The 55,507-nt window shown below is 72.3% G+C and carries 51 protein-coding genes (1 of these 51 only partly in view); 24 read left to right on the top strand and 27 right to left on the bottom strand.

Going from position 1 to position 55,507, the window contains the following annotated elements; all coding sequences use genetic code 11:
- Positions 1–1,786: the 3' portion of an Ig-like domain repeat protein gene (locus ABZT17_RS16805; protein WP_356349257.1), read on the top strand. The gene continues 194 nt to the left of window position 1, outside the view; 1,786 of the gene's 1,980 nt are visible here — the last part of the coding sequence; its start codon lies off the left edge, out of view; the stop codon is at positions 1,784–1,786.
- A 27-nt stretch (positions 1,787–1,813) separates the two neighbouring features.
- Here the strand turns inward: ABZT17_RS16805 and ABZT17_RS16800 are convergent, their stop codons facing one another.
- Positions 1,814–2,203 carry a hypothetical protein gene (locus ABZT17_RS16800; RefSeq protein WP_356349255.1) on the bottom strand — a complete coding sequence of 130 codons (390 nt, stop codon included), beginning with the start codon at positions 2,201–2,203 and terminating at the stop codon, positions 1,814–1,816.
- 111 nt (positions 2,204–2,314) lie between these two features.
- Here ABZT17_RS16800 and ABZT17_RS16795 point away from each other — a divergent pair, with 111 nt between their 5' ends.
- Positions 2,315–2,770 carry a PH domain-containing protein gene (locus ABZT17_RS16795; RefSeq protein WP_356349253.1) on the top strand — a complete coding sequence of 152 codons (456 nt, stop codon included), beginning with the start codon at positions 2,315–2,317 and terminating at the stop codon, positions 2,768–2,770.
- Positions 2,771–2,988: 218 nt separating this feature from the next.
- Entirely contained in the window at positions 2,989–3,522 is a 534-nt protein-coding gene (locus ABZT17_RS16790; protein WP_356349250.1) for a DUF4328 domain-containing protein, read from the top strand.
- 4 nt (positions 3,523–3,526) lie between these two features.
- Here the strand turns inward: ABZT17_RS16790 and ABZT17_RS16785 are convergent, their stop codons facing one another.
- Positions 3,527–4,375 (bottom strand): hypothetical protein, encoded by an 849-nt coding sequence (locus ABZT17_RS16785; RefSeq protein WP_356349247.1) that lies wholly within the window; start codon positions 4,373–4,375, stop codon positions 3,527–3,529.
- A 261-nt stretch (positions 4,376–4,636) separates the two neighbouring features.
- Complete coding sequence (locus tag ABZT17_RS16780) at positions 4,637–5,698, bottom strand: chitinase (protein WP_356349243.1); 1,062 nt, start codon at positions 5,696–5,698, stop codon at positions 4,637–4,639.
- A 348-nt stretch (positions 5,699–6,046) separates the two neighbouring features.
- Here ABZT17_RS16780 and ABZT17_RS16775 point away from each other — a divergent pair, with 348 nt between their 5' ends.
- Positions 6,047–7,144: a substrate-binding domain-containing protein gene (locus ABZT17_RS16775; RefSeq protein WP_356349241.1), complete on the top strand. Its 1,098-nt coding sequence runs from the start codon at positions 6,047–6,049 to the stop codon at positions 7,142–7,144.
- A gap of 121 nt (positions 7,145–7,265) precedes the next feature.
- Positions 7,266–8,054, top strand: a complete 789-nt coding sequence (locus ABZT17_RS16770; protein WP_356349239.1) for a hypothetical protein — start codon at positions 7,266–7,268, stop codon at positions 8,052–8,054.
- 10 nt (positions 8,055–8,064) lie between these two features.
- Here ABZT17_RS16770 and ABZT17_RS16765 read toward each other — a convergent pair whose 3' ends face one another.
- From ABZT17_RS16765 to ABZT17_RS16755, 3 genes are all read right to left on the bottom strand, one after another.
- Positions 8,065–8,889 (bottom strand): SAM-dependent methyltransferase, encoded by an 825-nt coding sequence (locus tag ABZT17_RS16765; protein WP_356349237.1) that lies wholly within the window; start codon positions 8,887–8,889, stop codon positions 8,065–8,067.
- 88 nt (positions 8,890–8,977) lie between these two features.
- Positions 8,978–9,658 (bottom strand): hypothetical protein, encoded by a 681-nt coding sequence (locus ABZT17_RS16760; protein WP_356349235.1) that lies wholly within the window; start codon positions 9,656–9,658, stop codon positions 8,978–8,980.
- Between the two features lie 221 nt (positions 9,659–9,879).
- Positions 9,880–10,641: a class II aldolase/adducin family protein gene (locus ABZT17_RS16755; RefSeq protein WP_356349233.1), complete on the bottom strand. Its 762-nt coding sequence runs from the start codon at positions 10,639–10,641 to the stop codon at positions 9,880–9,882.
- 210 nt (positions 10,642–10,851) lie between these two features.
- Between ABZT17_RS16755 and ABZT17_RS16750 the strand changes: the two genes are divergently transcribed.
- On the top strand, positions 10,852–11,661 hold the full coding sequence (locus ABZT17_RS16750; protein ID WP_356349231.1) for an SGNH/GDSL hydrolase family protein: 810 nt from the start codon (positions 10,852–10,854) through the stop codon (positions 11,659–11,661).
- Positions 11,662–11,697: 36 nt separating this feature from the next.
- Here ABZT17_RS16750 and ABZT17_RS16745 read toward each other — a convergent pair whose 3' ends face one another.
- Both ABZT17_RS16745 and ABZT17_RS16740 read right to left on the bottom strand, forming a co-directional pair.
- Positions 11,698–11,988, bottom strand: coding sequence for a zinc-ribbon domain-containing protein (locus ABZT17_RS16745; RefSeq protein ID WP_356349287.1), 291 nt, complete (start codon positions 11,986–11,988; stop codon positions 11,698–11,700).
- Between the two features lie 172 nt (positions 11,989–12,160).
- Positions 12,161–13,531 carry a S53 family peptidase gene (locus ABZT17_RS16740; protein WP_356349229.1) on the bottom strand — a complete coding sequence of 457 codons (1,371 nt, stop codon included), beginning with the start codon at positions 13,529–13,531 and terminating at the stop codon, positions 12,161–12,163.
- 310 nt (positions 13,532–13,841) lie between these two features.
- Between ABZT17_RS16740 and ABZT17_RS16735 the strand changes: the two genes are divergently transcribed.
- From ABZT17_RS16735 to ABZT17_RS16720, 4 genes are all read left to right on the top strand, one after another.
- Positions 13,842–15,182 carry a jacalin-like lectin gene (locus tag ABZT17_RS16735; RefSeq protein ID WP_356349227.1) on the top strand — a complete coding sequence of 447 codons (1,341 nt, stop codon included), beginning with the start codon at positions 13,842–13,844 and terminating at the stop codon, positions 15,180–15,182.
- A gap of 152 nt (positions 15,183–15,334) precedes the next feature.
- Positions 15,335–17,026 (top strand): hypothetical protein, encoded by a 1,692-nt coding sequence (locus ABZT17_RS16730; protein WP_356349225.1) that lies wholly within the window; start codon positions 15,335–15,337, stop codon positions 17,024–17,026.
- Between the two features lie 120 nt (positions 17,027–17,146).
- A complete protein-coding gene (locus tag ABZT17_RS16725) occupies positions 17,147–17,665 on the top strand; it encodes a SigE family RNA polymerase sigma factor (protein WP_356349223.1) in 519 nt (172 codons plus the stop codon).
- Positions 17,655–18,350: a hypothetical protein gene (locus ABZT17_RS16720; protein WP_356349221.1), complete on the top strand. Its 696-nt coding sequence runs from the start codon at positions 17,655–17,657 to the stop codon at positions 18,348–18,350. The genes ABZT17_RS16725 and ABZT17_RS16720 overlap by 11 nt, the downstream gene beginning before the upstream one ends.
- Positions 18,351–18,386: 36 nt before the next feature.
- Here the strand turns inward: ABZT17_RS16720 and ABZT17_RS16715 are convergent, their stop codons facing one another.
- Entirely contained in the window at positions 18,387–19,742 is a 1,356-nt protein-coding gene (locus ABZT17_RS16715) for a helix-turn-helix domain-containing protein (RefSeq protein WP_356349219.1), read from the bottom strand.
- Positions 19,743–19,928: 186 nt separating this feature from the next.
- Between ABZT17_RS16715 and ABZT17_RS16710 the strand changes: the two genes are divergently transcribed.
- Positions 19,929–20,669: a DUF4232 domain-containing protein gene (locus ABZT17_RS16710; protein ID WP_356349217.1), complete on the top strand. Its 741-nt coding sequence runs from the start codon at positions 19,929–19,931 to the stop codon at positions 20,667–20,669.
- Between the two features lie 17 nt (positions 20,670–20,686).
- On the opposite strand, the gene ABZT17_RS16705 is transcribed toward ABZT17_RS16710, so the two are convergent.
- From ABZT17_RS16705 to ABZT17_RS16695, 3 genes are all read right to left on the bottom strand, one after another.
- Positions 20,687–23,692 (bottom strand): BTAD domain-containing putative transcriptional regulator, encoded by a 3,006-nt coding sequence (locus ABZT17_RS16705; protein ID WP_356349215.1) that lies wholly within the window; start codon positions 23,690–23,692, stop codon positions 20,687–20,689.
- Positions 23,693–23,747: 55 nt separating this feature from the next.
- Positions 23,748–24,584 carry an alpha/beta hydrolase gene (locus ABZT17_RS16700; RefSeq protein ID WP_356349213.1) on the bottom strand — a complete coding sequence of 279 codons (837 nt, stop codon included), beginning with the start codon at positions 24,582–24,584 and terminating at the stop codon, positions 23,748–23,750.
- A 274-nt stretch (positions 24,585–24,858) separates the two neighbouring features.
- Positions 24,859–26,202: a nucleotide disphospho-sugar-binding domain-containing protein gene (locus ABZT17_RS16695; RefSeq protein ID WP_356349211.1), complete on the bottom strand. Its 1,344-nt coding sequence runs from the start codon at positions 26,200–26,202 to the stop codon at positions 24,859–24,861.
- 224 nt (positions 26,203–26,426) lie between these two features.
- Here ABZT17_RS16695 and ABZT17_RS16690 point away from each other — a divergent pair, with 224 nt between their 5' ends.
- The 3 genes from ABZT17_RS16690 (at position 26,427) to ABZT17_RS16680 (ending at position 28,042) form a co-directional block, all read left to right on the top strand.
- A complete protein-coding gene (locus tag ABZT17_RS16690) occupies positions 26,427–26,747 on the top strand; it encodes a MerR family transcriptional regulator (protein WP_356349209.1) in 321 nt (106 codons plus the stop codon).
- Positions 26,748–26,986: 239 nt separating this feature from the next.
- Positions 26,987–27,190, top strand: coding sequence for a cold-shock protein (locus ABZT17_RS16685; protein ID WP_356349206.1), 204 nt, complete (start codon positions 26,987–26,989; stop codon positions 27,188–27,190).
- Between the two features lie 189 nt (positions 27,191–27,379).
- Complete coding sequence (locus ABZT17_RS16680; protein WP_356349285.1) at positions 27,380–28,042, top strand: GAF and ANTAR domain-containing protein; 663 nt, start codon at positions 27,380–27,382, stop codon at positions 28,040–28,042.
- 164 nt (positions 28,043–28,206) lie between these two features.
- Here ABZT17_RS16680 and ABZT17_RS16675 read toward each other — a convergent pair whose 3' ends face one another.
- A complete protein-coding gene (locus ABZT17_RS16675; protein WP_356349204.1) occupies positions 28,207–29,088 on the bottom strand; it encodes a LysR family transcriptional regulator in 882 nt (293 codons plus the stop codon).
- Between the two features lie 93 nt (positions 29,089–29,181).
- Here ABZT17_RS16675 and ABZT17_RS16670 point away from each other — a divergent pair, with 93 nt between their 5' ends.
- Together ABZT17_RS16670 and ABZT17_RS16665 are read left to right on the top strand one after the other, a co-directional pair.
- A complete protein-coding gene (locus ABZT17_RS16670) occupies positions 29,182–29,919 on the top strand; it encodes an SDR family oxidoreductase (protein ID WP_356349202.1) in 738 nt (245 codons plus the stop codon).
- A gap of 107 nt (positions 29,920–30,026) precedes the next feature.
- Positions 30,027–33,428: a BTAD domain-containing putative transcriptional regulator gene (locus ABZT17_RS16665; protein ID WP_356349200.1), complete on the top strand. Its 3,402-nt coding sequence runs from the start codon at positions 30,027–30,029 to the stop codon at positions 33,426–33,428.
- On the opposite strand, the gene ABZT17_RS16660 is transcribed toward ABZT17_RS16665, so the two are convergent.
- The 3 genes from ABZT17_RS16660 to ABZT17_RS16650 all read right to left on the bottom strand — a co-directional run bounded on the left by ABZT17_RS16660 (position 33,413) and on the right by ABZT17_RS16650 (position 39,467).
- Complete coding sequence (locus ABZT17_RS16660; RefSeq protein ID WP_356349198.1) at positions 33,413–34,084, bottom strand: hypothetical protein; 672 nt, start codon at positions 34,082–34,084, stop codon at positions 33,413–33,415. The genes ABZT17_RS16665 and ABZT17_RS16660 overlap by 16 nt on opposite strands.
- Positions 34,081–35,889 carry a serine/threonine-protein kinase gene (locus ABZT17_RS16655; RefSeq protein WP_356349196.1) on the bottom strand — a complete coding sequence of 603 codons (1,809 nt, stop codon included), beginning with the start codon at positions 35,887–35,889 and terminating at the stop codon, positions 34,081–34,083. Before ABZT17_RS16655 ends, ABZT17_RS16660 begins: the two co-directional genes overlap by 4 nt.
- Before the next feature lie 197 nt (positions 35,890–36,086).
- A complete protein-coding gene (locus tag ABZT17_RS16650; protein ID WP_356349194.1) occupies positions 36,087–39,467 on the bottom strand; it encodes a BTAD domain-containing putative transcriptional regulator in 3,381 nt (1,126 codons plus the stop codon).
- 134 nt (positions 39,468–39,601) lie between these two features.
- Between ABZT17_RS16650 and ABZT17_RS16645 the strand changes: the two genes are divergently transcribed.
- Together ABZT17_RS16645 and ABZT17_RS16640 are read left to right on the top strand one after the other, a co-directional pair.
- Positions 39,602–40,504, top strand: coding sequence for a DUF1963 domain-containing protein (locus tag ABZT17_RS16645; protein WP_356349192.1), 903 nt, complete (start codon positions 39,602–39,604; stop codon positions 40,502–40,504).
- A gap of 178 nt (positions 40,505–40,682) precedes the next feature.
- Positions 40,683–41,426 (top strand): DUF4232 domain-containing protein, encoded by a 744-nt coding sequence (locus ABZT17_RS16640; RefSeq protein ID WP_356349188.1) that lies wholly within the window; start codon positions 40,683–40,685, stop codon positions 41,424–41,426.
- 52 nt (positions 41,427–41,478) lie between these two features.
- Here the strand turns inward: ABZT17_RS16640 and ABZT17_RS16635 are convergent, their stop codons facing one another.
- The 4 genes from ABZT17_RS16635 to ABZT17_RS16620 all read right to left on the bottom strand — a co-directional run bounded on the left by ABZT17_RS16635 (position 41,479) and on the right by ABZT17_RS16620 (position 43,803).
- On the bottom strand, positions 41,479–42,216 hold the full coding sequence (locus ABZT17_RS16635) for a GAF and ANTAR domain-containing protein (protein ID WP_356349185.1): 738 nt from the start codon (positions 42,214–42,216) through the stop codon (positions 41,479–41,481).
- Positions 42,217–42,255: 39 nt separating this feature from the next.
- Complete coding sequence (locus ABZT17_RS16630; RefSeq protein ID WP_356349183.1) at positions 42,256–43,020, bottom strand: GAF and ANTAR domain-containing protein; 765 nt, start codon at positions 43,018–43,020, stop codon at positions 42,256–42,258.
- Between the two features lie 101 nt (positions 43,021–43,121).
- The gene (locus ABZT17_RS16625; RefSeq protein ID WP_356349181.1) at positions 43,122–43,469 is read right to left on the bottom strand and encodes a hypothetical protein; all 348 of its coding nucleotides are present in this window, start codon (positions 43,467–43,469) and stop codon (positions 43,122–43,124) included.
- 106 nt (positions 43,470–43,575) lie between these two features.
- Positions 43,576–43,803, bottom strand: coding sequence for a DUF6480 family protein (locus ABZT17_RS16620; RefSeq protein ID WP_356349179.1), 228 nt, complete (start codon positions 43,801–43,803; stop codon positions 43,576–43,578).
- Between the two features lie 112 nt (positions 43,804–43,915).
- Here ABZT17_RS16620 and ABZT17_RS16615 point away from each other — a divergent pair, with 112 nt between their 5' ends.
- The gene (locus ABZT17_RS16615) at positions 43,916–44,368 is read left to right on the top strand and encodes a DUF6098 family protein (protein ID WP_356349177.1); all 453 of its coding nucleotides are present in this window, start codon (positions 43,916–43,918) and stop codon (positions 44,366–44,368) included.
- Between the two features lie 104 nt (positions 44,369–44,472).
- On the opposite strand, the gene ABZT17_RS16610 is transcribed toward ABZT17_RS16615, so the two are convergent.
- The gene (locus ABZT17_RS16610; RefSeq protein ID WP_356349175.1) at positions 44,473–44,763 is read right to left on the bottom strand and encodes an HPr family phosphocarrier protein; all 291 of its coding nucleotides are present in this window, start codon (positions 44,761–44,763) and stop codon (positions 44,473–44,475) included.
- Positions 44,747–45,139 carry a dihydroxyacetone kinase phosphoryl donor subunit DhaM gene (dhaM, locus tag ABZT17_RS16605; protein ID WP_356349171.1) on the bottom strand — a complete coding sequence of 131 codons (393 nt, stop codon included), beginning with the start codon at positions 45,137–45,139 and terminating at the stop codon, positions 44,747–44,749. Before dhaM ends, ABZT17_RS16610 begins: the two co-directional genes overlap by 17 nt.
- A 258-nt stretch (positions 45,140–45,397) precedes the next feature.
- Between dhaM and ABZT17_RS16600 the strand changes: the two genes are divergently transcribed.
- From ABZT17_RS16600 to ABZT17_RS16585, 4 genes are all read left to right on the top strand, one after another.
- Positions 45,398–46,174 (top strand): aquaporin, encoded by a 777-nt coding sequence (locus tag ABZT17_RS16600; protein ID WP_356349169.1) that lies wholly within the window; start codon positions 45,398–45,400, stop codon positions 46,172–46,174.
- On the top strand, positions 46,171–47,169 hold the full coding sequence (gene dhaK / locus ABZT17_RS16595; RefSeq protein WP_356349167.1) for a dihydroxyacetone kinase subunit DhaK: 999 nt from the start codon (positions 46,171–46,173) through the stop codon (positions 47,167–47,169). The genes ABZT17_RS16600 and dhaK overlap by 4 nt, the downstream gene beginning before the upstream one ends.
- Positions 47,170–47,308: 139 nt before the next feature.
- Positions 47,309–47,929, top strand: a complete 621-nt coding sequence (dhaL, locus tag ABZT17_RS16590; RefSeq protein WP_356349282.1) for a dihydroxyacetone kinase subunit DhaL — start codon at positions 47,309–47,311, stop codon at positions 47,927–47,929.
- Between the two features lie 178 nt (positions 47,930–48,107).
- Positions 48,108–49,796: a putative PEP-binding protein gene (locus ABZT17_RS16585; protein ID WP_356349165.1), complete on the top strand. Its 1,689-nt coding sequence runs from the start codon at positions 48,108–48,110 to the stop codon at positions 49,794–49,796.
- Positions 49,797–49,815: 19 nt separating this feature from the next.
- On the opposite strand, the gene dhaL (ABZT17_RS16580) is transcribed toward ABZT17_RS16585, so the two are convergent.
- Complete coding sequence (dhaL, locus tag ABZT17_RS16580; protein WP_356349163.1) at positions 49,816–50,442, bottom strand: dihydroxyacetone kinase subunit DhaL; 627 nt, start codon at positions 50,440–50,442, stop codon at positions 49,816–49,818.
- A gap of 150 nt (positions 50,443–50,592) precedes the next feature.
- A complete protein-coding gene (locus ABZT17_RS16575) occupies positions 50,593–51,357 on the bottom strand; it encodes an IclR family transcriptional regulator (protein ID WP_356349161.1) in 765 nt (254 codons plus the stop codon).
- 145 nt (positions 51,358–51,502) lie between these two features.
- On the opposite strand from ABZT17_RS16575, the gene ABZT17_RS16570 reads away from it, so the two are divergent.
- A complete protein-coding gene (locus tag ABZT17_RS16570; RefSeq protein ID WP_356349159.1) occupies positions 51,503–52,042 on the top strand; it encodes a TetR/AcrR family transcriptional regulator in 540 nt (179 codons plus the stop codon).
- 25 nt (positions 52,043–52,067) lie between these two features.
- Here the strand turns inward: ABZT17_RS16570 and ABZT17_RS16565 are convergent, their stop codons facing one another.
- The 3 genes from ABZT17_RS16565 to ABZT17_RS16555 form a co-directional block, all read right to left on the bottom strand.
- A complete protein-coding gene (locus ABZT17_RS16565; RefSeq protein ID WP_356349157.1) occupies positions 52,068–52,637 on the bottom strand; it encodes a TetR/AcrR family transcriptional regulator in 570 nt (189 codons plus the stop codon).
- A 136-nt stretch (positions 52,638–52,773) separates the two neighbouring features.
- Positions 52,774–54,072 carry a DUF3533 domain-containing protein gene (locus tag ABZT17_RS16560; RefSeq protein ID WP_356349154.1) on the bottom strand — a complete coding sequence of 433 codons (1,299 nt, stop codon included), beginning with the start codon at positions 54,070–54,072 and terminating at the stop codon, positions 52,774–52,776.
- Complete coding sequence (locus ABZT17_RS16555; RefSeq protein WP_356349152.1) at positions 54,069–55,205, bottom strand: 4Fe-4S binding protein; 1,137 nt, start codon at positions 55,203–55,205, stop codon at positions 54,069–54,071. The genes ABZT17_RS16560 and ABZT17_RS16555 overlap by 4 nt, the downstream gene beginning before the upstream one ends.
- Positions 55,206–55,507: the final 302 nt, after the last annotated feature.

The raw sequence follows: 55,507 nt of genomic DNA, 5'->3' as shown, positions 1-55,507 counted from the left end.
CGTCGCCGACTACTCGGGCACCGTACGGGCGACCCTGCCCAATGAGCCCGGGGTGACCGGACTGGCGCTGTCGGCGGATTCCCGCACGCTGTACGGGGCGGTCAAGGGCGAGGACCGTATCGTCGCGATCGACACCGAGACGGCCACGCCCACGGCGAGCTACTCGCTCGGCACGACCGCTCCGAGCGACCTGGAGATCGTCGACGGCCGGCTCTGGTTCTCCACCGCCACCGACTTCGGCTCGCTCGACATCTCCGGCGCCGAGCCCGTCGTCCATCTCGCCCAGCGCGGGGACGTCGACTTCTCCGGCGCGTACGGCACCTTCCTGGCCGCCGACCCGGCCGTCCCGGGCGTCCTGGTGGCCGGCAACGGCGGCGACCTCGCGGTGTACGACGTCACGGCCGACGGGGCCACGCTGCGCACCAAGGGCAGCATGGACACCTCGGTGCAGCAGCTCGACCTGACGCCCGACGGCAAGCACGTCCTCACCTCGTGGGGCGCCCCGGCCACCGGCTACGGGATCGGCGAGTACTCGACCACCGACCTGGCCAAGGAGACCGGCTACCCGATCGACGCGTACCCGAACTCGGTGCGGGTCGCGCCGGACGGGACCGTCGCGGGCGGCAGCGACTCGTGGTACGAGCCCGACGTCCACATCTACCGGCCCGGCGCCCAGAAGCCGGTACGGGAGTACGACTTCCCCAACACCGGTACGAGCAGCGGCTCCGACACCCTCGTGGCCGGTGCGCTGGCCTGGGCGCCGGACGAGAGCCGTGTGTTCGCCGTCTCCGAGAACAACCTGGGCGTCTTCACGCTGCGCGCGCTGACCGACCCCACCAAGGAGCTGCCCACCCTCAAGGTGTCGGCGCCGGCGACGGCGACCCGGGCGAAGAAGCTCACGGTCACCGGCAAGCTGACGTCGGCGACGGCGCTCCCGGCGGGCACCGTCCTCACCGTCACCCGCACGGACCTCGACTCCCCGAACGGCAAGGCGCTGTCCGCCGCCAAGACCAAGGCGGACGGCAGCTTCTCCTTCACGGACACCCCGCCCGCCGGCGGCAAGGTCACCTACAAGGTGTCCTACGCGGGCGACGCGACCCACGCGGCCGCCTCCGGCTCGGACTCGGTCGAGGTCTCCCGCAACGCGACGACCCTCACCCTGAACAACAACAAGAAGCTGTACTCGTACGGCGCCGACGTGAAGTTCACGGCGCACCTCGGGACGACGTACAAGAACCGCACGGTCGAGATCTACGCCGACCCCTTCGGCGGCGACAAGCCCAAGCGGCTGATCAAGTCCGGCAAGGTCAACTCCAGCGGCAACATCTCCGCGACCGTCGACATGACCCGCGACACGACCGTCACCGCGGTCTTCAAGGGCGACTCCCGCTACAAGCCCAAGACGGTCACGTCCACGGCCTACGCCAAGGTGAAGGTCTCCACGGCCATCACCAAGCACTACAAGACGGCCAAGATCGGTACGCACACGTACTACTGGTTCCACAAGAACACGTCGCCGATCGTCACGACGACGATGACGTACTACCCCGGCCGCCAGCAGCGCCTCGAGCTGGAGGTCTACTACCAGGGCCAGTGGTACCCGGTCGACGGCAGCCCCGAGTACTTCACCCTCGCGAGCAACGGCAAGTCCGCGGTGAGCCTGGGCGCGGCGGGCGAGTCCGGCATCAGGGCCCGAGTCCGCGCCGCCTACATCAACGGCGCATCGGGCGACACGGTCAACTCGACGACACTCACGGGCTGGAAGTACATCTACTTCTCCAACTAGCCCACACCGAACTCTCGTTCAGCGCGCTCAGACGTGATGACGGCGGCGTAGCCAACGACGGAGCGCCGCCACGCCCCGGTCCTTGGATTCCGTCGTCCGGGCTGATTCCCGGGAGCTCGTGCGCAAGACCCATAGCGGCGACCAGTGCCCGCGTCCGCTGGAATCGGTCCAGCGGACGGCAGGGAAGTCGGTGATCTCCGTGATGCCGCTCCGCGGAATGGTGCGCGTGCGCAGGAACCCGCGAACCGTCAGGTCCGTGTCGTCGCACGAGACGCTGAGCCGGTAACCCCGGACGGCGACGACCAGACAGACGAGGAGAGCCAGACAGCCCGCCAGCCGTGAGTACACAGCGGAGGCCTGCGCCGTGAAGAGGACGCTCACAACGGCCGGCACCCCACCCAAGCCGCTGTTCGCCATACGGCCGCCTCTCGATGGCGCCAGTTCCACGGCGACTCCTCCTCACTGCCGACGACCAAGAGTACGGAGCCACGATGGAGACGGCAGTAGCCTTGGACGAGGGAGGGCGTGGTGTCCGAGCAGGATGGTGTCATCGCGGTATGGCGAGTCGGCCCGCAGGGGCTGTTGGGCGGCTACGCCCTCGCTCTCGTCCCCGCCCTCGCAGCCGCCGCACGGTGGCTGGCCCTGGCGGTCCGTCCTGATCTCGACAACCTGACATCAGCGGGCGTGGTGACGGGGATCGCACTGGGCTTCGGCCTGTTCTCGTGGTGGACCGTGCTCCGCGTGCGGCTGGAACTCACCGCTGAGGGCATCCTCATGGTCAACCCCTGGGGGACCCAGCGCCTGCCCTGGCCTCAGGTCGAAACCGTCACGCTCGGCGGATGGGGTGCGGAGTTCCGCACTCTCGACGGCTTCAAGTTCACGGCGCGTGCCCTCGGTAACTTCGGTGAGGGGCGCCGTCGGCAGGACGAGCGGTTCGCCGAGCTTCAACGCCTGGTCGAACCCCTGCTCGCCGACCCCCGGTGATGTCGATCTGGCGGTGGACCGTCGGTGTCGGCGAAGATGCCTCGGTGAACGATCACATAGTGACACCGGGTTCCACGGGGGCGGCCCCCGTAGCGGCGGCGACCGTTGCCGTTCCGGTTCTGCGGCCCGTTCGGGGTGCCGCTCGGCTTGCTGTCGGGGCTCTCGGTCTCGCCGGGGTCGCCTGGGCCGCGCGGGCCGTGTGGGAGGTGCGGCTGCATATGGCCGGTGAGCCCGCCTCCGGGCCGCCGGACCAGGGGGACGGCGTGCACCGGCCGTTGACCTCGCTGGAGGACTCGTACCATCTGGTCGGCTCGGCGGGCGGACTCGCCGTCGTCCTGTGCGCGGCCGCGTTCCTGCTCTGGCTCGGCCGGGTGCGGGACAACGCGCGTGTGCTGTCCGGAACCAAGCCTCATTTCGACGGGCTCTGGCTCTACCTGAGCTGGGTCCTGCCCGTCGCCAACTTCTGGATCCCGCGGGGCATCGTCGCGGAGGTCTACCGCGACAGCGCCCCCGGGAAGCGGCTGCCGCGTTCCGTGAACATCTGGTGGGCCCTCTGGCTGATCGGCGTGTTCGGCGGCTTGGGCTTCCGGCCCGGCCGCTCCACGGACGTGATCATCGAGCTTGCCTACGAGGACCTCTGGATACCCCTCGCCTCCGATGCCGCCGTCGTCGGGGCCGCGGTGGCCGGGATCTTCGTCGTCCGGGCCGTCACCGCCGTACAACTCGAGCGTACGAAGGCAGTGTTGACGTAAACCGTCAGCTCACGCAGACCAGGCCCAGCAGGCAGATGCCGGACGGGGACGTCGTCGCCGTGGAGGTGCTCGGGTCCGAGGCGGTCGAGGTCGAACCCGAGGAGTTCGAGGACGAACCGGAGGAGTCCGAGGCCGTCGAGGTCGACGTGGACGCGGAGGTGCCAGTGGACGTCGACGAGGTGGACGTGGACGCCGAGGTGTCGGTGGACGTGCCCGTGCCCGTCGTCGTGGTCCGCTGTGCGGACGGCGACGCGGCCGTCGCCGGGGTCGACGCCGCGTAGGGCTGGGTGCGGGCCGAGTCCGTGTGGGTCGCCGTGGTCGAGGAACCACCGTGTGAGGTACCGGTGTTCGCGGCGGAGCCGGTCGTGGTGTCCGGCTTGCGGTGCTTGCCCGTGCCGGTCGAGGGGACCACGTCGGTCTGCTGGTCGGCCGTCTCCGCGACGCCCATGCTCGTGACGTCCGCCGGTGTCGCCGACGCCTGGGTGTGCTGACCCCCCGCGCCACCGCGGTTCATCGCGGAGACGGTCAGCCCGCCGCCGACCAGGGCGACGGCGGTCGCGACCACGGCCCGGCGCTGGTTCTTCTTCCAGCGTGCCTTCTGGCGGCGCCGCGCGGCCCGCCCCTCGGCCAGGGGTATCGCACCCTCGGTCAAAGGAATCTCACCCTCGGGATCCTCGAACGGCGCGTCGGCCCCCGGGGACTCCTCCGGTTCCGGCCACAGTTCCGTCGTGGCGGTGGCCCGGGAGGTACGGCCGCCGGGTGCCATCGGTGCGATGTCCGGGGCGTAGGCACCGCAACCGGGGCACACCAGGGCGCCGTTGAGGTGCCGGCGGCACGAGGAGCAGTAGTCCATCCGAGGTAATCCTGACGGTTGTCTGACACGGGGGTCGAATGGCCAGCAACGGTAACGAGGGATTCGAAAGACTGTGTGGGCCCTGTGTGGTGCTCCTGCGGGGATTCTTCGCACGCCGTGCGCACGGGGGTCGCGGGACGGTCGAACTCGCAGGTCAGCGTTGAAACTTCCAGATGTTGTGTGACGCTGTGGCCTTGATCACGATCACAGGGCCGGCGGGGGCTGTTCCGTTCCCGCGGACGCCCCCGCCCGGCGCGTCGCTCAGCCGCGGTTGAAGCGCTCGAAGGCGTGGCTGAAGTACCAGGTGTCCTGGGCGATTCCGGAGCAGGAGTTGGCGCCGGCGGTCCCGACACAGCCGCCGTTGTCGCGCTGCAGTGCCCAGAAGGAGAGGGTGTTGACGCCCTTGGCCTCGGCCCACCGCTCGACCTTCACGGCGTCCTGGGTGGTGAAGGTCTCCTCCGGCCCGAAGTCGTCGATGCCGGGCATCTCGGTGATACCGACCTCGTGCCAGAGCTCGTCGTCGGTCTTGTACGGGTAGAGGGCGGCGAGCTGGCCCACCAGCCCCTCGGCCGCCGTCATCGTGTCGGCGGCCATGTCGTGGGTGGCGCCGTCCCAGTAGTCGAAGGTCATGATGTTCACGACGTCCACGCGCGCGTGGTTGTCCACGGCGTTCTGGAGCAGGGCGACACCGCTGGGGGCGAGACCGGTGGCGGTGGTGGGGAGCGTGTACGAGAACTGCACGCTGTGGTGGGTGCACCGGGCCCAGGACTCCACCTGGGCGATGGCCTTGTTGCGCCGGTCGATCCCCGCGGCGTTGGTGATGGAGTCGGCCTCGACGTCCAGGTCGATGCGCTTGATGCCGTACGTCGTCACCAGGTTCTCGTAGACCTTGGCGATGGCGTCCACGCTGGTGCAGCTGTCGGCGAGTTCGGTGCCGGTGGTGTCGGCGCCGTAGCCGCCGAAGGAGGGGATCGCGTTGCCGCCGCGGGCCTGGAGGGCGGCGATGTCGGCGCCGAAGGTGGTCCTGGAGATCGGCTGGGTGGTGTCGCCGTTCCAGTACGCGTCGCACGACCCGGCCTTGTCCGTCTGGAGGAAGGCCATCGTCAGGTACTTGTTGCCGGAGGCGGCGGCGAGGGCGGCGGGGCTGTCGCCGGTCCACGCCTCGAAGTAGGGCGCGGAGAGATGGGCGGGGAGGGGCTGGGCGGTCCCGGCGGCGAGGGCGTCACCTCCGCCGAGGGCGAGGGCGCCGGTGGACAGGCCGGTGACGGTGAGACAGGACAGCAGGGCACGAAGCAGCGGACGAGGCCGTCTGGACGGGGTCATTGACGCTCCCGGGAGGCTCAAGGGCGGGGTGTGGGGGCGAACAGCGACCATATTTGGACTAGACCAATTCACTGTCAAGGTTCTTTACGGTTATCTGACCTTTCCTCGCGTCCCGTAGCTCCACCAGCGCGTACGGACGAGCCGCCCACCGGCCCGGGTTGGGGAGATTCCGTGGATGTGCCGGAGGGACAACCGGATGTCTTGACGTGACTCCCGGGCGCCGTTTGGCTACTCAGTCATCCCCAGGACCTGCCGCACCCCCCTCATTCGCCCGGAAGGCCCCCGCTCGTGAACGCTCGAACCGTCCCCTCCGCCTCAAATCCCCGCAGATCAAAGGCGTTTCGCGCCGTGGCACTGCCCGCCGTCGCCGTCGTCTCGGCGCTGACGCTGACGGCGTGCGGTGCGCTCGACGCCGTGGGCGGGGGAGGAAGTACCGCGACGCCGAACAAGCGGAACGACATCAAGGTCGGGCTGCTGCTGCCGGACAAGGACACCGCGCGGTTCGAGAAGTTCGACTACCCCCTGTTCAAGCAGCGGGTCGCCGCGCTCACCCGCGACAAGGGGCAGGTGGTCTACGAGAACGCCGAGGCCAGTGCGGCGAAGCAGAGCAAGCAGTTCGCGGAGTTGATCGACCGGAAGGTCGACATCATCGTCGTCGACGCGGTGGACGCGAAGGCCATCGCACCGGACGTGAGGAAGGCCAAGGACGCGGGGATTCCGGTCATCGCCTACGACCGGCTCGCCCAGGGACCCATCGACGCCTACATATCCCACGACAACGAGCTCGTCGGCGAGGTGCAGGGCCGGGCGATCACCGACGCGCTCGGCGACAAGGCCGCGAGCAGCAGGATCGTCATGATCAACGGCTCGCCCGCCGACCCGAACACCGCCCTGTTCAAGGCCGGCGCGCTGAGCGAGCTCAAGGGGCGGGTGCTCATCGCCAAGTCCTACGACGTGAACGAGTGGCTGCCCGCCACCGCCAAGTCCGATATGCGGAAGGCCATCCAGACCGTCGGGCTCGGCAACATCGCCGCCGTCTACTCCGCCAACGACGGGATGGCGGGCGCCGCCATCGAGGCGCTCAAGAGCGCCGGTGCCACCAAGCTCCCGCCGGTCACCGGGCAGGACGCCAACCTGGACGCGGTGCAGCGGATCGTCGCCGGTGAGCAGAGCATGACCGTGTACAAGTCCTTCCTGCTGGAGGCGACCAACGCGGCCGAGATGGCCGTCGCCAAGGTGCAGGGGCGCGACATCGCGTTCGAGGCGCTGACCGAGGACAGCGTCGACAGCCCCACCAACAAGGACATCCCGGCGATGCTGGTGCCCGTCGTCGCGCTCACGAGGAGCAACATCAAGTCCACGGTGATCAAGGACGGCGTCTACACCGTGAAGGAGATCTGCACCGCGCAGTATGCGTCGGACTGCGCCGCGATCGGGCTGAAGTAGCCGACGCTTTCAGGTTGTGTTCAGGTTCGGCCACCGCCGGGCCAACTCACGCTCCAGAAGCGCCAAAACAATGGCAAAGGGGTCTGGGGGAGAGCCGTGGCGGCATGTCATCGTGCGCGGCATGACGACCACGGATCAGCTTCGCCCGCCTCACGTACGACGTGCCCTCAGCAAGGTGCCGGAGGTGACCGTCTGGTTCTGGGTCATCAAGGTACTGACCACCGGGATGGGCGAGACCGCCTCCGACTGGCTCGCCCACCTCTTCGGCCCGATCCCGGCGGTCGCCCTGGGCGGTCTGGCGCTGGTGGCCGCGCTCGCGGCGCAGTTCGCCGTGCGGCGGTACATGGCCTGGGTGTACTGGACCGCGATCGTCATGGTGAGCGTGTTCGGCACGATGGCCGCGGACGTGCTGCACGTCGGGCTGGGGGTGCCGTACCTCCTCTCCACGCCGTTGTTCCTGCTCGCGCTCGCCGCGGTGTTCGCGCTCTGGTACGGCAGTGAGCGCACCCTCTCCATCCACAGCATCCGCACCCGCCGGCGCGAGGTCTTCTACTGGGCCGCCGTCCTCGCCACCTTCGCCCTCGGCACCGCCGCCGGTGACCTCTCCGCCACCCTCGGCCTCGGCTACCTCGGCTCCGCCGTGCTCTACGCCGCCGCCATCGCCGTACCTGCCCTCGCCCACCGTGCCGGGGCCCTCGGCCCCGTGACCGCCTTCTGGTCCGCGTACGTCATCACCCGCCCCCTCGGCGCGTCGGTCGCCGACTGGATGGCCGTGAGCCGCGCCCGCGGCGGCCTCGCCTGGGGACTGGGGCCGGTGACGCTGGCCTGGACGGCGGCCATCCTGCTCCTGGTCACCTATCTCGCGGTGTCGCGCAAGGACGTGGGGACGGCAGGGAACGTGGGGGAGTAGGGACTTGACGTCAGGCGTCCTTGCGGGCCACGCCGCCGTAGAAGCCGATCGTGGGGGCCGTGGGGTCGAGCGGGGTGTCGGGGCGCCAGTTCGGGACCAGGACCAGGCCCGGGTCGATCAGGGTGAAGCCGGCGAAGAGCTCCAGGACCTCGGCGTGGGTGCGGGGGTTCATGGTGGCGGTCGCGCCCCGGTAGACCTTGACCGCGTCCTGGCGGTCCTCCTCGTGGACCTCGACCGTCGCGTGGGAGAGGACGACGTAGGAGCCGGTCGGCAGTGCGTCGCGGAGGGTGGCGACGAGACCGGCCGGGTCCTCCGCGTCCGTGATGAAGTGGAGGATCGCCACCAGCAGCAGCGCGACCGGCTCGTCGAAGTCGATGACCCTGCGCACGTCCGGGTGGTCGAGGACGGCCCGGGGGTCACGCAGATCGCCCAGGACGACGGATGTGTCGCTGTCGTCCTCGCCCAGCAGACTCCGTGAATGGGCGCTGACGATCGGGTCGTTGTCCACGTAGGCGACGCGGGTGCCGGGGGCGACGGCCCGGGCTATCTGGTGCACGTTGGGCTCGGTCGGCAGGCCCGTGCCGATGTCGAGGATCTGCCGGACACCGCCCTCCGCCACGACGTGCCGCACGGCCCGCCGCATGAACCGCCGGTTCTCCCGCACGGCCAGGCGCACCTCCGGCGCCGCCTCGATGACCCGCTCGGCGGCGGCCTGGTCGACCTCGTAGTTGTCCTTGCCGCCGAGGAAGTAGTCGTACATCCGGGCCGGATGGGGCTTGCTGGTGTCGATCGCGAACGGCCGCACCGCGCTGTCGCCGCCGTGGGAAGAGCTCATCGTCCGTGACTCCGTCCTGGTGTCCCTCGTACCAAAGCGCACTCGTGTCGGCGCTTACGCGTACCGGCGCGTCACCCGTACCGGCCCCTCACTCGTACCAGACCCCGGGAAGCGGGCCGCGCCCGGTCTTCGCCGGAACTCCTTCTATCACGCGCCCCTTTGTGAGATCGCCTCGAACGTGCAGGTACAGAGCGGGAGTTGGCAGGCCGACGGTCTGGATCCAGCCTCTGCCGCGGACCTGTCCCGCCGCGGTCAGCTCGGCCTCCTGGCCCGGCGGGGCCACGCCGCTCGCATAGGTCTGGGCGAGCGTCTCACCGGTGTCGGCGTAGGCGTAACGGGCCGCGTAGGCATACCCCTCGTGCAGCCACACGTACAGTACGACCGGCTTGTCCAGGACGTGACGGAACCAGTCGGCGGTGAGGTCGGCGAGCCGGTCCGTGGGGCCCGTGGCGTCGAGCGCCCAGGGGCTGGGGGTGTCCGGGAGCAGGTACAGCTGGTTGTGGAGGCGGTCGCCGCGGACGCGGTCTCCCACCAGGTGCACACCGAGGTCGATCAGAGAGAGCCGGGGCTTCGTGCCGTCGCTCAGGCTCACCGAGGCCAGCAGCGCTCCCCAGTCGTCGGGGCGGTGGATGTCCCCGTACACGCCGGGGTGTTCGGACGCCCACTCCGCGCACCGGGCGCCGAGCGCACCCGCGAAGGCCCGCTCGGCCTCGGTGAACTCGAACTCGTCGTCGGGGTCGTCGATCTCGAACCAGGGATGCACCACCATGCGCCGCACGATACGACGCCCGAACCAGCGGCCTCACCCCATTTCGGCGGACCGCCTTCACGGCGTCCTTCGCGGGCGACTACCACTACGCGCCCGCCACGGCGGCGCCTGGCACACGCTCGCCACCTCGGACTGCTTCTCCCTCGACCCCAACAGCACCGGCGTCACGCATCAATGTGACCGTGGGGCACCCGGCTGTACCTCACCGTCAGGACCTGACCTCAGTCCCGGTAGTCCGGTGCCACCCGTTCCAGCAGGCGTAGGAGGGCGGTCCAGGCGAGGTCGTAGGCCTCGGTGTCCTGGAGGTCGGAGTCCGTGTCCTGGCCGGTGAGCTGGCGGGCGGTGCGTTCGCGGACGTCGGGCGGGGGGAGGAGCAGCTTCGCGCCGGAGGCCGTGGCGGTGGTCTGGATCTCGCAGGCCTTGTCCAGGTAGTACATGCGCAGGAAGGCCTGGGCCGGGGTCTCGCCGACGGTGAGGAGGCCGTGGTTGCGCAGGATCATCGCGGGGTGGCCGGCGAGATCGGCGACCAGGCGCTCCTGTTCGGCGAGGTTGAGGGCGACGCCCTCGTAGTCGTGGTAGCCGAGGCGGCCGTAGAACTCCATGGAGATCTGGTTGAGGGGGAGCAGGCCCTGCGCCTGGGCGGCGACCGCGCAGCCGGCCCGGGTGTGGGTGTGCAGGACGCAGTGCGCGTCGGGGCGGGCCGCGTGGATCGCGCCGTGGATGACGAAGCCGGCCGGGTTGACGGGGTGGGGGCTCTCCTCGACGGGCCGGCCGGACAGGTCGACCCTGACCAGGTTGGAGGCGGTGATCTCCTCGAAGAGCAGGCCGTAGGGGTTGATCAGGAAGTGGTGCTCGGGCCCGGGCAGCCGGACCGAGATGTGGGTGAAGATCAGGTCGGTCATCCGGAAGTGCGCCACGAGCCGGTAGACGGCGGCGAGTTCGCGGCGCAGGCGCGGTTCTTCGCTCATGTCGGTCATGTCCATCGACCGTAGGCGGCGGCGGGTGGGGCGATGAAGTGGTGTGTTCGTCCACTTCGGGGTTGTTCGATGGATGAATTCGCCACTCGTCCCCGGGGGCCGGTCGGGGTGGCCGGGCGGCCAGGAAAACGGGCAGGTCGTGGAGTGGGCGGTCCGCGTCGCACATGCTTGCGATCACGGAGTCCACCGCATTCGTGCCCGATCCAGAAGGAACCCATGCGTAGATTGACCTCGGCTGTCGTCGGCGCCGTGCTGACATTCGCCGGAATCACGGCGGGGGCCGCCGCCCCCGCCCAGGCCGCCACCGCATCGGAATACGTGGCGCTCGGCGACTCGTACGCCTCGGGTGTCGGCGCGGGCTCGTACGACAGCGCGAGCGGTGCCTGCAAGCGCAGCACGAACAGCTACCCGCACCAGTGGGCCGCCGCGCACCCGTCCTACACCCTGAAGGACGTGAGCTGCAGCGGCGCCACCATCGCCGATGTGCGCAACAACCAGCTGTCCGCGCTGAGTTCGAGCACCAAGCTCGTCACCATCACGGTGGGCGGCAACGACGCCCAGTTCTCGTCGGTGGTCCAGGGCTGTCTGACCCAGAGCGACAGCTACTGCCAGACGTCCACCACCTGGATGTCGTCGTACGCCAGGAACCAGATGGTGGACGACCTGGCCGCGCTGTACAAGGACATCAGGGCGAAGGCGCCCAACGCCGTCGTGTGGGCCTTCGGCTATCCCCGGGTGCTCTCCACCTCGGCCACCGCGTGCCCGGTGATCGACCTCAGCGCCGCCAAGCGCGGTTATATGAACGGTTTCGCCGACGCCCTCTCCGACGGCACCCTCGCCGCCTCGATCAAGTCGGCCGTGTACTACGTGGACATGCGCACGCAGTTCAACGGGCACGGGGCATGCGGCTCCGACTCGTGGTTCAACGACCTGACCAACGCGTCCGAGGTCTTCCACCCCAACCTGGCCGGATACACACAGGGGTACACGGCCAGGTTCAAGGCGCTCTGGGGCTCGGCGGCCTGAGCCGTCAACGGCCGCGCGCGTTCCCGCCCGGCCGCCTCAGCTCTGGTACGGCTGCTGCTGCGGCTGCCCGTACTGCTGCCCGCCCTGTCCGCCGGCGGCCTGCGCCTGCAGCTGCTCCGCCTGCTCCTTGGTCACCTTCTGCTCCGCGCCGCAGAACGTGCACTGCGTCGTGTACTTCGTCGAGATCGGGAAGAGCGGCACGAAGAACAGCGTGAACTTCGTGACGCGCTTGCGGAGCGTGTGCGCGGCGGGGTTCCCGCACTGGCCGCACACCAGCGTGAGTATCGCCAGCTGGTAGAGGTACCCCTTGGTGCCAAAGAGAATGATCACGGAACGGCCCTTCGGGTGCGGAGTCTGTCGGCAAAGAGTACTGAGTCGGTCGGACGTCGCACCCCGGACTGTGGGCCAAGGGGTACGCGAAACGGCCCGGGCGTGAACCCGGGCCGTTCGTCACGTGCCGTCCGCTGAGGTCGGCCGAGGTCGGCCGAGGCTGCTCAGGTCAGTGCTTGGTCGCCTTGGCCAGGGCCGGGACGAACTTCAGCGCGTCGACGGTGCCGACACCGGTCGCGAGGTCGTAGCCGTTGACCGCCTTGTAGCCGGTCACGCCCTCGTAGCTGTTGTTCGTGCCGTCGTTGACGTCGACGATGCCGTTGGCCTTGGCGTGGTGGGCGTAGAGGCCGTAGAGGGCCTTCTGGATGTTGCCCACCCGGTGGCCGCCCGCCTGGTCGGCGAGGGCGACGATGCCCGAGAAGAGCGGGGTGGCCTCGCTGGTGCCGCCGTAGACGTCCCAGCCGACGGCCGTCGGGTCGAAGCTGGAGTAGACCCACGCGCCGCCGTTGACCGCGGCGGTCATCGAGATGTCCGGAGTGCCGCGGCGGGAGCCGACCTTGCTCTTCACGCCGTCCTGGAAGGACGGGCGGGTGAAGACGTGGGACTGGCCGCCGCCGCCGGAGCCGTAGTCGTTGTAGACGCTGTCCGGCTTGACGCGCTGGCCCTTGTCGTTCAGGTGCAGCTGGGTGCCGCCGATCGAGGTGACCAGCGGGTCCGCGGACGGCCAGGAGTTGACGCGCTTGTCGTAGTACGTCTTCCCGTCCGCCTGGAGGTCGGTGGCTCCGCCGTCACCGGAGGCGGCCAGCACGGTGACGTGCTTCTTGTCGGCGTCCTTGAAGGCGTACCGCAGGTTCTTGATGCTGGAGAAGTCGCCCTTGTCGAAGCCGGGGAAGGTGTTCTCCGTGGCGCCGAAGCTCTGGCTGATGACATCGCCGACGCCGTGGTCGATCAGGTACTTCTCGGCGTTCATCATCTCCGGCAGACCGGTGGTGCCCTCGGTCTCGGAGACCGCCGTCTCCACGACGACGATCTTCGCGGCGGGCGCGACCGCGTGCGCCATCTCCACGTCGAGGGTGGTCTCGCCGGCCCAGCCGGTCATGTCGGAGTTGGTGGGGTCGAAGGCGGGCACATGCCCCCACTTGACGACCTTCACCTTGGTGCTCGGCAGCCCGAACTGCTTGCTGTAGGTGTCGAGATCGTGCTGCACGGTCGGAGAGCCGTACGAGTCCACGATGACGATGGTGCGCCCCTTGCCCGTGACGCCCTTGCGGTACAGGGCGTTCAGGTCGTACGCGGCACGGTACTGGAGCGGGTTGTAGCAGTTGATCTGCCACTTGGCCTGGCACTGCGCGCTGGTGAGCGGGCTGCTCACCCCGCGCACCAGGGCGTGTCCGACGACGGCCGGTACCACCTTCGTGTGCGCTGCGGCGGGCGCGGCGGCGCTGACGCCGGTTGGTGCGGCGGCCGTCAGTGCGGCGGCGGAGAGGGCGGCGACCGAGGTGGCGGCCGCGAGGCCTCTCGCGGAACGGGATATGTCCATGGATCCCCCCTGTGGTTCGGTGGTCTCCGCGCATCCCATCGAACGAGTCATGGACAGAACAAGGCCGTTGAACGGACGATGCCGAACCCTTTACTCCGCGATGAAGTGCCCTTGTGACGGGGGCTGTCGGGGCCGGAGACGCACGGAGGGCCAACTCGCGTGCGCACACGTGCCGTTCGCCTGTTCGTCGGCTGTATCCCCTTCCTCGTCACAAAGTTCGGCCCAAGGACACGACATGCGCGGTAACCGGCGGTAACTTCAGTCCAGTTCTGCCCCGAAACCGCTTTCCCTCCCCAGGAGGCACACCCTCATGCGCAGACTCCTCACCTACCTCGCGGCGGCCGCCGCGACACTGGGCGGGCTCGTCGCGACCGCGCCCTCCGCCGCGGCCGCCGACTCGGGCACGTTCAGCGTCCTCAGCTACAACGTGGCCGGGCTGCCCGAGAGCCTGTCCAGCGCCTCGACACCGCGCGACACCAGCACCACGACGATCGGCCAGCGGATAGCGCCGTACGACATCGTCCATGTCGAGGAGGACTTCAACTACCACGCCTACCTCTACGCCGGCGACACCACCCACGCCTACCGCACGCCCACCAGCGGCGGCGCGGGCATCGGCAGCGGACTGAACACCCTGTCGAAGATCCCCTACGACGCCGACGACTTCGAGCGGGTGCACTGGAACTCCTGCCAGATCGACTCGGGCGACTGCCTGACCCCCAAGGGCTTCACCTTCATGCGCGAGCGCCTGGCCGAGGGGGTGTACGTCGACTTCTACAACCTGCACACCAACGCCGGCACCAACGACGGCGACGAGGCCTCCCGCGCCGACAACCTGAACCAGCTCACCGCCTTCATCCAGAGCCACTCCGCCGGCAACGCCGTCGTGGTCATGGGTGACACCAACACCCGCTACACCCGCGCCGCCGACACCATCGCCGAGTTCGGCGCGGCCAACGGGCTCACCGACGCCTGGGTCCAGCTGATCCGCGGCGGCAGCGCGCCGGCCAAGGGCAGCGACGCGCTGGTCTGCGACCAGACCGGGGCGACCGTCCCCAACACCTGCGAGGTCGTCGACAAGGTCCTGTACCGCTCCAGCAAGCTCGTCTCGCTCAACGCCACCTCGTACAACAACGAGCACGCCAAGTTCCTCACCGACGACGGCCTGATGCTCTCCGACCACGACCCGATCACCGTCGGCTTCTCCTGGTCCCGCAACTCCGCCTTCCAGCTCAGCGACCAGTTCGGCGGACCGCACGGCGACTACTACGACGACATCGACAGCGTCCCGGCAGGCGCCCGCGCCACCACCATCGCCCTGCGCACCGGCTCCCGCGTCGACCAGATGAGCGTCACCCTGGCGAACGGCACCACGCTCGCCCACGGCGGCACCGGCGGCACCGCCTCCTCCCTCACCCTGGGCAGCGGCGAGTACGTGACCAGCACCCAGCTCTGCGAGGGCTCGTACAACGACCACACGCGGATCTTCTACGCCAAGTTCACCACCAACCTCGGCCGCACCCTGGCCGGTGGCACCACCACCTCCGACTGCGTCACCCGCACCGCCCCCGCCGGCTGGCAGCTCGCCGGCTTCCACGGCCGCTCCGGCGACGAGGTCGACAAGGTCGGCTTCATCTACACCCAGCGCTGACCCGTCATACCGCCACGAGGACCCGGCCGTCCCGCGCCGGGTCCTCGTGGCGCCCACCCCGGCGTCCGGGCCCGCGGGGAACGTATGTACGGTGTGCTCCTCAGTGATCCGGAGTGGCCGAAAACCGCTCCCTCCTCCATGGAGTCGCCACCGTGCGGTCTTCCCTTCGTGCCGCCACCGCCCTGGGCGCGGCCCTCCTCCTCTCCCTGCCGGCGGCCGGGCTCGCCCTGGCCGACGACGGCCCCTCCGGCACCGGCGTGGTCGGTGCGGTGAGCGTCGTCGAACAGGCGGACTCGGTCACCGGTGCCGCGGAGACGCAGGACGCCTCGGGGGCGTACCGGGGTGATGTCCTCGTCCGCTTCACGGCGGTCGCCGACGCGGGCTTCCACTTCGAGGCCGGCACGGGCAGGGCGGCGTACACCAGGCGCGACGGGACGGACAACTACAGCACGGTGACGGTCGGTTCGGCCGGCACCGCGTACTTCAGGCTGGACACCCGGAACCTGCCGGACGGCCCCGGCACCCTCGCCGTCACGCTCACCGAGACCCCGGACGACAGCGCCTCGGGCGCCACGGACCAGAGCGTCGGCGGGACGCTCGCCCTCACCGTCGCCAACCCCTCCGCGGTGTTCACCTCCCCGCAGGCACACGCGCTCGTGTGGGGCGCCACCACCTACACCGTGAGCGCCCTGGCGGCGACCGGCGGTCCGGAGATCGACCACGTCGACTTCTACGAGACGGCCCTGTTCACCAAGAGCAACAAACCCCGCGCCACCGACGACACCGCTCCCTACACGTACACCAGCACCTACTCGACCATGGCGGGGCACCCGCTCGTCGAGGCCGTCGCCGTCGACAAGGACGGCTACCGCTCGGCCCCCGCCTGGCTGGGAGTCACGGCCACCCCCGGCCCGACCGTGAACGCCACCACGGTCACGCCGAAGCTCGCGCACGGCGGCGCCGACTCGATGGACATCGAGTGGACGGCCGCCGTGCCGTACGGCTGGAACCTGATGTCGAACGACCCCAGGTACTACGAGGTGTGGCTGACCAAGGAGGAGGTCGCGGTCGACGGCACCACCGTGCGGTCCTACGCCGACGGCGACACCCCGTTCTCCCCGCTCCAGCTGCGCGCCGAGGGCCACTACGCGAGCACCAAGTGGGGCGACGGCCTCGACACCTCCGCCTGGCAGGTCGGCACCCACACCGTCACCGTGACGGTCACCGACAGCACGGGAGCGGTCGGCACCTCGTCCGTGACCGCGGTCGTGACCGCCGACAAGCTGACCGCGACCGCGCCGGGCACCGTGGTGCTCGGCCAGAAGGCGACGGTGCACGGCCTGCTCACCACCGGCACGGACAACCCGCTGCCGGCGCGCGCGGTCTCGCTCCAGGCCCGGCCGGCCGGCAGCACCGGCTGGAAGACCGTCGCCACCGGCACCACCGACGGCAACGGCCTCGTCGCCCTGGCCACCACGCCCGCCCGCAACGAGAGCCTGCGTCTGGTCGCCGCCGCCGGGACCGGGCCCGTCTCGGCCGCCGTCAAGGTGTCGGTCTCGCCGAAGGTGACGCTGAAGGCGTCCGCCACCAAGGTCGCGCGCGGTGCCACGGTGCGGTTCTCCGGCACCGTCTCCTCGAAGGAGACCGGCGCCAAGGTGAAGCTGCAGGTCTACCGGGGCGGCGCCTGGACGACCCTCGCCACCAGGACCCAGTCCGGCACGGGCCAGGTCGCCTTCACCGTGACCGAGAAGACCAGGGGCACCTTCTCCTACCGGCTGCTGACCGAGGCGACCGCCGATTTCGCCGCCGCGCACAGCGCCTCCCTGAAGGTCGGCGTGAGCTGAGCCACCCGCTCCCCCGGGAGTGGAGCCCGGGGCCCCTGTGCGCCGTCTTCCCGGAAGGGATCCGTACGTACGGCGGAGGCGGTTGGGTTGCAGGGTGAGTGCAGTGATGCCGACGGGGGCATGACCGAGGACGAGTTCGACGCGTTCTACGCCATGGCGTTCCCCCGGCTGACCGGACAGCTCTACGCCTTCACGGGAGACCACGGCGAGGCCCAGGACGTCGTACAGGAGGCGTTCGTACGGGCCTGGGACCGGCGGGAGAGGTTCCTGGCGGACAGCGCTCCCGAGGCATGGATCCGTACGGTCGCCATGCGGCTGGCGGTGAGCCGGTGGCGACGGGCCAGACGCTGGCTGGAGCTGGTGCGGCGCACTCCGCCGCCGGACTCCACACCGGGACCGGGGCCCGAACACACCGCGCTGGTGGCCGCGTTACGTGAACTGCCGCCCGCTCAGCGGATGGCGATCGTGCTGCACCATCTGTGCGACCTGAGCGTGGAGCAGGTAGCCTCCGAGACCGGCGCGCCCGTGGGGACGGTCAAGGCGCGGCTGTCGCGCGGGCGGGCGGCGTTGGCGGAGCGTCTCGCGGAGGACGAGGCCGACGAGCCGGTCCTCGGGAAGGAGAGCGGCCGTGTCCGATGAACTCTCCGCCGCCCTACGCGAGTTGGCCACCGATCACGAGATCCCGCCGGTCGTCGGCGGCCCGGCGACACGCGCCCGGGCGATCCGCCGAGGACGCGTACGGCGTACGGCCGTGTTCCTCGGCACGGGCGCGACGGCCCTCGCCCTGCTGGGACTCGCGCTCACCCAGCGTCCCGGCGGGTCCCCGGACCACCCCGAGCGGCACAGCGTCGCCGCCGCCCCGGCCTCCCACTCCGCCCCGGCCTCCCACTCCGCCCAGGCCTCCGGCTCCACCCCGCCGTCCGTGGCGTCCGCGGTGCCCGTCTCCGGCACGCTCGACCTGCCGAGGCGCGCCCTCACGATCGGCGGCCGGACGCTGCCCGTCGTGCTGGAGTTCGACTCCACATCCGCGGCCCTGCCCGGGACCACGGAACTGATGACGGTGGTCGCGAAACAGGCCGACCGGGAGCTGCCCGTGGACGAGCTCTCCAAGGGGGCCGCCACGGTGCGTCTGCCGTACACGGTCGAACTGCGCGACGGGAAGGGCCGCCCGCTGTACGTCGGCTCGCTCACGTCCGCACTCGAGAACCTCGACCGGTACAAGGTCGGGGTGGGCCTGGTCGCGCTCGCTCCCGAGGACGCCCGGCGCTTCTACTCGGACATCGCCGTGGGCGAGAAGATCTCGGTGACGACCGCCGCGGGCTGACGGACCGTCATGGCCGTATGACCGTAGGGTCCCCGGTCAGCTCCCCCGCTTGATCCACTCGCTGCCGCCGAGGGGGTAGTCGTAGCCCGGACGGTTCACATCGGCGCTGGTGCGGAACGGCGTGCCGGAGTTGTCGATGTGGACCGTGCCGTGCCGGCTGCCGCTGGACCAGTCCAGGGAGAGGTCCCAGCGGATGTCGTTGTCCTTGGTGTGGGCCGTGACGTAGAAGACCTCCGGGTCCGACTCGCTGACCTTGTACGGGAAGTCGCGCTGGCCGCCCTGGACGGCGGCCGTGGGGCTGCCCCTGTCGAGATCGATGTCGAACGACTTGGTCTCCACACCGCCGCCGCAGCCGACGCCCATCGCGTAGTCGTTCCAGGCGAGCGGCGTGTCCCTGCTGAGGACGCGCACATGCAGCGCCTCCAGCACGACGGTCTCCGAGCCGGTGCCCTGGACGGTGAGGGCGACCTCCTGCCCGCCCGAGGACACCGCCCCGTACGCGGCGGCCCAGCGCGGCGCGTCCTGCTCGCTCGCGGGCGGCCCGACCTGCGCGGGCTCGCTGTCGACGAGGAAGTGCTGGCTGCACGGCTGGTCGTAGACATAGGGCCGGGTGCCGACGGTCAGCGGTACGACGGTGGTGGCGCCGCCGTCGGTGTCCTGGCCCCCGCCCTGCTCACCGTCGTTCTTCCCGCTGTCCCGGGACGCTGTGGCGCTCGCGGAGGCCGGCGCGGACGGCTTCTGTCCCGTCCGGCTCGGGGAGGGCGAGAGGGACGGCCGCGCGCTGTCCGTCGTGGCGGTGACCGGGGCGGTACCGCCGCCGGCCCGGTCGCCCGAGTGGTTCTTCCCGTCGAACGGCACGGCGAGCGCGACGCCTCCCAGCACGGCGGCCGACGCGACGGCGGCGATCAGCACGGTACGGCGCCGGCGCCCCGTCGGCGGGGCCGCACGCGGCACGTCGACGACGACGGGCTCGTCGCTCTCGTCCCCTCCCGCCCCCGCTCTCCGGTCGGGTGACACCGGCGGGCCGGGGTTCACCGTGACCGCTTCGGGCGTGATCGCGTCGGCCGTGACAGGTGTGGGCGTGACAGGTGCGGGCGTGAGCGGTGCGGCCGTGACGGGTTCGGCTCTGCTGCCCCGAGCCGCGTCCGCCAGGATCCAGCGCCGGTGGAGCTCCACCAGTTCGTCCGGTGTCGCCCGGCAGACCCTCGCGAGGCGCTCCACGGGGGCGTACTCGACGGGCACCGCCGTGCCGTTGCAGTAGCGGTGCAGTGTCGAGGTGCTCATGTGCAGCCGCTTGGCGAGCGTTCCGTAACTCAGCCCCGAGCGGTCCTTGAGCTCCCGCAGCAGCCGCGCGAACGCCTCCGTCCCGTCGGCCCCTGTTGCCCCTGGCACCCGTCTCCCCATCCCGTCGTGTTCCAGTCCCGCGTTCCAGGGCCCCGGTGTTCCCCCTGGTCAAAGCCCATTTCGGCGTTCCCGCGTCCCCAACTCCCGGCTCCGCCTGGTGGTTGGGACAGACCGCCGCACAAGCTTCGGTCATCCAATCACCACCCCACCCGAACTCCGAAGGGGATCAGTCACATGTCGAAGCTCCGCGCCTCCCGCACCCGTCTCGTCGGCGCCGCCACCACCGTCGTACTCGCCGCGCTCTCCCTGACGGCGTGCGGCAACGGCACGGGCGTCCACGGCGAAGGCGTCGCGGCGGTCACCACACCGACCGCGAAGTCCTCCTCACCCGCCCCTTCGCCGTCCGCCTCCGCCGCCGACTCCGGCTCCGACTCCGCGACGCCGAAGACCGGTCCGGCCACCCGCACCTCCGCCCCCGCCGTGACGACCCCCGCGGCGAAGAGCCCCGGCACGGCGAAGGCGCCCGCGCGGACCACCTCGTCCGACAAGCCGGTCACCTGCGAGGGTTCCGACACCAGGACGGTCGCGGCCCCGCTGACCCGTCCGGTGAACCACATGCTGCTCACCGTCACCAACACCGGCAGCAAGCCCTGCTTCCTCTACTACTACCCGGCCGTCAACTTCGGCCAGGAGCAGTCCGTGCCCCCGGTCATCGAGGACTCGCAGCCGCAGGCGGTCGTCACGCTCGACCCGGGCGAGTCCGGCTACGCGTCGGTCAGCCTGTCCGCCACCGACGGCAGCGGCAAGGGGGGCTACACCTCGAAGTCCCTGGCGGTCTACTTCTTCGGCCGCTCCGGCAGCGGAAGCGTCGGCGCGGGCGCCCACCCCGCGCTGCCCGCCAAGGGCGTCCACGTCGACGACTCGCTCGAGGTCACCTACTGGCAGCAGACGCTGGACGCCGCGCTCAACTGGTGAGACCTGTTCCGCGAGTTCTACGAGGCCGAACCGGCGGAGCCCTGTCCCTTCTGCTCGGGGACCGCGGCGATCCTCGGCGCGGACACCTCGTCGCCCAGGGCGAGAAGCCTGGTGCGCAGTTCCTCCGCGGCGGTGGGATCGGCCGGGGCCAGCAGCTGGAGGGCGCGCTCCCATACGGTGCGGGCGGCGCCGGGGTCGCCGGTGGCGAGGTAGGTGTCGCCGAGGTGGCGCAGGGTGCCGGCCTCGCCGAAGGTGTCCCCGACCTCGCGGTAGAGCCGCAGCGCGCACTGGAAGCAGGCCACGGCCCGCTCGTGCTCGCCCAGCCGATGGCGGGCGATGCCGAGGCTGTCCCAGGTGCCGGCCTCGCCGTAGCGGGTGCCTTCGAGGCCGACCAGGCCGGTCAGGGCCTCCTCGAAATGGGCGGTGGCGCGACGGGGGTCGCCCCGCAGCACATGGGTCCAGCCGAGCGCGTGCAGTGCGCTGGTCGCCGCGACCCGGTCGCCGACGGCCCGGTACAGGTCGAGGGCCCGGCCCGCCGCGTCCAGCGCCCCGTCGTGCTCGCCGAGCCGGTCCAGCAGCCAGCCGTGGCTGCGGTGGGCGTGGGCGAGGCCGAGAGGGTCGTTCAGCTCGGTGAACAGGGCGAGCGAGCGCCGGATGTGGCCGCGGGCGTCGTCGTACCGTTCTAGACGGGCCGAGGCGCGGGCCAGGCCGCGCAGCAGATGCGCCTGGGCGGAGCGGTCTTCGTCGCGTACGGCGGCGTCGAGACCGGCGCGTTGCAGCGCGGCCGACTCGTGCCAGTGTCCCTGCCGGTCCATGAACCTCTCCAACGACCAGGCCAGCCGCCACAGATGACCGTCGTACCCCCCGTCCGCCGCCGGGGCGGCGAGCGCGTGCAGCACTCTGCGCTCGGCTGTGTACCAGCGCAGCGCCTGTCCGTCGTCGGCGAAGGTCTCGGGGCGGGCCCCGGCCGCCGCGTCAGGCAGTGAACTGGCCGTCCACCACGGGGAGTAGAGGCGTCCGGCGGTGTGCGCGGTGTGCAGGTAGTGGTCGAGGAGACGGCGCAGGGCCGCCGCCCGCTCGGCCGGTCCGTCGTCCACGGCCGCGCGCTCCATCGCGTACGTCCGCAGCAGGTCGTGGCAGGTGTACCGGCCGGGCATGTGCTCCGTGAGCAGGTGGGCCCGCGTCAACTCGCCCAGCAGCGGCCGGATCTCCTCCGGCGCCCCGCCCGCCACGGCCGCCGCGGCCGGCACCGTGACATCCGGTCCGGGGTGGAGCGACAGCAGCCGCAGCAGCCGCGCCGCACCCGGGCTCAGCGCATGGTACGAACACGACAGGACGGCCCGTACGTCACCGGCCGGGTCGGGGTCCGCGAAGGCGTCCAGGCTGCCCCGCGCCTCCCGCAGCTCGGCGGCGATCGCGGCCAGCGGGAAGGCCGGATGGGTGGCCGCCCGGGTGGCGACCACCGCCAGCGCCAGCGGCAGGCCCGCGCACCGGGCGACGATCTCCGCGACGGCGTCCGGCTCGGCGAGCACCCGGTCGGCGCCGAGCCGCCGTACGAGGGACTCGCGGGCCTCGGCGGACGGCAGCCGGTCCAGGGCGAGGGGGCGCGCGCCCTCCACGGTGACCAGCCCGAACAGACGGTCCCGGCTGGTGACGACGATCAGGCAACCCGGGCTGCCCGGCAGCAGCGGACGCACCTGTTCGGCGTCCCGCGCGTTGTCCAGCAGGATCAGCACACGGCGCCGGGCGAGCAGGCTCCGATAGAGGCCGGTCTGGGCGTCCGTCCCGGCCGGCATCCGCTGCGGCGGCACGCCGAGCGCCTCCAGGAACCCGCGCAGCGCCTCGCCCGGGTCCGTCACCGCGCCGCCGGGGTCGAAGCCGCGCAGGTTGACGTACAGCTGCCCGTCCGGGAAGCGGTGCGCGATGCGGTACGCCCAGCGCACGGCGAGGGTGGTCTTGCCGATGCCGCCCATACCGCTGATCACGGCGATCCGCGTGCCCGGCGCCTCCTCGGCGGACAGCCCCATCAGCTGCGCCAGTTCGGTACGGCGCCCCGCGAAGGCGCCCAGTTCGGAGGGGAGTTGGGTGGGACGCACGAAGGGGGCCGGTGCGGGGGCGGTGGGCCGGTCCGGTGCGTCCGGAACGAGGGAGAGACGGGCGGCGCGGGCGGGGACGAGCGTGGGTGCTGTGGATGCCGGGGGAGTCGCTGCGGACCGCGTGGGCCTCGTGGGCTGTTCCGGTTCGTCCTCGCGCAGTACTTCGCCCTGTACGGCCCGTAGTTCGGCGCCGGGCTCCACGCCGAGTTCGGTGGTGAGTGTCCGCCGTACCCGCTGCCAGGTGTCGAGGGCCGCCGCCCGCTGCCCGGAGGCCGCGAGGGCACGCACCAGCCGGGCCTGGAGCGGCTCGTCCAAAGGATGTTCGGCCGCCGCCCGGTGCAGCACGGCGAGCAACCGCCCGAGCGCACCCGCACCACCCGGCCCCGCACCCCCGTCCAGTGCCGCGTCGGCCGCTTCTCTGACCGCCGAGAGGTGCTCGCGCTCCAGCGCGACGAACGGAGGATGCGAGCGTGCCTCGACGGGCACCCCGGTGGCGACCGGCCCGGTGCGCAGGTTGAGCGCCTCCAGATAGAGGGGTACGGCGGTCTCCGCGTCCCCGGCCTCCCGGGCCCGGCGCACCAACTCCCGGAACCCCAGCACGTCCAGGGTCCCCGGTGCGGCGTTCAGCCGGTAGCCGCCCGCGTCCCGGACCAGCCACCGTCCGGTCGCCCGCACCGGCAACTCCGGTTCCAGCAGCCGCCGCAGCACGCCGATGTGCCGGTACACCGCGTTGGACGGTGAGCCCGGGGGCGTCTCGCCCCACAGCGCGAGCTGCAGCTCCTCCATCGCCACCGGCCGCCCCGCGTGTGCCATCAACAGGCCCAGCAGCAGCCGCTGTTGGGCCGCGCCGAGCGGCACCTCGGCGCCGTCGCGCCACACCCGCACCGGTCCCAGCACCGCGAACCGCATCGCCACCGCCGTACTCACCCGCTCATCCCCCGACACCGCCCCCGACGTGTCCCCCGTGCCCTCCCGCCGCCGTTCAGGCGGCCGGGAGGCCCTCGATCCAGCCCAGTACCAGCGCGTTGAACTCGGCCGGCCGCTCCTGGAACAGCCAGTGACCGACCCCGTCGAGCACCACCGACGCGCTGTACGGGTGTGTACTCAGGGACTCCTCCCAGGCCCCGTCGATCCCCTTGGTCTTGAGGGAGCCGGACGCGTTCAGGGAGAGCACCGGACACGCGCGGCGCGACAGATACGTCTCGGCGCCCGGTCGCACCGTCAGAGCCACGGCCGTCTCGTCGAACAGACCGTGGAAGACGTCCCGTACGGTCATCGGATCCATCCCGAGGATCCGCCTGCGGTGCCAGACGCGCAGGGCATCCGCCTCGGGTCCGGCCGCGGCCGTGTTCTCCAGTCCGCCGAGGACCGCGGCGGCCGTGGCGACCGGGTCGGGGACGCGGAAGGCGGCGGCGAGCTGCGGCGCGAACTCCGCCTCGAAGCCGTAGGAGGGGTCGACGGTGACCACGGCCCGTACCAGGGAAGGGTGTTCGACCGCGAGGACGGAGGCCACGAGACCACCCAGCGAGTGCCCCACGACGACCACCGGCCCCGCGCCGAGCTCGTCGACCAGCTCCACCAGGTCCGCCGCGAAGTCCCGCGGCCGCTGCCCGCCCGTCAGCCCGGACGACCGGCCGTGACCGCGCAGATCGGGCACGATCACCCGGTGCCGTGCCGAGAACGCGCCCACCTGCGCCGACCAGTCGTGCGAGTCGCAGGTCGCGCCGTGCACCAGCAGCAGGGTCTCGCCCGCCCGGTCGCCCGTGGGGCCCTCGTCGGTGTGGAACAGCCGGTTTCCGTTGATCACGCTGTACGTCACTGCGCACGCTCCTCGCTCAGGAACGGCCGCTCGTGCGGCCGTTCGAAGGTGGCGGGAGCGTAGGCAGGGCGCAGTGGACGAAGTGTGCCTCGCTTGTGGGCGCCGGGGAGCGTGCCGCCCCCGTGCGTCCCCGAGAACCGTGAACCGTGACGGCACCGGTGTCATCACATCCCTCCGCCCTCGCCGACCGCGTCCTCATGCTAGGCAGCGGCGGGGGACCGCTCACGGGGCCGGACATTTCGGGCGTGGCACGGAGACGGCTCCGCCGCCTCCGCTACTCGGACCCTCCAAGAGCCGTAGAAGCCCCCGCCGCCCCGGATGCCCCGGCCGTCTCGACCACCTCGGCGATCGCCTCCAGCGCGTCATGGCGCCGGAACTCCTCCCGCAGGTCCGCCGCCCGCCTCCGGAAACCCGGCTCGGTCAGCACTCTGCGCACGGCGCTCCGTACGGCCCTGGGCGAGGGGTTCCCGGTCCTCAGGTCGACCCCGGTGCCGCTCCACTCCACCCGGGCCGCCACCTCTGGCTTGTCCTCGCCGTCGCCGCCCACGACGAGGGGGACACCGTGCCCGAGGGCCTGGTGGACACCGCCGTAGCCACCGTTGGTGACCAGCACCGAGGCGTGCGGGAGCAGGGCGTCGAAGGGGACGTAGCCGCCGATGCGGGCGTTCGCGGGCACCGGGCCGGTCGCCCGGAGCTCGTCGGGGCCGTCCGCCCGGCCCGTCGCGGCGACGACGAGGACGTCCTCGCCGGCCAGCGCGTCGAGAGCGGGCCGCACCAGGCGCCCGAGGTCACGGTTGTCGAAGGAGCCCTGGGTCACCACGACGACCGGCCGGTCCGAGTCCGTCACCTCGGCCCACCACTCCGGCAGCGCCCGCGAGCGGCCGGGCGCGGCGGGCAGCGGGCCGACGAACCGGAACGACGGCGGCAGATCACCGCGCGGATACTCGAACCCGGGCACGGTCAGCTGGAGGTAGTGGTCCGGCACGGTCACCAGACAGTCCAGCAGAAAGCCGGGCAGCTCGGTGCCGCTCTCCCCGAAGTTGTCCTCGACATGCCGCTGGGCATCCGCGAAGACGTCCCTGACCTGGTCGTTCATCTCCCGGTGCCGCTTCTTCGCGCCCTCGCCGACCAGCGGGGGCATCCCCAGCCCGATGGGCGGCGCGTCCTCACTGAGCAGGGTCGGCATGGTGATGCCCAGGCTGACGGTGACCGGTCGGCGGCCGGGCGGGGCGGACAGCGCGAGCGCGGTGGCGCCCAGGAACAGCGGATCGCCGATCACCACGGACGCCGGGAAACGGCGGGCGAGCAGCCCCCGCAGCGCCCGGTACTGGGCGGCGGTGGGGTCGCCGAAGACGTGCTTGAGGTCGTAGTCCAACTGGCGCGGGCCCACCGGGAGGGCGGCGCGCTCGGGGAAGTACAGCTCGAGCCGCCGGTCGTCGAAGTCCGCGTCCGGCGGCAGCGACACATGCTGGGCACCGGCGGCCCGTACGTCCTCGGCGAACCGGCTGCCCGTCAGCACCACCACCTCGTGGCCGCGGCGGACGAGATCGGAGGCCACGGTGAGGACGGGCTGCACATGGCCGTGGAAGGGGGTCGCGGTGGCGATGACGAGTGTCATGGGGGCTCCTGGGCTCGGTGGACGTCGGCACGCGAGCGTAGGAACCGGATGTGCAGAAGAAGTGCGTCCCGCCCGCGTCGGGTGCCGGCTGCCGGACGTCATCCGCGCTCACGGAGATTCTGCGTCCGCCGCAGCAGGATTTCCGGGCGGGCGACTAGAGTTCTGCTCGGGGAACAAGCTCCCTGTTGCGGGCCGTGACGTTGGCGGTCCGCGGGAAGGTACACATGCCCTCGGAAGACCGGTCGCACCCCGCCGACCGGCTCGACGACGACCACCACCCCGCGTACACCATGGGGCGCGCCGCGGAGGTGATCGGTGCCACTCCGGCGTTCCTCCGGGCTCTCGGCGAGGCGGGACTGATCACGCCGATGCGTTCCGAGGGCGGGCACCGCCGCTACTCGCGCCACCAGCTGCGCCTGGCCGTCCGGGCCCGTGACATGGTCGACCAGGGCACTCCGATCGAGGCGGCCTGTCGGATCATCGGCCTGGAGAACCAGCTGGCCGACGCGCTGCGGGTCAACGAGGAGCTGCGTCGCGACGGATGAAAATCTGATGGCGCCGGAGTAGAAATTCAACCGGGTTCCAAAAGAATTCCCGCGACGCGCCGACTGTTTTCCGCGTCGCCTTCTCTTCTTTTCTGCCCGGCGATTTGCTCCGTGCTAGGCTCGATCTCAGTTGCAGTTGTGGTTGCCATTCTCACCGGTTTTTCCGGGCGGGTGATCATCGCAGCGATGAGGGAGCCCGCGAGGTGCGGGTTTCCAGCACTGCCTAACAGGAGAAACACATGGCCACCGGCACTGTGAAGTGGTTCAACTCGGAAAAGGGCTTCGGCTTCATCGAGCAGGAGGGCGGCGGTCCCGACGTCTTCGCCCACTACTCGAACATCGCCACCCAGGGCTTCCGCGAGCTGCAGGAAGGCCAGAAGGTGACCTTCGACGTCACGCAGGGCCAGAAGGGCCCGCAGGCGGAGAACATCGTCCCCGCCTGACCTGCCGCATACGGCGAAACAGGGGCCCGCACCTCGGTGCGGGCCCCTGTCCGTGTGTCCGCCCTCCGGCCGTCGCGCAGCTCGCGTGGAAAGCTGGGTATGAGGTGTTCTCGGGCCGCGCGGGAAGTGGAGGGCGATGTGGCGGACGTAGTGGCGGGCGAAGCGGACTGGGGACGGTTCGCGCAGCAGATGGCGTCCCTGGCGCGGGATCTGCTGGCGCAGGACTCGGTGACCGCCACCCTCGAGCGGATCACCCGTTCGGCGACCGAGCTGGTCGACGGCTGTGACGCGGCCGGCATCCTCGTACTGCACGACTCGGCGGTGGAGACCCTCGCTCCGACCCATGAGCTGGTCAGTGAGAGTGACCAGCTGCAGGTGCGGCTGGGTGAGGGGCCGTGTTTCGACGCGGCCCGCAGCTCAGAGGGCGACCGGGTCTTCCGTATCGCCGACCTCACCGTCGAACACCGGCGCTGGCCGGCCTACGCCCCGCAGGCGCACGCGCTCGGAGTGGGCAGCATGATGGGCTTCCTGCTGTTCACCGACGACGAGGACCTGGGCGCGCTCAACCTCTACTCCCGCAAGCCCGGCGCGTTCACCGAGAACAGCGAGCTGGCCGGCTGGCTGCTGGCCTCGCACGCGGCCGTCGCCTTCTCCAGCGCCCGCACGCACGCCCAGATGGAACAGGCCGTCGCCACCCGCCACATCATCGGCGAGGCCATGGGCATCCTCATGGGCACGCACCACCTCACCGAGGAGGAGGCGTTCAACGTGCTGCGCCGCTACTCCCAGGCCAACAACATCAAGCTCCGTGAGGTCGCCCGCCGTGTGTGCGAGGAAGGCAACCTCACGTGACCTGACCGGCGGCTTCCCCGGCTCCCTGCTGAACCAGAGAAGCCTGAGCCAAGCCAGCCCCATGGGAACGCCACTGAAACCCGGCCTGCGCACCAGGTCCCCTCTCTGGCCCCCCTCACACCTGTCGAGTCCTACCGGCACGTCCTGCCGGCGTTTGCCCAGGGTCACAGGTGGACGGCCGTGCGGATCAGGGCGGCGAGGGGGAGGGAGCGGCTGTGGGCCGGCCAGGCGATGTGGGTGACGACGGGGGGCGCGTCGAGCACGGGGACGGTGGCGTGGTCGGCCCACAGCCAGGATCGGGCGGACTCGGGCAGGACGGTCGCGGTGCGTCCGAGGGCGATCAGCTGGGCCAGCTGGATCTGGTCGTGGACCTCCGGACCGGGACCGGGCGCGTAGACGCCGTGGCGGGGCCAGCGGGCGAGCGGGAGGCCGGGGATGTCGCCGACCTCGGCCAGGGAGAGAGCCCGGCGCGCGGCGAGGGGGTGTCCGGCGGGCAGGACGGCGATCTGTCCCTCGGACATCAGCTCCTCGCTGTCGAAACCGGCGAGGGAGTCGAACGGCGCGTGCATGAGCGCCACGTCGGCGCGCCCGTCGCGCAGCATCTCCTCCTGCTCGCACATCCCGCCCGGCAGCACCTCGATCTCGGCGGCGTCCGGCTCGGCCGCGTAGGCGTCGAGGAGTTTCTGCAGCAGTTCATGGGCCGCCGCGGCCTTCACCGCCAGTACGAGGCGATTGCGCGGGCCACCGGGGCCGTCCGGCCCGCCGGCGGCGTCGGCACCACCGGCGCGACGGGTGCGGCGCGCCGCGGCGGTGGCCGCGTCCAGCGCCGCCCGGCCCTCGTGCAGCAGCACCTCTCCGGCGCCGGTCAGGGAGACACCCCGCCGGTTGCGCCGCAGCAGCAGGACGCCGAGGCGTCGCTCCAGCTGCTGGATCGCCCGGGACAGCGGCGGCTGGGCCATACCGAGACGCTCGGCGGCGCGGCCGAAGTGCAGTTCCTCGGCGACGGCCAGGAAGTACCGCAGTTCACGGGTCTCCAGGGTGTCCATCGGCCCACCGTACCCGGGTGATACCCGCCGGGTATGACAGAGCACCGTATCGGTGTTGGATGCGCCGGGTGTCCGAGAGCGAGCATCGACGGCATGAGCGAAACGAGGATCGCGCTGGTGACCGGCGCGAACAAGGGGATCGGATACGAGATCGCGGCCGGGCTGGGCGCCCTCGGATACCGCGTGGGCGTGGGAGCCCGTGACGAGGCCCGGAGGGAGAGCGCGGTGGAGAAACTGCGCGCCGCCGGGACGGACGCGTTCGGCGTGCCGCTGGACGTGACCTCCGACCGGAGTGTGACCGTAGCGGCGGAACTGGTCGAACGGGAGGCCGGCCGCCTGGACGCCCTGGTCAACAACGCCGGTGTCTCGGGGGAGACGGGCCCCGGCTGGGTGCAGGACCCGACCACGCTCGACCTCGACCTGGTCCGCGCGGTCCTGGAGACCAACGTCTTCGGAGTCGTCCGGGTCACCAACGCGATGTTGCCGCTGCTGCGCCGCTCGCCGTCACCGCGCATCGTCAACGTCTCCAGCTCCGTCGGCTCCGTGACCCGGCAGGCGGACCCGGCCGTGCAGGTCGGTCCCGTCATGGCGGCGTACGCACCGTCGAAGTCGTACCTCAACGCCGTCACCGTGCAGTACGCCAGGCAGCTCGCCGACACGGGCATCCTGATCAACGCCGCCTGCCCGGGCCTGGTCGCGACCGACTTCAACGGCTTCCACGGCCCCCGTACGCCCGAGCAGGGCGCAGCCACCCCGATACGCCTCGCCACACTGCCCGACGGCGGCCCCAGCGGCGCGTTCTTCGAGGACGCGGGCGTCGTGCCCTGGTGACGTCCCGCGGTGACACCGCGTCCGGAGGCTGCCGGTGAGTCGCGAGTACGGCGATGTCGCATCGATGTTCTGGTTTGATGCGCTGTGTGTCGCTGCACGAACTGCGCTTGACCGTACTCGGTGAGGTCGGGGCCTCGTTCGGGGACCGCCCCCTGGAGCTGGGCGGCCCACGGCAGCGCGCCGTGCTCGCCCTGCTGGTCGTCGCCCGGGGGGCGGTGGTCACCCGGGACCGGCTGGTCGAAGGCGTCTGGGGTGGCAGACCGCCCCGGCGCGCCGCCGCCTCGCTGCAGGCCCATGTCTCCCATCTGCGGCGCTGTCTGGAGCCGGAGCGGGCGGCGAGGGCGCGCGGGGGCGTCATCGTCAGCGAGCGGGCGGGGTACGCGCTGCGGCTGCCCGGCGACGCGGTGGACGCCTGGCGGTTCGAGGAGGCGCTGCGGTCCGCCGCCGCGCACCTGGACGAGGGCAGGCCGTCCGGGGCCGTGTCCGTCCTGGAGTCCGGGCTCGCCCTGTGGCGGGGCCCGGCCTACGCGGAGTACGCCGACGAGCCCTGGGCGCACCAGGAGTCCACCCGCCTCGCCGAACTGCGCGAACTGGCCCGCGAACGGCTGCTCACCGCCCGCCTCGACCGGGGCGAGGACGCCGTCCTCGTACCGGAGCTGGAGGCCCTGGTCTCCCAGGACCCGCTGCGTGAGGAACGCTGGCGTCTCCTCGCCCTCGCCCTCTACCGCGCGCACCGCCAGGCCGATGCCCTCGACGCACTGCGCCGCGCGCGGCGCCGGCTGTCGACCGCCGGTCCCGGAACCGACTCCGGTACCGCCACGGGGAGCGCGCTGCGCGACCTGGAGGCGGGAATCCTCGCCCAGTCGCCCGGCCTCGACGCCCCTGCCCGCCGGCTGCCGGACGAGGACGCCGCCCGCGAAGGACACCCGTCGGGACCACCGCCGTCCCGCGCCCCCCGGACCGACCCCCTCGTGGACCGCGACCCCCAACTGGCCGAGCTGCGCGACACCCTGCGCTCGGCCCTGGACGGCAGCCCCCGTGTCGTCCTCGTCGAGGGCCCGGCCGGCATCGGCAAGAGCCGTCTGCTCGGCGAGGTCTGCGAGGCGGCGGCCGGCCAGGGGATCCTGACCCTGACCGCGAGAGGCAGCCAGCGGGAGAAGGACTACGGCTACGGCGCCGTACGCCAGTTGTTCGAGCGGGTGGTGGGTGACGGCGAGGAGTCGCTCCTCGGGGGGCCCGCCGTCGCGGCGGGGGCGGTCTTCGGGGCCGTGCGCGGACCCCAGCCGCAGAGTTTCGCGGTACTGAACGGCCTGTACGAGCTGACCCGGAAGCTGGTGCGGGACGCGGGACCGCTGGTGCTGGCCGTGGACGACCTGCAGTGGTGCGACGGCGGCTCGGTGCGGTTCCTGGCGTATCTCGCGGGCCGGCTGGAGGGGCTGCCGGTGCTCATCGCCGCCACGCTGCGGACGGGGGAGCCCGGGGAGGGCGAGGAACTGCCCGGGACGCTGACGACGGACCCCTCGGTGGTGCGGATCAGGCCCACTCCGCTGACCGAGGCCGGGGTCGCCGGCCTCGTACGGCGGACGCTCGGCGAGGAGCCGCACGAGGACTTCACCGCGGCCTGCCATCGCGCCACGGCCGGAAACCCGCTGCTGCTGCGGCAGTTGCTGCGGGCGCTGCATGCGCGCGGGACCCGGCCCGACGCCGCGCATCGCGGGGAGGTCGTGGAGACCGGGGCGCGGGCGGTGTCCGGGCTGGTACTGGGCCGTCTCGCCCGGCTGCCGGAGGGGGCGCGGGCCGCCGCGCGGGCGGTGGCCGTGCTGGGGGACGGGGCGGCGACGCTCGCCGAGGTGGCGGCGCTCATGGCGCGGCCGGAGCCGGAGGCGGCAGCGGCGATCGTGCCGCTCGTACGGGCCGAGATCCTGCGCGAGGGCCACCCGTACGCCTTTGTCCACCCCCTCGTCGGGGACGCCGTCTACCGCGAACTGCCTCCCGGGGAGCGGCAGTTGTGCCATGAGCGGGCGGCGAGCGCGCTGTCGGCCGCCGGTGCGCCGCCCGAGCGGACGGCGGCCCAGCTGCTGCTCGCCCCGCACCGGGGCGACGCGGGAGTGGTCGACGTCCTCTGTCTGGCCGCCCGGGAGGCCGCGGGCCGGGGCGCCCCCGACGCCGCCGTCACCTACCTCACCCGCGCGCTCGCCGAACCGCCCGCTCCCGGGCTCCGCCCCGAGGTGCTGCTCGGCCTCGGGCGGGCCGAGACGCTGGGCAACGGCCCGGCCGCCGCGGAACACCTGCGCCAGGCGTACGACACGCTCACCGACCCCGGCCGCAGGGCCGCGGCCGCCCTGCTGCTCGCCCGGATCCTGGTCTTCGCCGGCGGCCACGGCCAGGCGACCGAGTTCGCCCGCCGGGCGGCGGCGGACCTGCCCGCCGAGCTGAGCGACGAGCGGCAGGGGCTGCTGGCCCTCGAACGCATCAGCGGCTTCATGCACGGACTGGACCCGAAGCTGTGGCGGACCGTGGCGGACCCGGTCGTCGAGGGCGAGGGCCCCGGTGCCCGGATGCTCGCCGCCAACCTCGCCCGGGAGTCGGCGTCGGACGGCAGCGACCGGATCCGGGCCGTGGAGCTGGCCCGCTTCGCCGTCGCCGACGGGGTGCTCCAGGCGACCGGGGAGGAGATGCTCTGGTACACCGCCGGCATCGTGCTGCACCTCGCCGACGAGGAGGTGGGCGAGCTCTGGGACGCCGCGGTGGCCCGCGCGGTGGAACGCGGCTCGCTGTTCTCCGTCCTCGCCACCCACCTGTGGCGCGGCTTCACCCAGTGGAACCACGGGGCCCTGGACGCGGCCCGCCGCTCACTGGAGACGGCGGTCGGCCAGTCGGAGATCTGGGGCCTGGCACCGGGCGCCCCGCAGGGCCGCACCTTCCTGACCGCCGTCCTGCTGGACCTGGGCGACACCGCTGGTGCGCGTGCCTGCCTGGAGCGGATGCGCGGCTGGATCCGGGGCGCGGAGGGCCGGCGGCTGCTCGGCGAGAGCGAGGCCCGGGTGCTGACCGCGGAGGGCCGCCACGAGGAGGCGCTCGCCGCCCTCGACGAGGTACGGCACCTCCAGCCCGCCGTCGCCAACCCGGCGTGGTGGCCGTGGTCGCTGCTGCGGGTGCGGGCGCTCACGGGCGCCGGGCGGGTGACCGAGGCGCTGACCCTGGCCGAGGAGCAGCTGAAGGTCGCCCAGGGCTGGGGGGCGCCCAGCACGCTGGGACGGCTGCTGCGGATCACCGGAGAGCTGCGCGGGCCGGACGGGGAGCCCGAACTGCGCGAGGCGGTCACCCTCCTCGCCCACGGCCCGGCACGCCTGGAGTACGCCCGCGCGCTGCACGCCCTCGCCGCACACGCGCCCCGTGAGGAGGCCACCGCCCTGCTGAGCCGGGGCCGGGCGATCGCCCGGGAGTGTGGGGCGGCAGTGGCCGACCTGAGCGGGCCGGGAGTCCGTGGGGGTCAGGAGCAGGTGTAGGTGAAGCCGGCCGAGGCGGTCATCGGGTCCGGTGACAGTACTTCGAGGGTGGCGGTGGCCTTCATCGTGCCGCGGCCGTCGAAGCTCCAGCGCAGCACGACCTCGGAACTCCTGACGTTCCTGCCGACCTCCTGGTGGAGGACGGCCGACTCCGTGCCGTCGCTGCGCTTCCACCGGTAGTCGACGGTGCCGGGATTGCCGTCGGTCCTCAGAACGCCGGTGACGACGACCGTCTTCGCGCACCGGCCGACCGTGGGCGCGCTGACCCTGGCGTCCAGCACACGCAGGGGATCGGAGCCCGCGCAGGAGCGCAGGCCCACCAGCACGGCCACGACGACGGCGGCCACCACCAGCAGCGACGGCAGCTCACGCCGCCACCACGGCCTGCGGCTCCGGGGGCCTGCCCCGGAGGGCCGGTCCGGGGTGAGCGTGCCCGTCCAGATACCGGTCGCGCGGTCGTCGGCCCTGCCCGTCGCGGCCGGCACCCCGGGCCCGAAACGGGTCTCGCCCTCGCCCGTCTCCGCGGGCGGGAGGTGAAGGGTCGCGGCCGGATCGGCCGGCGGGAGCGTGGCGGCGGGATCGGGATCGCCGGGGCGGGCCGCCGGGTGGCGGGTGCGGGCGAACCGCAGTCGGGGGTCCTCGGGCGGGGTGCTCATCGCGGCGGGTCGCAGTCGACGGGTGCGGCGGTGGACTGGAAGGAACCGTTGCCGGAGTCGGCGGCCGGGTCGGTGGTGACCTGGACGCCGAGGTAGTCGTAGCGGGTCGGGACGGCGAAGGAGTGCGGGTAGCGGTTGGAGATCTGCGTCTTCCCCTGGGGCAGCGCGACCGTGTCGGTGGCCACGACGGTCCCCATCGCGCCGGCCGAGTCGCTGACGAACCACTTGAGGTAGAGCGTCCCGTCGGCGGCGCCGTCGGTCGTCACGCTGACGGAGGCCACGATGCTGCAGACGGCCGAGGTCGCGCCGACCGCGTTGATCTGCACGGACTTCACGTCGAGGGTGGGCGCGGGGGTGGAGGTGCCGCCGCCCGTGGTCGTGCCGCCGCCGCCGGAGGAGGAGCCGCCGGTGGTCGTACCGCCGCCGGAGGTGCTGCCGCCGGTGGTCCCCGTGCCGCCGCCGGAGGTGCTCGTCCCGCCGCCCGTGGTGGTCGTGCCTCCGCCGCCGGACGATCCGCCGCCCGTGCCGCCCGTGCCGCCCGAGGAACCGCCCGAAGGTCCGGCTCCGGTGGGCGAGGCGCTCTCGTCGGCGGAGGCCGACACGGACGGGAACCCGGAGCCCGAGGGCGACGCGGAGACGTCCGACGCGGAGGGGCTCCCCTCGGGGGAGTCGGCCGGCCCGCCGGAACCCGTTCCGTCCGTGGACCCGTCCGAGGCCGGACCGGACCCGGCGGCGTTCGTCCGGCGGTGACCGCCGACCGCGCCCGTGGCGACCGCCGTCACCGCGACCCCGCCGACCACCAGCACCACGCCCGCCGCCACCCCGGCCAGCATCTTCCCGCGCCGGCCCGGGAACCGGCGGGTGCCCGGGCCGAGGGTGGTCGTGGCCAGCGCCGTGGTGCCCGAGGCCGTACCGTCGGCGAGCGGGAAGAGGAGGAGGAACAGGGCGGCGAGCGCGGCCAGTTCGCGCCGGCCGCGCTCTTCCCACTCCTCGCCGTAGGCGGCCGTGGCGACGGCTTCGAGCTCCTCGACGAACACCGCCGCGTTCTCCGGCCGCTCCTCGGGCGTCTTGGCCAGGCCCCTGCGGATCAGCGGGCGCACCGGCTCGGGCGCCAGCTCGGCCGGGATCGGCGCCTCGATGTGCTGGACCGCCAGCTCGGCCAGCGTCTGACCGGGGTAGGGCTTCGTGCCGGTCAGGCACTCGAAGAAGGTCGCGGTCGCCGCGTACACATCGGTCGCCGGTCCGGCCGCCCCGCCGGTCCACTGCTCGGGCGCCATATAGGTCGGGGTGCCGGAGGCGTTGGCGGCCACCCCGCTCGGCACGGCGATGCCGAAGTCCACCAGCTTGGAGGAGCCGTCGGCGGCGACCAGCACGTTGTCCGGCTTGTAGTCGCGGTGCACGACACCCGCCGTGTGCGCGGCCGCGAGGCCCAGCAGCGAGCCCTTGAGGACGACGAGCGCGGCCTCGGGGGTCGTGGCGCCGTGCTCCCGGAGCAGCTTGCGCAGGGGTACGCCGTCCACGAGCTCCATGACGATGGCGGCGCCGCGCGGGCTCTCGACGTACTCGTACAGCTCGACGACATGGGGGGAGTGGAGCTCACCCAGCAGCCGGGCCTCGGCGCGGAAGACCTCGCGGAAGGCGGGGTCGTCCAGGAGCTGCTCGGCCAGGTACTTGACCGCCACATGGGTGCCGGTCGCGTCGTGCGTGGCCAGGACCACCCGGCCACTGGCCCCGGAACCCAGCTCCTTGACCCGGGTGTAGCCGGAGACCGCCCACTGGCCCCCGGCGCCTTTCGCTTCGCTCATGTCGCTCGCCCCCCGGCCCGTCCCCCGGGCCGCCCCCGATGGTTTCGCGTGATGTGTCCGACAGGTGGTCTGTTTGACGCCTGGTGCGCCTGATTCGGTTGCGGCCTGGATGATGCGTCACCTGTCTTGCGAACCGCTTGCAAGCCGATCGCAAGTCGGCCGCCGGATTCTCGTCCCGACGGCCCGTCGGACGCCGGTCACCCGGGGGGGAACCGGCGTCCGACGGCGTCGCGGGCGCCACCCCCGCAGGCCCCTTCGCAGGTCAAGGCAGCCAGCGACCGCTGGGCACGCGCATGCTCCAGACGGGCCGGTCCGCCGGCCAACAGCGCGAGCGCCTCCTGGAGTTCCGGTCCGCCGTCCGGCCCGCGTGCCTCACCGAGCAGCCGCAGCACCCGGCCCACGATGCCGGGCGCGCCCCACCTGCGGGCCATCAGCAGCTGTTCCCGTGCCAGCCGCTCGGCCTCCTCCCGCTCGCCCAGCCCGGTCAGGGCCCGTACCCGCAGCAGCTCCCCGTCCCACCACACCGGGTTCACCACGGCCGGCTGGAGATGCCGTACGGCGTCGAGCGCGTCCAGTGCCCGCGCACAGCGTCCCTCGGCGATCAGCACCCGCGCCTCGCTCTCCCCGCGCAGCCGCGCCCCCTCGGGGCCCCCGGCGCACCCGCTCATCCGCTCCACACAGGCACGGGCCCCCCTCACGTCCCCCAGGTCCAGCAGGACCCCGGTCAGGAACGCGTGGCACTGCGGCGCACCCGGCCCGGCACCCCACGCGCCGAACTGTTCGAGCGCGGTCTCCAGCGACCGGCGGGCCCGGTGCAACTCGCCGTGGCGCCACTGGGTGAACCCGTTCCACAGATGCGCCGAGAGCGTCCCGATCAGCGAACCCCGCTGCCCGGCGTACGTCAGCGTCTCCTCCCACAGCAGCCGGACGTCGTCGTCGGCCAGGTGCAGCACGACACCCGCCGTGCACCACGAGAGCACCTTTCCGCTGCGCAGCAGCACCCGGTCGGTGAGCGCGAACCGGGCCGAGGCGACGGCCGCGGCACGGTCGAGCCCCCACACGGTGGCGTCCCGCGCCACCTCGGCGGCGAGCATCCGGGCGCCGGGCCCGTCCCCGACGGGAGCGGGCGCCGGGACGTCCGGGCCGCAGACGCCGGTGGTGTACAGCCCGTGTGCGAAGGCACCGAGCCGCGCGAGGGCGAGCAGCCCCTGCCGCTGGTCGGCGATGCCGGCCGGGTCTGCCGGGTCGGCCGTACCGTCCGTGGTGGCGGCCTGCCCGGTGGCCAGCCTCGCCGCGGCGCGGGCCGCGAACGCGGCCGCCTCGCCGGGTTCACCGGTGTGGATCAGCGTCTGCGCGAGCAGACGGGCGGCGCCCGCTCCCCTGGGTGACGTCTCGTACGCCTCCCGCAGATGACGGGCGGCCGAGGGCCCGTCGACGAGCGCCTCGACCCGCCCCAGCTCCAGCAGCACCTCGGGCCGTACGTCCGGCGCGGGCGGTTCGAGCAGCGCCCGGGCGAGCAGGGCGGTGGCCGCTTCGTTCGCGCCGCGGGCGGTCGCGCGGGCCGCGGCGGCGCGCAGGACGCCGACCACCCAGGGGTCGCCCCGGTGCGGGGCCAGGAGCAGATGGGCGGCGGTCCGCTCCTCGGCCGCGCCGGCCCGGTCGAGGAGCCGTGCCGCCCTTTCGTGCAGCGCCGGACGCTCCCGTGGTGCCACCGTGCGCAGGACGGCCTCCCCGGCCAGGGGATGGACGAAGGCCAACGGGTGCCGGTCACGGACCACTTCGGCCCGTACGAGGGCCGCCGTCGCCGTGACCACGTCCTGCTCGGACAGTTCCGTGAAGGCGGCGACCGTCGGCAGCGAGGCCCCGCCGTCGCCTCCGGCGCCCTCCCCGCTGCCGCCGTCGAGGACCGCGACCGCCCGCACGACGGCCGTGGCGGCGGGAGGCAGCCGGTCCAGCACGGTGAGCAGGAGACCGGAGACGGCCCGGAGACCCGACGCCTCCACGGCGCGCACCCCCGGCTCCTCCACGGCTCCGGCGCCGGGTCCCGAGGTCTCCAGTGCTCCGAGCACGTCGGTCAGCAGGAGCGGCAGCCCGGCCGACACCCGGTGGCAGGCACGTACGACGTCCTCGTCCACCGTGTCGCCGAGCCGCCGCCGTACCAGTTCGGCGACGCCCGGCGCGCTCAGCGGCTCGGGCCGGATGTGCACCACCGCCGGGTCCTGCACGATGTCGGCCAGCACCTGCTCGTTCTCGGGCCGGTCAGGGGGCTGCCCGGCGCGCAGCGCGGTGACGACGAGGACCGGCAGGGTCTGGACACGCGGCAGCAGATGGGCGAGGAGGCGCAGAGACGCCGTATCGCGCGACTGGAGGTCGTCGACGAGGAGGAGCAGGGGGCGGCGGCGGGTGGGGTGGTGGTCGTCGGTGACGAGGCGCTCGACGATCCGGTAGAGGCCGTGGAGGGCGTCGAAGCCGTCGGTGCCGTCGGTGCTGTCGGCGGCCGGTCCGGCGTGCGCCGTGCGGGACAACAGGCCTGCCAGACCGTCGGGTCGGTCACCGGCGTCCAGCACCCGCGCGCCCCACGCCCCGGCGACTCGCGCCGCCTCCGCCAGCAGGGCGCTCCGGCCGATCCCGGCGGGACCCCGCACACACACCAGCCCGCCGCGACCCGCGACGGCGTCCGACAGACACTGCCGTATCTCGGCCGACTCCGTTTCCCGTCCGACGAGTCGGCCCGGCGGGAGGGCGGGAGCAGCCGCGGCGGTGGTGGACGTATCGGACAGGACCTCTGCCTCGACGCCGCGCAGGGCGGGGCCGGGGTCGATGCCGAGCCGGTCGGCCAGGGTGCGGCGGGCGCGGCGGAGCACGGAGAGGGCGTCGGCCCGGCCGTGGGCACGGTGGTGGGCGAGCGCCAGCAGGGACCAGCGCTCCTCGCGCAGGGGTGCTTCGGCGACGAGGTGCTCCGCCTCGAAGAGCAGTGCCTCGGTGTGCTCGCCGCACTCCAGACGGGCGGCGAGCAGCTGTTCCCGAACCACCTCACGCAACTCGCCCAGCCGTGCCGCCTCCGTCCGTGCCCACGGTTCGTCCGCGAACCCGGCGAAGGCGGGCCCCCGCCAGAGGGCGGACGCCTCGGCGAGCAGCCTCACCCGCTCGGCGGGCGACGGCGCGGCCCGCCCCCTGTGCCCGGCCTGTCCGAGCAGCGCCTCGAACCGCCAGGCGTCCACCTCGTCCGGGCCGAGACGGATCGCGTAACCGGCGCCTTCCCGCACGATGACTCCGCTGCGGGCGCCGGCGGCCCGGGCGGGCTCCAGCACCCGCCGCAGCCGGGAGACGTACGTCTGCAGTGCGCCCACCGCGCTCGGCGGCGGCTCCTCGCCCCAGACGACGTCGATCAGCCGGTCCCCGGTGACCACGGCGCCCCGCGCCAGCACCAGCACCGCGAACACCGCGCGCGGCCGGGGTCCGCCGAGGCCCAGGACCCGTCCGTCGCGTGTCACGCTCAGTGCGCCGAGCACACCGACCTGGAGCCCGGCTGCCTCGCGGGGGCCCGGTCTCGGCCCTTCTCCGCCGGCGTGCTCCATACGTCACGTCCCCACTCGCTCTCGGCCCCCGCCACCGATTGCACCATGCCGGGGAGCCGGTGGACATGCCCCTGTGCGCGCCCGCACAGCGGCTTCGAGGGGGCTGTGTCGGTGCCCGCGCCTACGGTGTGCCCATGACTCCTGAGCTGTGGAACCGGTTGACTCCCTTCCGTGACAAGGCGGTCGCGCAGGGCATACCGGCCGACGACGTGGAGCGGTGGCTGTCCCTCGCCCGCCCCTGTCTGACGTTGACGCGGGCCGAGGACGGGGACGGGGACGGGGCCGACGACGGGTCCGGTGACGGGGACGGGCCGGTCGTGGGCCGGTTCGGCGGTCCGCTCCTGCTTCCGGCCGGCACCCCGGACCCCGAGCACCCCTTCGTCGCCTCCATCGACCTCGCGGCCCTGCCCGCCGGCGCGAGCGACCTGCCCCTGCCTCCCGACGGCCGGCTGCTGCTGTTCGCCTTCCCCGAGACCGCCGACGACGACGAGACCATGGGCAGCGTGGTGTACGTCCCCGCCGGCACGGACGTGACCGAACGGGACAAGCACGCCTGGAACTCCTCCGACTGGGACGACGACGAGGCGATGTTCGCGGAGTTCCCGCAGGGTCCGCTGCGGGCGACGGTCCAGGTGTCGCTGCCCCACCACAAGTCGGTCGTACAGCCCGGCATGCCGTGGGGCGGACCGCTGCCCGGGCATCCCCGGTGCGAGGAACTGGTGGCGGTCTGGGAGAGCACCCGCGCGGACATCGCCCCCGAGGGGCCGCTGCAGATCGGGGGCTACGCCGATGAGGAGGCCATCGACACCGACCCGGTCGACCACGCCGTGCGTCTGGCGGTGAACGCCGAGGACGCGGGCACGGCGGACGGGGCGGCTCCGGGTGACGCCTCGGGCTGGGTGCTGCTGGCCGACTGGGTGGCCGGCATGGACGTCCAGGGCTGGGAGAGCGCCACCGTCCACTGGGTCATCCGCCGTGCCGACCTGGCCGCACGGCGCTTCGACCGCGCCTTCACCAGCGTCCACTGGAACCCCTGAGCCGTCCCGGCGTCCCATTCCCCCGTTCCAGGGGGACCGTGTTCTCCCTGCTCAGAGCCTATTTCGGCGTTCCAGTGTCCCCAACTCCCCGCCGGGCGTGGCGGTTGGGACGGATCACCCCACAAGCTTCGGTCATCCGGTCACCACCGCCACCCGAACGCCGAAGGGGTACATCGACATGTCCAGGTTCCGCACCTCCCGCGCCCGTCTCGTCGCCGCCACCGCGACCACCGTCCTCGCCGCGCTCGCCCTGACCGCGTGCGACGACGGAACGGGCGCCCACGACGAGGGCGCGGCGTCGACGGCCTCCACGAGCACGTCCTCCGCCCCGGCGTCCTCCTCCGGCGGGACCTCCGGCTCCACGGGCACGACCGGCTCCACCGGCTCCTCGGGCTCCACGGGCGGCTCCGCCAACGGTTCCGTCACCGGCGGCTCGAAGTCCGCCGCCGGCACCTCCGCGTCGAAGAAGTCGGGCTCGTCGGGCGCGTCGGGCAGGACGGTCACCTGCGAGGGTTCCAACCTCAAGACGGTGGCGGCCCCGCTGACCCGCCCCGTGAACCACATGCTGCTCACGGTGACCAACACCGGCAGCAGGACCTGCTTCCTCTACGGCTACCCGAGCGTCCAGTTCACCGACGCCCAGTCGGAGCCTCCGGTCATCGAGGACTCGCAGCCGCAGGCGGTCGTCACGCTGGAGCCGGGGCAGTCCGGATACGCGTCCGTCAGCCTGTCCGCCACCGACGGCAGCGGCAAGGACGGCCGCACCGCCAAGTCCCTCACCGTCTACTTCTACGGCCGCTCCCTGAGCGGCAACGTCGGCACCGCCGCCCACCCCTCGCTGCCCGCCAAGGGCGTCTACATCGACGACTCGATCAAGGTCACGTACTGGCAGCAGTCGATGAGCGACGCCACCAACTGGTGACAGCTGAGCGCCGGTTCGGGCCGGTGGGTGAGTTCCGCCGGGGCGGCAGGGGTCAGTGCTGCGGCTGTCCGTCGAGGATGGCGGCGGGTTCCATGGTGCGGGTGACCAGCGCGTACGCGGTCTCGGTGAGTCGGACGTGAACGTGGTCGGCGTAGGCGCTGAGCAGCCGGGCGGCGTCGGCCGGGCTCGACCCCGTGTACTCGGCGATCATGCCCTTGGCGATCTCCAGCGTGGCCTTCGCCGCGATGACGCTCTGCACGCGGGTGACGACGTCGTCACCGCGGGCCGGTTCGGTCGACCAGTGCATCAGGGCCAGCGTGGCGGAGTCGGCGAGGGCCTGTGCGAGGTGGAGGTCGTCCTCGGGCAGGCGTCCGGTCCGCCGGCGCAGCAGGGTGAGGGCGCCGAGGGTGCGGTCGTGGAGCCGCATCGGGATCGCCTGCAAGGAGCCGTAGCCGGCCTCGATCATGGCGGCGGCCAGCCTCGGCCAGCGTTCGCACTCGACGGCGATGTCGGGGACGCTCACGGCTTTTCCGGTGCGGTAGCAGTCCATGCAGGGACCGTGGCCGCTCTGCACCTGCAGCAGTTCGGCGAAGGCGGCGTCGTCGTCGGTCGACGCCATGGTCTTCAGGGTGCCTCGCGCGTCGGCGATCATCACGGCCGACGCGTCGGCGTCCAGCAGGTCACGGCAGACGTGCACCAGCCGGTGGAAGAGCTGGAGCGGGTCGAACTCCGCCGCATACGTGTCCGACAGGGCGACGAACGCCTGCGCCAGCTGTCGCTCGCGGTTCATGTTCGCCTCCCCGGCGCTGTCGTCCTGTGGACTGGTGGTTCAGTCATCGCCGAGGTCCAGGGTGCGATCGATGACGGCCCGCGCGATCTCGGTGGCGGTGCGCCCCTGGGCGAAGGCCCGCGCCCGCAGGCGCAGCAGGGCCTCCTCGGCGCCGACACCCAGCCGAACCATGATGATCCCGGTGGCCTGGTGTACCTCCTCGCGGTCCGATTCCGCTCCTGTGAGCCACGTTACGACTCCTTCGGGGTCCGGGGAAGCGTGATCAAGGGCGATGACCGCCAGGGTGACGGCGTCGGCGACCAGCAGGGCGGTGCGGGTGTGCACACCGCTGAGGGATCCCGCCCGCGCGCGGTAGAGGTCGAGGGTGCCCAGGGGGTTTCCGGCGCTGGTCAGCGGCAGGGAGAAGACCGCCTCCGCGCCCGCTTTGGCGGCCTGGACGGCGAACAGGGGCCAGCGACGGCTGGCGGGGGGCCGGGTGAGGTCGGCGGCGAACACGGGGGCGCGCAGCCGGGCGGCCTCCATACAGGGGCCCTCGCCGAGGGTGTACTGGATCTCCGCGAGCCGCGCGGCGATCTCGTCGCTCGCGCAGAGCACGACTCCGGTACCGGAGCTGCGGCCCAGGACCGACACGGACAGGCCCGAGGCCACCGGGAGCAGTGACAGGCAGGCGTGGCAGAGCGCCTGGGGGACGTCCGCCGGTGGTGTCCCGCGGACCGCGGCGATGAATTCGTGGGCGATGCGGGCCCGTTCGACGTCCAGGTCCTCCTCGGCGTCTCCACCGCTCAGAAGCTCGTCACCGGCCATGATCACCACCTCCCCACGTCACCCCGGGACACGGCTCCACCGGTCTTGGCACACCGGCAGGGGGTTCCTCCTCCTTCCGCGTCCCGGGCCACGGCCGGTCCTCATGCGGCCGTGGTCAGGGCGGTGGCGGTGGCGATCGCCGTGTCGGCGCGGGCGTGGACGACCAGTCGAATGCCGTCCTCCGTGTCGGCGAGGGCCGCCAGGAGACGTCGTACGGGCGCGCTGTGAGCGGCCACGGACAGCACCAGGCCGAGGCGGCTGCACAGTCGGTGGGCGCGCAGGACCACGCCGAGCGCGGCTCGGGTCGGCGCGGGCTGATCGAGGACGATCACGACCGAGGCCGGCCGGTATCCGTGGACGAGGTCGCTGATCCGGGTGAGCGGGGCGGCCCTCGTCCCGGCGCCGGGCTCGTCGTGGATCGTGATGACGAGCACGCGCCGCTCGAGCATGTGGGACATCATCACGTCTCATCCCCTGACCGGTGGATCATCGCCATCACCGAGTGGCTCGTTCTGTGTGCCCGAGTTCCCGGGTACGGGATTCCGACCCGCCCTGTCATGCGATCAGGGCGACCACCATCGCGATCAGCCCTACGGCCACCAGCGCCACGATCGCCATGATCAGGACCAGCGGCATCGCTCCCCATCCCTTGCGCAGTTCGGGTGGCTCCGGATGCGAGATGCCGTGGGTGCCGCCCTCGGCGGGTGGTGTCTCGCCGGGGGCCACCCCGCCGCCTGTCTCGACACCGGGTGTTCGCCTCGGGTCGGGGTCGGGAGTCGTCATGGCACCCGCTCCTCTCGTGCACTCGGCCCCCTGCGGACGAGGACGACGGCCTTCCGAGTACCCGCAGGGCTCCGCCGGATTCGGCCGAGGGAGGAACGGATTCGGGTGGTGGATGAACGCTTCCGGAAGGGGGACCCGCCGCCCACGGCAAGCCGGCCGACATGGTCGCCGTCCGGCGGGGCTGTATGTGCGCTGGTCCTTGGGTCCCGGGTGGGACCTGGCGGGGACGGTCGGCACGGACGACCTCACCGGGCTGACCCTGCCCGGGCTCTCCGCGAGCCCGCTCGACATCGAGGACTGGTGGGGCGACCAGCCCGCCCGCGTCTGGGTCGCCAGGAGGCTGTACGACTACTCCCACCTGCCCCGGGTGAAGGACTCCCGTACGCGTCCCTGGGTGCTGGCGGCCCGGGAGACGGCCCGGGGCCCCGACAGCGAGCCGCTGGTGACGGACGTACAACCGCTGGGCTGGATCGGCCCGCGGGTGATCGATGAGGCCGACAGGGTCGTCAGACAGCGGCAGCGCTCGTGGGGCCCGCTGGACCGGAACGGCTCCGCCAGGGGCTGACCGCCGGGCGCCCTCCTCGGCCGCGGGCGGCGCAAGATCGGCAATCCGCACCCGCGAGCCCCTGTCTGGAGAGACCCCCAGGGACACAGGCGGCGGTGGCCGGGCTATTCGGCCGTGGCGAGGATGTCGGCCAGGGCCGCGACGGCCTGTTCGGCGTCGGGGCCCTCGGCTCGTACGGTCACGGTGCTTCCGGCGGTGGCGCCCAGGCCCATGACGGCCAGGACACCGGTCGGGTCGACCGTCCGGCCGCCGTGTTCGAGGCGCACGGCGCTGGTGAACCCCGCCGCGGCGCGGGCGAGCCGACCCGCGGGGCGGGCGTGCAGGGGGGCGGGCAGGACGACGGCCCTCTCGTGGGAGGCCGTGGTCGTGGCGGCGGAGTCAGAGCTTGTGGACATTGCGGGCCTCCTTGGCGGCGTCGGCGACGGTCCTGAGACCGGCGCCGGTCGCGGCGGTGACGACGGCCGCGACGGCTCCTTCGACGAAGGGCGCGTCGACGATCGTGACGTCGGGGCGGGGATGGTCTTCCAGGACGGTCCGGGCGGTGAGGACGGAACTGCCGAGGTCCGGCAGGACGACGACGCCGCCGCCCCGGTCCACGTCCTTGATCGCCTTGAGAACCAGGTCGTAGCTGGTGCCGATACGGCCGTCGTCGGTTCCTCCCGCGGTGGCGAGAGGAACGTCCTGCGAGCCGATCTGCTCCACCAGCAGACGCAGGCCCGAGGCGAGCTCGGCGCTGTGGGACACGAGGACGATGCCAACAGGTGCGTTCATGAACGGCAACATTAAATCCAGGAACGCTGTTCAGCAATACGGAACGAACAGAAACTTCCCGCGTGTGCTCGGTCGAGTGTTCCGGCATGCTTGCCGAACCTCTTGACAGGGGTGAAACACGGACTTAATTTCTCGGAACATCGTTCATCGATGGTGAACGCGTATCCGGATGCCGATGGCCTTCCGGTTCCCCTCCCTTCACTGACCGCTCACGCGGAGGAGGTGAGCGTCCGTGCGACGTGGCACGGGCGCCCGACTATGGAAGAGAACACTTACCCTCAGAAACTTCTCGCCGAGACGCTGGGCACCGCGGTGCTGGTGTTCATCGGCGTCGGTTCGGTCCCCGCGACGCTCATCGTCGGCGGCGACGCGCCGTTCACGATGGCCCAACTGGGAATGATCTCGCTCGCGTTCGCCACCGCGGTCATCGCGATGGTCTACTCGATCGGCCATATCTCCGGCTGTCAGATCAACCCGGCCATCACCCTGGCCCTGGCCGCCACGAAGAACATGCCCTGGCGGGACGTCCCCGGCTACATCGCGGCCCAGGTGGCCGGCGCGGTGCTGGGCTCGCTCGCGATCGTCGGGGTGCTGGGGAGGAAGGCGGTCGACGTCGGTCTCGGCATCGCCGCCTACGGCAGCGGTGTCGGCGCCGGGCAGGCGTTCTTCGCCGAGGCGATCGGCACCTTCCTTCTCGCGTTCGTCGTGTTCGGCGCGATCGACCGGCGCTCGGCCGGCGGCTTCGCCGGTCTGGCCATCGGCCTCGCCGTGTTCGCGATCATCCTCCCGGTGGCGCCGGCCACGTCGGCGTCCATCAACCCCGCCCGCACAATCGGCCCGATGATCACGGGCCGGCTGTTCGGAGGCACCGTCCACTGGGACCAGGCGCCGGTCTACCTGGCCGCCGAGGTCATCGGCGCGGTCGCCGCCGGCCTCCTCTACACCGCCCTCAACGCCCACCGCGGGGCGGCCGCCCCCACCCCCGCCGAGAGCCCGGCGGTCGCCCCCGCCACGGTCGAAGGAGCCCTGTCGTGAAGAAGTTCATCAACGCTCCCGGGGCGGTCCTCACCGACGCCCTGGCCGGTGTCGCCGCCGCCCACCCGGAGCTGAAGGTCGACGCGGAGAACAAGGTGATCACCCGCGCGGGCGGCACCCGCGCGGGCAAGGTGGCCCTTCTCTCCGGCGGCGGTGCGGGGCACGAGCCCCTGCACGGCGGGTTCGTGGGAACGGGCATGCTCGACGCCGCCTGTCCCGGGGAGGTGTTCACCTCGCCCGTCCCCGGCCAGATGCTCACCGCGGCCCAGGCCGTCGACGGCGGCGCGGGCGTGCTGTTCATCGTGAAGAACTACACCGGTGACGTCCTCAACTTCCGGATGGCCGCCGAACTCGCCGCCGAGGAGGGCGTCACCGTGGAGACCGTCCTCGTCGACGACGACGTCGCCGTCCAGGACTCCACCTACACCGCCGGCCGCCGCGGCACCGGGGCCACCGTCTTCGTGGAGAAGATCGCCGGGGCCCTCGCCGAACAGGGCGCCGACCTCGCCACCGTCGCCGAGATGGCCAAGCGGGTCAACGCCTCCTCCCGGTCCTTCGCGGTGGCCCTGACGTCCTGCACCACGCCCGCCGCCGGCAAGCCCGGCTTCGACCTGCCCGAGGACGAGATGGAGGTCGGCGTCGGCATCCACGGCGAACCCGGCCGCCGCAGGGAGAAACTCCGTACCGCCAGGGAGATCGTGGCCACCGCCCTGGACGCCATCCTCGACGACCAGCCCCTGGCCGCGGGGGAGGAGACCATCGTCCTGGTCAACGGGCTGGGTGGCACCCCGCTCATCGAGCTGTACGTGGTCTTCAACGAGGTGGCCGCCACGCTCACCGCGAAGAACGTCACCGTCGCCCGCAGCCTGGTCGGCAACTACGTCACCAGCCTCGACATGGCGGGCGTCTCCCTCACGGTGTGCAAGGCGGATGCCGAGATGCTCGCCCTGTGGGACGCGCCCGTGAGCACCCCCGCCCTGCGCTGGGGCGTCTGACCGGGCCGGGGGCGGGCCCCGTGACACGCGAGGAACCGGCCAGAGCCTCCCCTCCGCGTCCCAGGGGTCCCGCCCCCGCCCTCCCGGCCCACCCCCTCGTGAACCCGCCACCCCAGCCCTGAACGGAGACCCCGTGGACATCGACCTCGCCCGCGCGTGGGTGCAGGCCATCGCCGCCGCCGTGGACCAGCACAAGGACCACCTCACCCAGCTCGACTCCGCCATCGGCGACGCCGACCACGGCGTCAACATGCACCGCGGCTTCTCCGCCGTCACCGCCGCCCTGGACGGCTACGACCCGGACACCGTCGGAGCGCTGCTGGTCAAGGTGGGCACCACCCTCATCTCCAGCGTCGGCGGCGCCTCCGGCCCGCTGTACGGCGCCGCCTTCCGCGCCGCCGGCAAGGCGCTGGACGCCCCCAAGGCCACGCCCCAAGAACTCGCCGCCGCGTTGGCCGCGGGCCTGGACGGCATCCGGAAACTCGGCGCGGCCTCACCCGGAGACAAGACGATGATCGACGCCTACGCGCCCGCCCTGGCCGCCTTCCAGCAGCAGGCCGACTCCGGAGCCGACCTCACCACGGCCGCCCTGGCCGCGGCGCAGGCCGCCGAGGACGGCCTGCGTGCCACCGCCCCGCTGCAGGCACGCAAGGGCCGTGCGTCCTATCTCGGGGCGCGCAGCATCGGTCATCCGGATCCCGGTGCCGCTTCCGCGGCGCTCGTCTTCCGTGCCCTGGCCGACACGGCGGCGACCCGATGACCGCTAGCCGTACCCCGTCGGCGGAGGGTGTCGAGGGCGGTCTGTGTGCGCGTTCTGCGGTGCGGGGGCGCAGGGGTCGTGTTTGCTGTCTCGGGGCGCGCGGCATCGGTCGTCCGGATCCCGGTGCTGCTTCCGCGGCGCTCGTCTTCCGTGCCCTGGCCGACACGGCGGCGACCCGATGACCGCCCGCCGCGCCTACGAGGGCCGTACCGCCGCGGCCGGTGTCGCTCTGGGCTTCCTGCGCCGCACCGACCGCCCGGCCCCGCGCGGCCCGCTGGCGCAGCGCACCGGTGGTGACCCCGTACGGCAGATCACCGACGCCTTCGACACCGTGGCCACGCGTCTGCTCGACCTCTCCGTGCGGCTGCGGGAGCAGGGGAAGGACGAACAGGCCGACATCATGGAGGTCGACGGCTGTATCGCGCAGGACCGGGACCTGCGCGAGCAGGCCGTGAAACGGGCCGGTGAGGGGATTCCGGCGGCCGTCGCGGTGCGGCAGGCCGTCGACGCCCACGCCGCCGTCATCGCCGCGCTCGACGACCCGACCCTCGCCGACCGCGCGGCCGACGTCCGTCAGGTCGGCCGCCGTGTCCTGGCCTGTCTCCACGGCGACACCGGCCCCGCACCCGGCCAGCCCCTGATCCTGGTCGCCCACGAGATCGGCGCGGCCGACCTGCTGGAACCCGGCCAGACGGTGACCGGCGCCATCTCGGTCACCGGCGGCCCGAACTCCCACGCGGCGATCGTCGCCCGCTCCCAGGGCATCCCGCTCCTGCTCGCCGTGGACCCGGGACTGCTCGACCTGCCCGACGGGCGGGAGGTCCTCCTCGACGCCGGCCGGGCCACCGCCGTCGTCCACCCCGAGGACCCCGAACGCGCCGCGGCCCTCGAAGCCGTGGAGGCCGCCCGGATCGGCAGGCTGGCCCTCGCCGGGGAGCGCCATCTGCCGCCCCGGACCCTGGACGGGCACGACGTGATCCTGCGGGCCAACGTGGCCACACCGGCCGAGGCCCGCGCGGCGCTGACCGGTGGCGCCGACGGCGTAGGCCTGCTCCGCACCGAACTGCCCTTCCTCAACCACCCCGCCTGGCCTACCCGCGCCCAGCACACGGCCGCCCTCGCCCCCGTCCTGCGCGCCCTGCGCGGACGGACCGTCACCGTGCGGACCCTGGACTTCGCCGACGACAAACTGCCCCCGTTCCTCGCCCGGGGCCGCGAGGGAGAGCGGCTCGGCCGCGGCCTGCCGCTGATGCTCGCCCGGCCCGACGCCTTCGCCGACCAGTTCCGCGGTCTGCTCGGCGCAGGAGCCGGCACCGACCTGCGCATCATGATCCCCATGGTCGCGAGCGTCGACGAACTACGCGCCTGCCGTGGACTTCTCGACACCGCCGCCGCCGAACTCGGCGTCGTCACACCCCCGTTGGGCATCATGGTCGAACTCGCCGAAGCGGTCGCCGCGGCCGATGAACTCGCCCGCGAGTCGGCCTTCCTGTCCATCGGCAGCAACGACCTCACCAGCCAACTCCTGGGCATCGACCGCCGCGACCCCGCCGCCACCCCGGCCATGGCCGCCCACCCGGTCGTCCTTCAGGCCATCGCCCGGACCGTCACCGCCGCACACCGCCACCGCCGTCAGGTCTCCGTGTGCGGTGACGCCGCGGCCCACCCCCTGGTCGTCCCCCTCCTCCTCGGCCTCGGCGTCGACATCCTCTCCGTGGCTCCCGCCGCGCTCGACGAGGTCCGCGCCCGCGTCCGCCGCCTCGGCCACGACACCTGCGCCTCCCTGGCCGCCACCGCCCTCACCCGTACGACCCCACAGGAGGTCTGGGACCTCGTCCAGCGGTCCGCCCTGCCGGCGCTCACCTGACCTGGGCCGCCCGGTCAGGTCACGCGCTCGCGGCCGTGTCGGCGAGGGAACGGAAGATCAGGGCGGTCGAGGTGGCCCCGGGATCCTGGTGGCCGACGCTGCGGGCACCGAGGTAGGAGGCACGGCCCTTGCGCGCCTGCAGGGGAGTCGTGGAACGCATCCCCTCTTCGGCGGCGTCCGCCGCGGCCGTCGCCGCGGTGGCGAAGTCGGCTCCCTGACGGGCCCGTTCCTCGAAGGCGGCCACGGCGGGAGCGTAGGCGTCGATCATCGTCTTGTCGCCCGGGACGGCCGTGCCCAGCTTCTGGATGTCGGCCAGCCCGGCGGCGAGAGCCTCGGCGAACGCGAGCGGCTCGGCGACGGGCGTGTCCAGCACCTTGCCGAGCGCACGGAACGCGCCCCCGTACAGCGGCCCGGAGGCGCCGCCGATCGTGGAGACGAGGATGGTGCCGGTCGTGGTGAGGACCGCTCCGACCGTGTCGGCGCTCAGGTCCGCCACACCGGTGGCGGCGGCGGTGAACCCGCGGTCCAGGTTGGTCCCGTGGTCGGCGTCACCGATCGCGGAGTCGAGCTGGGTGAGGTGATCCCGGTGCCGGCCCACGGCGACGGCGATGGCCTGCACCCACGCACGGGCGAGATCGGTATCCATGGGGTCTCCGTTCGACGATCGGTGCGCCTTCGCTGTTCACCATCGCTGTTCACCATCGCTGCTCATCATCATGTTCATCGCCGCGTTCGTCACGTTCATCATCGATGAACAACATTCCGAAGAATCGGCCCGAATTCCGGCCGTCCGCGCTCAGATGCCCGCGGTGAACGCGCCCCGCCGCGGGGCGCCCAGGTCGCGGGAGAGATTGCGGGCGGTCTCGCGGACCGCGACGGCGAGTTCCTGGCGCACCCCTTCGCCCAGCATCCGCTCGACCGGGCCGACGATGCCGATGGCGCCCACCACCTCCCCGGAGCGGTCGAAGACCGGCGAGGCGATACCCGCGTCCCCGATGGCCGACTCCTGGTCCTCGACGGCGTAACCCGCCTTGGCGGCCTCCTTCAGATGCGGGTCGAGCTCCTCGCGGTCGGTCATGCTGGCGCCGGTGAGCACCGCCAGGTCCCCGGCGAGCAGCCGTTCGCGCTCCTCCGCCGGCAGCGACGCGACGACGGCCTTGCCCAGGGCGCAGGTGTTCCACGGAATGCTCGCGCCGACCTCGAGGATCTGCACCGCCCCCTCGGGGCGGAAGGCGTGATGGACGATCAGTACGTGATCACCCGTGAGGACGCCCACCCACACGGCTTCATTGGCCCGGTTGGCCAGAGAGTCCGCCCAGGTCAGCGAGCGGGTCCGGAGCTCCTGGGTGTCCAGGTAGGCGTTGCCCAGGTGCACCAGGTTCGGGCCCAGCTGGTACTTCGAGCTGTCCCGGTCCTGTGAGACCAGCCCCTCGGTCTCCAGGGTGCGCAGCAGGGCGTGCACCGTGGGCTTGGCCACGCCCAGCCGCTCGGCGAGCTCCGTCACGCCCAGCCGGGGTCCTCCCGAGGCGAGCTCCCGCAGGATCTGCACTGCCCGATGCACGGCCTGGACCATGGAAATCCCCGATTCGGTATTACAGAAATGCGTTCCGAGATTGTACGCGCTCATTGCGAAACAGATCGGTTTCGATTATCGTAAACCGATCTGTTTCGTGCGATGTGCGGTGATCCGGAGGTGGAGCGGGGGCATGGCCAGGGTGAGCGCCGAGGAGCGGCGCGAGTACGTCATCGGCGCGGCGGTCGTCGAGTTCGCGTCCAGGGGCTTCTACGGCGCCTCGACCGCGGCGATCGCCGAGCGGGCCGGCGTCTCGCAGCCGTATCTCTTCCGCCTCTTCCCGGACAAGAAGGCGATCTTCGTCGCCGCCCTGACGCGGAGCATGGAAGACACCCGCCGGGCCTTCGAGGAGGCGGCGGACGGGGCGGAGGCCGGCTCGGTGGAGGCCGGCGGGGCGGTATTCCGGGCGCTGGCCAACGCCTACGCGCGGCTGATCGAGGCGCGTCCTGAGACGCTGCTGATGCAGATGCAGGGCTACGTCGCCGTGGCGGCCGCCGAGGCGCGGGGTGACGACCTGATCGGTGAGGTCGTCCGGGCCGGGTGGATGAGGATCTGGGAGACCGTGCGTCTGTCGCTCGGTGCCGATGCCCACGAGACGGCGGACTTCTTCGCCTGCGGGATGCTCGGCAACACACTGACGGCCATCGGGCTCCCCGCGAGCGCCGGGACGTGAGGGAGCCACCCGGACGGGCGATGGGTCAGCGCATGCCCGCCGCGTCGAGCAGGGTGGTCACCATGGGTGCGATGAGGCCCGTCAGTTTGTCGGCCCCGGTCTCCGCGCGGGCGCCGGCGCCGTCGAAGACCAGGCTGAGCTGACGGGCCAGCACGTCCGGATCGCTCGCTCCGCCCCGTTCGGCCTCGGTGCGGAAGAACGCCGTCAGGCCGGCCTTGACCTGTTGGGCGACCCGGCTCGCGGGATGCCCCTGGTCCTTCAGTCCGATCTGCACGGCCAGATACCGGCAGCCCCGGAACTCGGGCGTCCCGGCCTGCGACTCCATCCGCTCGAAGACGCGCAGGACGCGCTCACGGGGTGACCGGCCGTCGTCCGCCACGGGCAGGAGAGTGGCCACGAAAGCGGAGGAGCGCTCCTTCAGGCACACGGCCAGGAGTTCGTCCTTGCTCTCGAACAGCTGGTACATGGAGCGCTTCGACACTCCCGCCGCCTTGCACAGGGCCTCGACGCCGATACCGACTCCGTCTTGGTACGCGAGCGTGGCCGCCGCCTCCAGCAACCGCTCCCTGGGGCTCAGCTTCACTTCGGTGGTCATACCGCGAGGTTAACCCGAGATGAGCAAAATGGAAACCGATCGGTTTTCAGGATTCCGGGATTCGGGGAATCCGGGATTCGGGGATTGGGGGATTGGGGGAATCGAGGGGTTCATGGCCCGTCAGGAGGATCTGCCGCTACGCCGGGACGGCGGTCTTCCCGGGCTCCGTCTCCGCCGGGACGCGGTGCAGTCCCTTGCGGTCGTACCAGCTCAGGACGCCGAAGCCGAACAGCGCGGCGGCCGGCAGGGCGGCGGCCATCATCACCCAGCCCCGGGTCAGACCGGCGTCGCCCTGGGCGTCGTAGTAGAGGATCGCGCGGATGCCGCCGGTGATCTGCCGCAGGGGCTCGAACTCGGCGAGGAAGTGGTAGAAGCCGGGCAGCGCCTGGATCGGGGTGGTGGCGCCGGCCGTGGGGACCGCCATCCCGATGAAGAACAGCGTGACCACCAGCATGCCGGGTGTGCCGAAGACGGCGAGGAGGGTGAGCGCGCCGATCCCGGTGACGGCGACGGCGCACACCGAGTACAGCCACAGCAGGGGCAGATGGGCGGCGTCCATGCCCATGACGCCGACCGCGCCCACCATGACCAGCGTGCCCATCACGAGGGACAGGGCCGCCATGAGGGTGCTGCCGATGGCGAGGGTCTGGACCCGGGTGGCCCGGATCAGCGGGCGGTGCAGGCGCAGGGGGCCCATGTCGTTGTGGGTGTAGCCGAGGGCGTGGTCGACCTGGCCGCTGATCACGTTGGCGGAGAGCATGCCGACGACCACCAGGGTGAGCGCGTAGTAGAACGCCGTCAGGCCCAGGCCGCTGTGCGAGCCGAGGGGGTGGCCGTCCTCGACCGTGACGGCGGCCGGGTCGGCGAGCAGGACGCGGGCCGCCGCCGGCAGCCTCGCCTCCTGGGAGCCGGCCTGCGCGGTCAGTTGCCCGCCCAGTTGGAGCGAGGCCTTCTCGGCCGCCAGGGTCGTCGCCGTCCGGGCCAGACCGGAGCCGATGCTTCCGGCGGACTGGTTGGTGAGCACGGTCAGCGTCGGGCGGACCGGGGTCCCGGTGGCCGTGGTGCCGGTCAGGGCGGCGACCGAGGAGGTGAAGTCGGCGGGCACGACCAGCGCGCCGAACAGCTTGCCCTTGCCGAGCTCCTCCCTCATCTCCTTCTCGTCCATCACCTTCCAGTCGATCCTGTCCCCGCTCGCCGTCGACTTCTTGATCGACTCGGTGATCCGCGCCCCGAGGTCGACCTGTCTGCCGCCGACGGCAGCTCCCTTGTCGGCGTTGACCAGACCGACGGGCAGGTTCTTCAGATGGCCGGCCGGGTCGATGTTGGCGCCGACGTAGAACACGGCGAACAGCAGCGCGAGTACGCCGGTGATGACGCCGTTCGCGATCCACAGAGGCTTGGCACGCAGGACGCGGAAGGGGCCGATGTCACTCATGACGCTGGGGTCTCCCGGTGGGTGGGCGGAGGCGCGGAGCGTTTCACCGGGGGCTGCCAGCCGCCGGTGACCTCCTTGACGGGTTTGTGGGGGAAGCGGCGCCGGGCGTACTCCTGCGCGTGTGAGCCCGGCAGGACGTACAGGGTTTCCCGCTTCTCCTGGAGCGGCCGCAGCACGGTGTCCATGAAGCCCTTGCGGTCGTCCAGGTAGGGGCCGAGGACGTCCTCGCCCGCGGGGCAGACGGCGAGGCAGTAGCCGGACTTGTAGCCGGGGGGCGAGGACAGGCTCTGCCACAGGGAGGCGCTCTCGGAGTCGGTCACCCGGGAGCGGTAGTCGGCGGCGTCCTCGCTGTCGGCCACGGTCTGCGCCCAGTCGGTGAACCCGCTCATGAACTCGCGGTAGTTGTGCGTGGTGCACGCCAGACCGTCGAAGGCGCCGTCCTTGGCGATGGCGCCGACCGGACAGGCGGCGACGCACAACTTGCAGTCGATGCAGGGGTTGTAGTCCAGCGCCCGCCCGTACTCGCTGACCTCCGCGTCCACCAGGACGGTCACCAGCAGGACGAAGCTGCCGAACTTCGGGTGGATGACATTGCGGTGCAGGCCCATCACGCCCAGCCCGGCGGCCACCGCGACCGTCTTGTGCGCCACCACCCAGATCCGCTCACGGGGGAAGCGGTCCATCTCCTGGGGGAAGCCGACCGACGGATTGAGCGCGCGGTGGCCGGCGTCCTGGAGCGCCCGGGTGACGGTGCGGGCGGCGTGGTTGGCCTGTTCGTCGGCCTGGTGGAACTCCTGGTTGGCCACGCTGCGGGCGGGGGAGCGGCAGTTGTCGCGGTTCATCCGGATCGCCATCGCGATCAGGGTGCGGGTGCCGGGCAGCGCCGATCGCGCGTACTCGCGCTCACCGGCGAGGTCGGGGTGGTCCAGGCTGACCGCTGCGGCGTCGTCCGCACCGGCCGCCAGACACAGTTCGCGCAGCCAGGCAGCGTCGATCACCGCCGGCGGACCGGCGGCGCCGGCGGCCTCGCGCCGGGCGAGTACTGCCTGTACCGAAGGGTGGGCGGCCAGCTTCGCCGGAAGCCTGGGTGCCGGTGGCTTCGGTCGTCCCTCGGCGTCGCGCGCGGCAGTCATCCGTGCTCCTGGGGAGGCGGGGTCGGGCTCGCCACAACAGCGCGAAACCGATCGGTTTCCTCACCTTAAACCGATCAGTTTCCCCATGCAAGCCCAAGCGGCCACGCCCTGGCGGGTGCACGCCCCGGCACGTGCAAGTCCGAGCGGTCACGGCCCGGCACGTGCAAGCCCGAGCGGGCACGCCCGGTACGTGTAAGTCCGAGCGGCCACGGCCCGGCACGTGCAAGCCCGAGCGGGCACGCCCGGTACGTGTAAGTCCGAGCGGCCACGGCCCGGCACGTGCAAGCCCGAGCGGGCACGCC

This window comes from Streptomyces sp. NPDC005648 (genome assembly GCF_040605395.1).
In the GTDB taxonomy this organism is placed as follows: domain Bacteria; phylum Actinomycetota; class Actinomycetes; order Streptomycetales; family Streptomycetaceae; genus Streptomyces.
This window is presented reverse-complemented; position numbering and strand designations above follow the sequence as displayed.

Bases quoted from the DNA above. Each gene is read 5' to 3' on its own strand.
- ABZT17_RS16760 (WP_356349235.1), bottom strand. From the start codon at position 9,658: ATGGTGGTGCATCCCTGGTTCGAGATCGACGACCCCGACGACGAGTTC.
- ABZT17_RS16670 (WP_356349202.1), top strand. From the start codon at position 29,182: ATGAGCGAAACGAGGATCGCGCTGGTGACCGGCGCGAACAAGGGGATC.
- dhaM (WP_356349171.1), bottom strand. From the start codon at position 45,139: ATGAACGCACCTGTTGGCATCGTCCTCGTGTCCCACAGCGCCGAGCTC.
- ABZT17_RS16785 (WP_356349247.1), bottom strand. From the start codon at position 4,375: ATGGACTACTGCTCCTCGTGCCGCCGGCACCTCAACGGCGCCCTGGTG.
- dhaL (WP_356349163.1), bottom strand. From the start codon at position 50,442: ATGGATACCGATCTCGCCCGTGCGTGGGTGCAGGCCATCGCCGTCGCC.
- ABZT17_RS16645 (WP_356349192.1), top strand. From the start codon at position 39,602: ATGACTCCTGAGCTGTGGAACCGGTTGACTCCCTTCCGTGACAAGGCG.
- ABZT17_RS16735 (WP_356349227.1), top strand. From the start codon at position 13,842: ATGCGCAGACTCCTCACCTACCTCGCGGCGGCCGCCGCGACACTGGGC.
- ABZT17_RS16615 (WP_356349177.1), top strand. From the start codon at position 43,916: ATGAACGCTTCCGGAAGGGGGACCCGCCGCCCACGGCAAGCCGGCCGA.
- ABZT17_RS16630 (WP_356349183.1), bottom strand. From the start codon at position 43,020: ATGGCCGGTGACGAGCTTCTGAGCGGTGGAGACGCCGAGGAGGACCTG.
- ABZT17_RS16655 (WP_356349196.1), bottom strand. From the start codon at position 35,889: ATGAGCGAAGCGAAAGGCGCCGGGGGCCAGTGGGCGGTCTCCGGCTAC.
- ABZT17_RS16640 (WP_356349188.1), top strand. From the start codon at position 40,683: ATGTCCAGGTTCCGCACCTCCCGCGCCCGTCTCGTCGCCGCCACCGCG.
- ABZT17_RS16555 (WP_356349152.1), bottom strand. From the start codon at position 55,205: ATGACTGCCGCGCGCGACGCCGAGGGACGACCGAAGCCACCGGCACCC.
- ABZT17_RS16600 (WP_356349169.1), top strand. From the start codon at position 45,398: ATGGAAGAGAACACTTACCCTCAGAAACTTCTCGCCGAGACGCTGGGC.
- ABZT17_RS16675 (WP_356349204.1), bottom strand. From the start codon at position 29,088: ATGGACACCCTGGAGACCCGTGAACTGCGGTACTTCCTGGCCGTCGCC.
- ABZT17_RS16650 (WP_356349194.1), bottom strand. From the start codon at position 39,467: ATGGAGCACGCCGGCGGAGAAGGGCCGAGACCGGGCCCCCGCGAGGCA.
- ABZT17_RS16565 (WP_356349157.1), bottom strand. From the start codon at position 52,637: ATGACCACCGAAGTGAAGCTGAGCCCCAGGGAGCGGTTGCTGGAGGCG.
- ABZT17_RS16750 (WP_356349231.1), top strand. From the start codon at position 10,852: ATGCGTAGATTGACCTCGGCTGTCGTCGGCGCCGTGCTGACATTCGCC.
- ABZT17_RS16635 (WP_356349185.1), bottom strand. From the start codon at position 42,216: ATGAACCGCGAGCGACAGCTGGCGCAGGCGTTCGTCGCCCTGTCGGAC.
- ABZT17_RS16625 (WP_356349181.1), bottom strand. From the start codon at position 43,469: ATGCTCGAGCGGCGCGTGCTCGTCATCACGATCCACGACGAGCCCGGC.
- ABZT17_RS16725 (WP_356349223.1), top strand. From the start codon at position 17,147: ATGACCGAGGACGAGTTCGACGCGTTCTACGCCATGGCGTTCCCCCGG.
- ABZT17_RS16710 (WP_356349217.1), top strand. From the start codon at position 19,929: ATGTCGAAGCTCCGCGCCTCCCGCACCCGTCTCGTCGGCGCCGCCACC.
- ABZT17_RS16740 (WP_356349229.1), bottom strand. From the start codon at position 13,531: ATGGACATATCCCGTTCCGCGAGAGGCCTCGCGGCCGCCACCTCGGTC.
- ABZT17_RS16660 (WP_356349198.1), bottom strand. From the start codon at position 34,084: ATGAGCACCCCGCCCGAGGACCCCCGACTGCGGTTCGCCCGCACCCGC.
- ABZT17_RS16780 (WP_356349243.1), bottom strand. From the start codon at position 5,698: ATGACCCCGTCCAGACGGCCTCGTCCGCTGCTTCGTGCCCTGCTGTCC.
- ABZT17_RS16790 (WP_356349250.1), top strand. From the start codon at position 2,989: ATGGCCGGTGAGCCCGCCTCCGGGCCGCCGGACCAGGGGGACGGCGTG.
- ABZT17_RS16770 (WP_356349239.1), top strand. From the start codon at position 7,266: ATGACGACCACGGATCAGCTTCGCCCGCCTCACGTACGACGTGCCCTC.
- ABZT17_RS16680 (WP_356349285.1), top strand. From the start codon at position 27,380: ATGGCGTCCCTGGCGCGGGATCTGCTGGCGCAGGACTCGGTGACCGCC.
- ABZT17_RS16610 (WP_356349175.1), bottom strand. From the start codon at position 44,763: ATGTCCACAAGCTCTGACTCCGCCGCCACGACCACGGCCTCCCACGAG.
- ABZT17_RS16755 (WP_356349233.1), bottom strand. From the start codon at position 10,641: ATGGACATGACCGACATGAGCGAAGAACCGCGCCTGCGCCGCGAACTC.
- ABZT17_RS16620 (WP_356349179.1), bottom strand. From the start codon at position 43,803: ATGACGACTCCCGACCCCGACCCGAGGCGAACACCCGGTGTCGAGACA.
- ABZT17_RS16695 (WP_356349211.1), bottom strand. From the start codon at position 26,202: ATGACACTCGTCATCGCCACCGCGACCCCCTTCCACGGCCATGTGCAG.
- ABZT17_RS16765 (WP_356349237.1), bottom strand. From the start codon at position 8,889: ATGAGCTCTTCCCACGGCGGCGACAGCGCGGTGCGGCCGTTCGCGATC.
- ABZT17_RS16800 (WP_356349255.1), bottom strand. From the start codon at position 2,203: ATGGCGAACAGCGGCTTGGGTGGGGTGCCGGCCGTTGTGAGCGTCCTC.
- ABZT17_RS16570 (WP_356349159.1), top strand. From the start codon at position 51,503: ATGGCCAGGGTGAGCGCCGAGGAGCGGCGCGAGTACGTCATCGGCGCG.
- ABZT17_RS16685 (WP_356349206.1), top strand. From the start codon at position 26,987: ATGGCCACCGGCACTGTGAAGTGGTTCAACTCGGAAAAGGGCTTCGGC.
- ABZT17_RS16560 (WP_356349154.1), bottom strand. From the start codon at position 54,072: ATGAGTGACATCGGCCCCTTCCGCGTCCTGCGTGCCAAGCCTCTGTGG.
- ABZT17_RS16690 (WP_356349209.1), top strand. From the start codon at position 26,427: ATGCCCTCGGAAGACCGGTCGCACCCCGCCGACCGGCTCGACGACGAC.
- ABZT17_RS16585 (WP_356349165.1), top strand. From the start codon at position 48,108: ATGACCGCCCGCCGCGCCTACGAGGGCCGTACCGCCGCGGCCGGTGTC.